Genomic DNA, 54,046 nt, shown 5'->3' on the forward strand with positions numbered 1-54,046 from the left:
CCTGGGCGATGGCATACATCGCCGCCTGCCGGGCCTTCAGGTTGTTGAACGGCGGCTGCAGGTGATTGAAGCGCATGATGATCTGGCTGCCCTGCGCATTCCAGCCGTAGAGTTCGATGTTCTTGTCGGCCTTCAGCAGCGGGAAGAGATCGGGCACCGGAAGTTCGATCAGGTCGATCTCGCCCTGGGTGAGGGCATTGACCGCGGTACTCGGGTCGGAGATCGCGAGCCACTCGACGCGGTCGACCTTCACCACCTTGCCGCCGGCCAGCATCGAGGGCGGCTCGGCGCGCGGCTTGTACTTGGTATTCTTGATGTAGACGACCTTCTCGCCCGGCTTCCACTCGTCCTTCTTGAAGATGAACGGGCCGGAGCCGGTGTAGTCGTCGATCTGCTTGAACGGGTCGGTCTCGGCGACCCTCTTGGGCATCATGAAAGGCACGGTGGAGGACGGCTTGCCCAGCGCGTCGAGGACGAGGCCAAAAGGCTCCTTGAGCACGATCTGGAAGGTCTTGGCATCGATGGCCTTCATCGTGCCGACCGCCTTCATCATCTCCTGGCCGAGAGCGTCGCGGGCGCCCCAGCGCTTGATCGAGGCGACGCAGTCCTCGGCGGTGACGGGCTGGCCATCGTGCCATGCCAGGCCGTCACGGAGCGTGAAGGTCCAGGTCAGCTTGTCGGCCGAGGCCTCATACTTGTCGACCATCTGCGGCTGGATGCGCGCTTCGGCATCCTGGGCGAACAGCGTGTCGTAGATCATGTAGCCGTGGTTTCGGGTGATGAAGGCGGTCGTCCAGATCGGGTCCAGGACCTTCAGATCGGAATGGGCGACCATCTTCAGGGTCTGCGCCGAGGCCGGGGCCACGACCGCCGCCGCGCCCGTCGACAAGGCAAGACAGGCCGCGACCTGTCGCAATCTCCGCATAACGTGCATGATTTACTCTTTACCCTTCTGCAACACCAAACTTCACACAAGCTGCCACGAGCCGACGGGGAACAAGCAATGTCGATGCCGACCATCTTCGTGTCCCACGGAGCGCCGACGCTCATCCTGAGCGACGTGCCCGCGCGCACATTCCTGGCCAGCCTCAGCCAGCAAATTCCGCGCCCGACCGGAATCGTGGCGGTGTCGGCGCATTGGGACACCGACGTGCCGGCGGTATCGCTGGCCCGCCGGCCGGACACGATCCACGACTTCTACGGCTTCCCCGACGCGCTCTACAAGCTGCGCTATGACGCGCCCGGCGCGCCGGTGCTCGCCGAGAAGGTGGCGAAGCTCACCGGCGCCGCGCACGATCATCACCGCGGCCTCGATCACGGTGCCTGGGTGCCGGCCATGCTCGCTTGGCCCGAGGCCGACATCCCGATCTTCCAGCTCTCGGTCCAGCCGGCGCTCGGCCCTGCGCACCACATCGCGCTCGGACGGAAGCTCGCCACGCTGCGCGAGGAGGGTGTGCTGGTCATGGGCAGCGGCAGCGCCATCCACAATCTGCGCGCTCTGATTCGCAGCGAGGATGCGTCGGAGCCGGAGCCTTGGGCGCGGGCCTTCGACGACTGGCTGGCCGAAACGGTGGAGAAGGGCGACGAGGCGGCCCTTGCGGACTACCGCGCCCGCGCCCCCTACGCCCGTGAGGCTCACCCGACAGACGAGCACTTCCTGCCGCTGCATGTCGCGTACGGAGCGGCCGGCGAAGCTGCGCAGGGGAGGGCGCTCCATCGGAGCTTCACATTGGGGAACCTGTCGATGGCGGCTTACGCGTTCGGGTAGGGGCGTCCAGCTTCAAATCATCAGATCGTAATCGTGCGCCGCGCGCGCGGCGTCCAGGGCCGCGGTCCATTCCGAGACGGCGCTGGCATCCTTGGCGGCGATATTGGCCAGGGAGAGTTCGGCGAGCGAGACATCGGTCAGCTGGTAAGTCTGGTTGTTGCCCTCGATGGTGATAACGGTCGAGCCGTTCGCCTCGGCGATGGAGAAATGGTCCTTGGCCATCCAGCCGAAGTCGAGCGTGTCGAGGGCGGTGTCGAAATCGATCGACTTGTTGGAGCCCCAGGCCCAGGTGATCGCGAACGTATCGGCCTTTCCATTCCCCACATGGCCCTGGTCCGGCGCGCGATCGTCGTTGACGATGGTGCCGGTGGCGGTCGCATCGGCAAGGGTGGCGCCGCTGGCATCGGAGAGGTTGACCGTGAAGGTCTCGTTCCCCTCGAATGTGGTATCACCGCTGATATCGACATGCACCGTCTTCGAGGTTTCGCCCGCCGCAAAGGTGAGGGTGCCGTTGGTCGCCACATAGTCCGAGCCGGCGGTCGCCGTGCCGTTCGCGGTGGAATAGGCCACCGTCACGGGCCCCGTGGCGGTCTTGTCGAGCGTCACGGTGAACATGAAGTGGGCATGCTCGCCATTGCCCTCGGCGATCGCGAGGTCGGCGATGGAGAGGGTGGGCAGGACCGGGGCGCTGTCGTCGTCGACGATGGTGCCGATGGCGGTGCCGTCGGCGATCGTGGCGCCGGCGGGGTTGGAGAGGTTGATCGTGAAGGTCTCGTCGCCTTCGGCAAGCACGTCGCCCGCGATGTCCACATGGACCATCTTGGAGGTCTCGCCGGCGGCGAAGGTGACGGTGCCGCTGGAGGCGGCATAGTCCTCGCCGGCCATGGCCGTGCCATTGGCCGTGGAATAGGCCACCGTCACCGGGCCGTCGGCGGCTTTGTCGAGCGTCACCACGAACATGAAATGCGCATGGTCGCCATTGCCTTCCGCCGCCGAGAGGTCGGCGATGGAGAGCGCGGGAAGCGCACCGCCACCGTCTCCGGTCACGCCGTCAGTGGCCCCGGACGCCCCCGCCACCGTGCCCCCGCCGGCAATGGGCAGGTTGAAGTCGACGATCTGGTCGTTCGATGCCTGCCCCATGCCGATCTTGCCGGACAGGTCGTCCTCGCGGACCTGGCTGAAGGTGAACTCGAAATTGGCCGGGGACAGGTCGGCCCGGGTGACACCGAGCAGAATGAGCTTCTGGCCCGTGCTGAGATCCGCGATGACCACGCCTTCGGTGCTGTCGGTCATCGAGAGGTTTTCGCGGCTCCCGTAGAACTTGAAGCTCACCACGTCAGTCGCGGGATCGAAGGCGACCCGGTCAACCTGTCCGACTTCATGGGAGCGCATATAGACGGTGTCGGTGGCGAGTACCGGTCCGTTCTCCCAGGCGAGCGCGCCGCTCAGCGCCTCGCGTAAATGATTGTTGTCGATGAACCCGAAATTCTCCACCGAGAGGTCGGCGAGCCGGACGCCCTGCACGATCACCGTCTCGCCGCTCCAGGGGCTCATGAAGCCGAAGCCCTGCGGCGTGTCGATGATGATGAAGGAGTGGATGTTGGCGTTGCCGAGGTCGATCTTGTCCATTGCCGGATTGAAGCCGACGATATCGGCGCCGCTCACGGAGTTGATGAGATAGACCTTGCCGGAGCCGTTGCCCGGGTCCTGGACCGTGTCGTCGTCGGTGATCTGCCCGACCGCAGTGGCGTCGACGATGGTTGCGCCGGTGGCGTTGGAGAGGGTGAGCGAGAAGGTTTCGTTCGCCTCGACCGCGGTGTCACCGTTCACGACGACATGCACCATCTTCGAGGTTTCGCCGGCCGCGAAGGTGAGCGTTCCGGCGAACGCGGCATAGTCGGATCCCGCGGTCGCCGTACCATTGGCGGTGGCGTAATTCACCGTCACGGGGCCGGTCGCGGCCTTGTCGAGCGTGACGACGAACATCAGCTCGGCGGTGCCCGAATTCCCCTCGCGCAGCGAGACGTCGCCCACCGAGAGCGCGGGCAACGTGGCCGCTGCATCGTCGTTGGTCAGGGTGCCGGTTGCCGATCCGTCGGCGATGGTCGCGCCGGCGGCATTGGCGAGGCTGACGGTGAAGGCCTCATTGCCCTCCACGGCCGTATCGCCATTGACCGTCACCTGGATGGTCTTCGACGTTTCCCCCGCCGCGAAGGTGAGGGTGCCGTTGGCGGCAACATAATCGCTGCCGGCCGTGGCGGTGCCGTCGGCCGTGGAATAGGCGACCGTGACCGGACCGGCTGCTGCCGCGGACAGGGTCACGATGAAGGTCATGAGCCTGGTGCCGGAGTTGCCTTCCTGCAGCGACACGTCAGCGATGGACAGGCTGGGCGTCGCCGGCTCCGCCGAGTCGAGGGCCGCGTCCCATTTCTGGATCGCGCTCGCGTCCTTCGCACGGATATTGTCCATGCTGAGCTCGGCGAGCGTCACGCCATCGAGCCTGTAGGTCTGGTTGTTGCCGGTGATGGTGATGACCACCGAGCCACCCACCTCGGCGATGGAGAAATTGTCCTTCTGGAACCAGCCGAAATCGAGCACGTCGACGTCCGGGTCGAAGGCGAGGACGGTATTGGTACCCCACATCCAGTTGATGGTGGTCACGGTGGCCACGCCGTCGCCGCCTGTCCCTCCGCCGGTGGAGCCGCCAGTGGACCCACCCGTGGATCCGCCATCCGCCTGGGTGCCGTCCCAGCCCGCATAGTCGGAGACGGCGCCGTCATTGTTGAAGTCGTCGTTCCAGAGCTCCTCGGCGAAGGCGAGTGTCTTGCCCGCCTGATGGGCGGCGATGAGGGTCGAATAGCTCGGCGTGTCGTAGGCACCGAACTGCTGGATGTATTTGAGGATGGAGGTTCCGTATTCGTCGGCCGAGGCGCTGCCATTGTTGAGCAGGTCCAGCGTGCCCCAGGCCCCGCGCAGATGGGCGGCGGCGAGAATGCCGGTGAGGGTGAGCGTGACGGTGACGCTCTGCCCGTTGGTGTCCACATAGGTGCGCTGGGTACCGATCAGCGCGTCGAGGCTGGTGCCCTTGGCCTCGAGCCCGCTCTCGATGACATTGAGGTTGTAGCCGAAGGCATCGAGGATGATGGCTTCCTGGATGTCGGTCTTGAGCGTGTCGAAGCTGTCGACGCCGTTCTTGCCGGTGAAATTGCCGGTCCACAGGTTGCCGGTATTGTCCAGGTAATAGCCGAGGTCGATGAGCAGCGGCTCGCCGAACTGATAGCCGACGAAGCCCAGCGAGTTCACGGAGGTGTACTGCATGTCACGCCAGGAGAGCTCCCCGGCCTGATAGGCGTTCCAGTTGTCGTCGCCCACCCAACTCCGGATCTGGGCCTCGGTGATCTGTCCCGAGAGATAGTGATCGTAGTCGACACCCGACTCGAACGCCCGCAGCGCGTCCAGAAACTCCGTGAAAGTTCCGTTCGACATGACTCGCTCCCTCCGACTCCAACTCAGGTACCGGACTTGTGATATCCGATGCCCACGGGGCGTATCCCAAGACCATAACCGTTCGATGTCGCACCTGTCGAAGGCCGCAATGCGAGTGGCCCGCTCATCCGCGCGACATGCCGCGCGGAGAGATACGAGTGACTCTCACGAGAAACTTTTCCCAAGTGGTGGCGTTGTCCGGTTCGCTGCCTGCCACAGCACGATCACGGAGGGATGCCGTGTCCTGCTGATACAGTGGCAGGTCCGGAGGTCGCCATCATGACGAAGCTATCGCTCCCGCTCGTGCTCCTCGTCGCCACCTGCCTTGCGCTCCCCGCACAGGCGCAAAAGGACAATCCTGGCCAGGGCCGGGGTGCTGACAAGGCCGACAAGGCCGACAGGGGTAATGGACGGGGGGCGGGCGGCGATACGCCGGGCCAGGGACGCGGACAGGGAAATCCCGGCAGCGGGAAAGGCCCCAGCCAGGCCGCAGCACCCGGCAACGTGAACATCGTCGTCACGGAGCGCGACCGGGGCGCCATCTATGGCTACTACCGCCCACTCTATGCCGCCGGAAACTGTCCGCCGGGTCTCGCCAAAAAGAACAATGGCTGCCTGCCGCCGGGGCAGGCCAAGAAGCTGTGGGCGATCGGGCAGCCGCTGCCGGCGGGCGTGGTGTTCTATCCGCTGCCGGCCCCGTTGCTGGGCCAGCTCACGCCGGCTCCCTCGGGCTACCAGTACGTGCGGGTCGCCAACGACATTCTGATGATGGCGATCGGCACGCAGCTCATCGTCAGAGCCATCGCCGACCTTGGCGTCATGTGACCGGATCTCCGCTCGGCAAAACGGGGGCACCTGGGCCCCCGTTTCAGTCTCGAACGATGTAGCGCCGACGCTCTAGGCGGCCTCGGCCAGCGCCACGCCCTTGTCCTTGAAGACCTGCTCGAGTTCACCGGTCTCGAACATCTCGCGGACGATGTCGCAGCCGCCGATGAACTCGCCCTTCACGTAGAGCTGGGGAATGGTCGGCCACTGGCTGAATTCCTTGATGCCCTGGCGCAGTTCCGGATCGACGAGGATGTTGACCCCGTGGAACTTCACGCCGAGCTGGCTCAGGACGTCGACCACCGCGGCGGAGAAGCCACACTGGGGAAACACGGGCGTTCCCTTCATGAAAAGCAGAACGTCGTTCTTGCCGATCTCGTCGCGGATACGCTCGAACACCTGGGGTTCGCTCATGATCGATCTCCGTGGAGCGCCGCCGGGGGCGCGGGGTTGCCCGAATATAGGGCGTTCAGGGTCGCTGCGCCATGGTGGTCAGCTTGAGGGCGTGCAGGACTCCCCCCATGCGGCCCCCCAGCGCGCCGTAGACCATCTGGTGCTGCTGGATCTTCGATTTGCCGGCAAAAGCGGCTGAAATGACTGTCGCGGCATAGTGATCGCCGTCCCCGGCGAGGTCCTGGATCTCGACCTCGGCATCCGGAATGCCTTCCTTGATCAGGCGAACGATGTCGTCAGCTTGCATAGGCATGAGAAATCCTCAGGCGGCGCTGTTCATGTAGCCGGGGAGCCAGCCTTCGTGGGCATCGAGCAGCTCTTGCAGAGGCATGCGGAGCAGCCCGTCGACCGCGATGTCCGGACCGCCGGAATAGCCCAGCAGGACCGCCGGGACGCCAGCTTTCCGGGCGGCCTCGACGAGGGCGCCGCCATCGTCGGTGGCGATCAGATAGCGGCCCTGGTCCTCGCCGTAGAGATAGGCATGCGGGGCAACGTCGCGCACCGGCAGCTTGATGCAGGCGCCGGTGCCGCCCGACAGGCACATCTCGGCGAGCGCCACGAGCAGGCCGCCGTCGGAAAGGTCGTGGCAGGCATGGACGCGGCGGCCGACGATCTGGCCACGCACGAAGTCGCCGTTGCGACGCTCGACGGCGAGATCGACCGGTGGCGGTGCCCCGTCCTCGCGGCCGTGCAGTTCGCGCAGATAGATCGACTGGCCGAGCCAGCCCTTCGTCTCGCCGATCAGCACCAGGGCGAGGCCCGACTGGTCGAGGCGCGAGCCCGCCGACGTCGCGATATCGTCGATCACGCCCACCGCGCCGATGGTCGGTGTCGGCAGGATCGGCCGGCCTTCGGTCTCGTTGTAGAGCGAGACGTTGCCCGACACGACGGGGAAGTCGAGGGCGGTGCAGGCTTCCGCCATGCCCATGATGGCACCGGCGAACTGGCCCATGATCTCAGGCTTCTGGGGATTGCCGAAATTCATGTTGTCGGTCACCGCGAGCGGCCGGGCGCCGACGGCAGTGATGTTGCGCCACGCCTCGGCGACGGCCTGGCGGCCGCCGGTCTCGGGATGGGCCTGCACATAGCGCGGCGTGCAATCCGACGTCATGGCGAGGCCCTTGTGGCCGGCGCTCTTGGCGGTGCCCTTGGAGGCGGCGGGCACGCGCACGAGCGCGGCGTCGCCGCCCTGCGGGCGGATCGCCGTATTGCCCATGATGAGATGGTCGTACTGGTGCCAGATCCACGACTTGCTCGCGAGATCGGGGCAGCTCATCAGGGTGAGTAGCGAGGCCTTCCAGTCGTTCGGGGCCGGCACCTTCGCCGCATCCAGCTCGGCCGGCAGCGGCGTCAGGGTCCATGGCCGCTCGTACATCGGCGCCTCGGTGACCAGCGGCGGGATCGGGATGTTGCCCACCACGTCGCCGTGCCAGGTCAGCACCATGCGCTCGGTGTCGGTGAGGTGGCCGATCACCGCGAAGTCGAGTTCCCACTTCTCGAAGATCTTGCGCGCCTCGTCCTCGCGGCCGGGTTTCAGCACCATGAGCATGCGCTCCTGGCTCTCCGACAGCATCAGCTCGTAGGGGTTCATGCCGGTCTCGCGCATCGGCACCTTGTCGAGCTCCATGACCAGGCCGAGCCCGCCCTTGGCCGCCATCTCGAAGGACGAGGAGGTGAGGCCGGCCGCACCCATGTCCTGGATGGCGATGATGGCGTCGGTCGCCATCAGCTCGAGGCAGGCCTCCAGCAGCAGCTTTTCGACGAACGGGTCGCCGACCTGCACTGTCGGGCGCTTGCTCTCGCTGTCCTCGTTGAACTCGGTGGAGGACATGGTGGCACCGTGGATGCCGTCGCGGCCGGTCTTGGATCCGACGTAGACCATCGGATTGCCGATGCCGGCGGCGGCGGCATAGAAGATCTTGTCGGTCTGGGCGACGCCCACGGTCATGGCATTGACCAGGATGTTGCCGTTGTAGGCGGCGTGGAAGTTGGTCTCGCCGCCGACGGTGGGGATGCCCATGCAGTTGCCGTAGCCCGCGATGCCGGCCACGACGCCGGACACGAGGTGGCGCGTCTTCGCGTTCTCCGGATCGCCGAAGCGCAGCGCGTTGAGGTTGGCCACCGGCCGCGCGCCCATCGTGAAGACGTCGCGCAGGATGCCGCCGACTCCGGTCGCCGCGCCCTGGTAGGGTTCGATGTAGGAGGGGTGGTTGTGGCTCTCCATCTTGAAGATGGCGGCCTGGCCGTCTCCGATGTCGATGACGCCGGCATTCTCGCCCGGCCCCTGGATGACCCAGGGCGCCTTGGTGGGCAGCTTCTTCAGCCAGACCTTCGACGACTTGTAGGAACAGTGCTCGCTCCACATGGCCGAGAAGATGCCGAGTTCGACCATCGTGGGCGTGCGCCCCATGATCTTGAGCAGGCGCTCGTACTCGTCCGGTGCCAGGCCGTGCTCGGCCACGATCTGCGGGGTGATCGCCGGCTCGTTCGGCAGCTTGATGGGCGGGTTCTTTTCCGGGGCAACGGTCACGAGGCGTCTCTCACGAAAGGGCTTCCACCAAGCCCTCGAACAGGGCCTTGCCGTCGGTGCCGCCGAACATCGGCTCCACCGCGTTCTCGGGATGGGGCATCAGCCCCAGCACCGTCTTGGTGTCGTTGAAGACGCCGGCGATGTTGCTGCTCGATCCGTTGGGATTGCCGCGTCCGTCGACGATCGAGCCGTCGGGTCCGCAGTAGCGGAAGGCGATCTGGCCGCGATCCTCGAGCCGCTTCATCGTGTCGGCGTCGGCGAAATAGTTCCCCTCGGCATGGGCCACCGGCACCTTGATCACCTGGCCCGCCTGGTAGCGGTTGGTGAACAGGCTCTGGCTGGTCTCGACCCGCAGGTGGACGTCGGCGCAGACGAACTTGAGGTGTGAGTTGCGCATCAGCGTGCCAGGCAGCAGGCCGGCCTCGGTCACGATCTGGAAGCCGTTGCAGATGCCCAGTACCGGCACGCCCTGCGCGGCGCGCTTCTTGACCTCGGCCATCACCGGCGACTGCGCGGCCATCGCGCCGCAGCGCAGATAGTCGCCGTAGGAGAAGCCGCCCGGGACCACAATCAGGTCGACCTTCTCGAAGTCACCGTCGCCGTGCCACACCATCTGCGGCCGGCGCCCGGTGACCAACTCTATCGCCTGCGCCACATCGCCTTCGCGATTGGAGCCGGGGAAGACCAGGACCGCGGCTTTCATCAGCCCACCAGCTCGATCGAGTAGTTCTCGATCACCGTGTTGGCGAGCAGCTTCCTGCACATCTCCTCGACGCGGGCCCTGGCCTTCGCCTGGTCGGTCTCGGACAGCTCGAGTTCGATGAACTTGCCCTGGCGCACGTCGCCGACCTCGGGGAAGCCCAGCCGGTTCAGCGAATGTCCGATGGCCTTGCCCTGGGGGTCGAGCACGCCGTTCTTGAGGGTCACGTGGACTCTGGCTTTCATGTCGCCTCTTTACTGCAGCGTGGTGGGGCCGCGCACGTCGCCCGGTCCCTGGTCGATGAGGATGCCGAGGCGCCGCGCCACTTCCTGGTAGGCTTCCTCGACCTTGCCGAGGTCGCGGCGGAACCGGTCCTTGTCCATCTTTTCGTTGGTCCTGAGGTCCCATAGCCGGCACGAATCGGGGCTGATCTCGTCGGCCAGCACGATCCGGACCATGTCGTCCTCGTAGAGGCGGCCAAACTCGATCTTGAAGTCGATCAGCTTGATGCCGCAGCCGAGGAACAGGCCGAACAGAAAGTCGTTTACGCGCAAGGTCAGCGCCACGATGTCGTCGAGGTCCTGCGGCGTCGCCCACCCGAAGGCGGTGATATGCTCCTCAGTGACCATCGGGTCGCCCAGCGTGTCGTTCTTGTAGAAGAACTCCATGATCGAGCGGGGGAGCTGCGTGCCTTCCTCGACGCCGAAGCGCTTGGCGAAGGAGCCGGCCGCCACGTTGCGGACCACGACCTCGAGCGGAATGATCTCGACCTGCCGGATGAGCTGCTCGCGCATGTTCAGGCGGCGGATGAAATGCGTGGGCACGCCGATTTCCCCGAGCTTGGTCATCAGGAACTCGGAAATGCGGTTGTTGATCACGCCCTTGCCGGTGATCGTGCCCTTCTTCTGGTTGTTGAACGCGGTGGCGTCGTCCTTGAAGTACTGGACGATGGTCCCGGGCTCAGGCCCCTCGAACAAGGTCTTGGCCTTGCCCTCGTAGATGCGGCGACGGCGGGACATGTCTTACTCCTGCGCGGGCGATGCGGATCGCCCGCCGTTCGGGCGGAATATGGCGGAAACGCCATGCTCCGGTATTGGGGAAAAATCCATTGAAAAAGGTGACGGGGCCGTCATATTGACCTCGGAACAGGAGGCCTCACATGGCCCAGCAAATCACTTACGACAAGGCCTATGACACGGTCGGACGCGAGGATTTTCCGGCGATGCTGGAAGTTCCCCGTTACGGGCGGCGCACTGACGCCTTCGACGGCATCATTTCGGCCACCCACGACCATTTCTGGGACCCGTTCGACAAGAGCTATATCGATTTCGACCAGCCCTTCGACATGTCGAAGACGCCCATCATGCCGCTGGATACGGTCGTCGAGCTGAAAAGCGCGGTGGCGGACCGGCTGGACGAGGGCCAGAGGATCGGGCTCGGCAACGACGTCATGCACTGGTCGATCTCCAACCTGCTGCACGGCGAGCAGGGTGCGCTCTCCCTGTCGGCGAGCCTGTGCCACATCCTGCTCGATCCCGGCGCCCAGGAGTACGCCGCCAACCAGGCCCGCGAGGAGGCCCGGCATGTTGCAGGGTTCACGCGCTATATCAGCCGCCGCTGGGGAGCCCCCCTGCCGGTGGGCAAGACCATCGCGACGGTCCTCACCGATCTGGTGACGACAGAGGAGGTCTACAAGAAGATCGTCGGCATGCAGATGCTGATCGAAGGAATCGCCATGGGCTCCTTCGCGACACTCAATGCCAAGACCAACGACCCGGTGCTGCGCCGCCTGGTCCAGCTGGTAATGAGCGACGAGGCCTTCCACCACCGCTTCGGCCGGATCTGGGCGTCACGCACGATCGGCCATCTGAGCGAGGACGAGCACAGGAAGGTCGAGGACTGGGCGGCTCAGATCTTCCAGACGCTGCTGTTCAACCTGATCAACGCTGAGCAGAAGCAGGTCATCTACGCCAAGTACGGACTCGACTGGCAGTGGGTGCGTGACGCGATGAAGGAAGTCTTCACCGACGAGGACCGCCGCGCCAACCTGAAGGAAAGCACCAACATCTTTCGTGTCCTGATCAAGACGCTCCTGCATGCCGGCATCATCACTTCCCGCACCGCGCCGCTCTACGGCGTCTGGGTCGACATGAAGGAACTCGAAGCCGAGGGCGACGGCATCCCCGGCGACATCGTCGCAGAGGAGATGATGGTGACGCTGCGCGAGATCAACGCCAGGCGCAAGCGCATCGCCTCGAAGGACGTGGCGGCGGCGGGCTAACCTCATATTCCTCTCCCCCGATGGGGGAGAGACTAGGTGAGGGGACTAAGGCTTCCGGGCCAGCACGAAGCAGGAGAGGCCGGCGAGGCGGTTGATCGGGAAGAGGGGGAGTTCGGCGGCGCAGATTGCGGTGAGCAATCCGTTCGTGACGGCACCCTGTTTCTTGAGGCTGCTGCGCGGCTCGGTGGTATTGCGGTCGGCCAGGCGGACGGCGGCGGCCAGCGGGAAGACGAAGCCGAAATAGTAGCTGCCGCGCACGATCTCGAGGCCGGCGTCACGCATCGCAGCCTCTATCTCGGGCAGGCGGTAACGGCGCTTGTGCTCGAGGAAGACGTCGTGGCCACTCCACAGGAAGGCGAAGGCCGGCACGGTTACCAGGAAATGGGCGCCCGCCGGCACCTTTTCGGCATAGTGGCGCAGGAGCCAGCGGTCGTCGTCGACGTGCTCCAGCACGTCCATCATCAGCACAAGATCGCAGTCGATCGGCCCGGTGTCGCGGCGATAGCGTACCGGCTTGCCGGCGACGCTGTCGTCGCGGTCCGCGGCATAGCCGATGTCGACGCAAAGCGCGCTTTCGGCTGGTGTCGCCTCGAGCAGATGGCGCGAGAAGAAGCCCGAGCCCGCGCCGACATCGAGCAGCCGCCTGGGCGTGAGGCCGGCGACGGCGCGGCGCAGCGCGGCGGCCTTGGAGCGATAATACCAGTGGCTGCCGATACCGGCGCCCAGGATGTCTTCTTCCTTGAGATCCATCGAAAGTCAGGTCACCGGCGGCTTCGGCGAGGCTTCTTCATAGATGCCTTCGACGACATAGATTGGGCGCCCCTTCACCTCGACGAACAGGCGGCCGAGATACTCGCCGATGATCCCCAGCGACAGGAGCTGGATGGCGCCCATCAGCAGGATGGCGATCAGCAGCGAGGCGTAGCCAGGGGTGTCCACGCCGAAAATCAGCACGCGGGTGACGATGAACAGCGCGTAGAGCACGGCCACCGTGGCGATTGCCAGGCCGACGTAGAACCAGGCCCGCAACGGCGCGGTCGAGAAGCTCACCACGCCGTCGATGGCGAAGTTCCAGAGCCGCCAGAAGTTGAACTTGCTCGTGCCGGCGACGCGTTCGGGCCGCTCGTAGGGCACGCCGACCGAGTTGAAGCCGACCCAGGCGAACAGGCCCTTCATGAAGCGGTTGCGCTCGGGCAACTGACGCAGCACCTCGACCGCGCGGCGGTCGACCAAGCGGAAGTCCCCGACATTGGGCGGAATGCGCACTGGCGACATGGAATTGAACACCCGGTAGAACCAGCCGGCCGAGACGCGCTTGGCCGGCGTGTCGGTGTGGCGCGCGGTACGGATGCCGTAGACGATGTCGTAACCTTCGCGCCAGCGCGCCACGAACGAGCCGATCAGTTCGGGCGGATCCTGCAGGTCGATGTCCATGGGAACCAGGATGTCGCCGCGTGCATAGTCGATGCCGGCGGTGAGGGCGGCCTCCTTGCCGAAGTTGCGCGACAGGTTGACGATGCGGAGGCGCCGGTCGCTGCGGCTGCGGTGGAACAGGCGTGCGAAGGTATCGTCGCGGGAGCCGTCGTTCACGAAGACGATTTCGAACCGGACGCCATGGCGCTCGAGAAGGGGCACCACGGTGGAGAGGAAGGGGGCGATCGTCTCTTCTTCGTTGAAGACCGGCACGACCAGGGACAGGAGGGGATCGGCCGGGCGCCGCGCCCGCTGGGCGGCAAGCTGGTGTTCCAGCGCCGCGTCCTTGTCGATCGCGAAGGGGAGGGATTGCTCGGGCACGAGGGGCGCGGGGACGTTGGCTACGCCACCGTCTCGACGGTGCCGTTCAGGTCCATGATCCCGAGCTCGACGATGAGCTGCGGCTGGCGTTTGCCGGCCTGGTCGCGGAAGGCGCGCAGCCCCTGGCTGAGCATGTCGGTCTCGAAGGCGCGGTCGGTCTTGATGCGGTTGCCGTAGGCGAGGGCGGCGGCGCCGCAGTCGCGATGGGCCATGCCGATCAGGCGCTTCACGTTGTGAAGCTGGACCGAGATATCGAGGTTCGCTTCCCAGGCGGCGCGCCATTCCTGGAAGATGGGCGCCACCGCGGCGATGGGCCCGCCGGCGATGTTAAACTGGCTGTACTGGTTCTCCCAGCCGCGCGAGGACATGTACTTCCAGGTGTAGGTCGTGAAGCGTGGGTCGATGCATTTCATCAGCATCGCTTCGTAGGCATCGTCGGCGGCCATTGCCGGGCCGGCAACCGCGGCGGCGGCAACGCCGAGACCGAAGCCGAGCAGGTGGCGGCGCGAGAGGGCGGCGAGGCAACCGCAGCCGGAATGATGCGTATGGGTCATCGGAAGGTCGCCTTGCCCTGTTGCGCCAGACCGCCGTTGGGATCGGCGATCCATGTCGTGATCGAGCCGTCCCGTTCGCGGCGGCCATGTACGCCGAGTGACGCCCCGCCGAATACGGGCGACAAGGCGCGAAACTCGAAACTCCTGACCACCTTACCTGGGTTGGAGCGGCGCGCCAGTTCGATCTGCAGCATGCCCATCAGGGGGCCATGCACGATCAGCCCGGGATAGCCTTCGACTCCCGTAACATAGGGCTGGTCGTAATGGATCCGGTGGCCGTTGAAGGTGAGGGCGGAGAAGCGGAACAGTAGCACCGGATCGGCCAGGACCGAGCGCGTCCAGGTAGCGTCCGTCGGCGCCGGCCGGGGCGGCCTGGGCGCTTCCCCCGCCTTCGCCGCCTCGCGATAGACGATGTCGTGCTCCTCGACGAAGGACACGCCGCGGGGGCCTGAAATCGTGTGCTGCACGGTGACGAAGACCATCGATCCGGTCGAGCCCGACTTCGGCTCGACCGACTTGATCTCGGAGAGCCGCCGGATCGTCTCGCCGACCTGGATCGGCTCGCCATCGAAGGAGAAACGGCTGCCGGCCCACATGCGCCGTGGCAACGGCACCGGGGGCAGGAAGTCGCCGCGCTCGGCATGGCCGTCGGGGCCGATCTTCGACTGTGGCGCGATCTCTAGGAAATAGAGCCAGTGCCAGAGCGGGGGCAGCGGGTCGCCGTTCTTCGGGTCGGGGTCGTGCTTCTCGTCGAAGGTCGCGGACAGGGCGCGGACCGGGAAGGGAGCGGCGAGGTCCTCCACGGATTGCGTCCGGCCGATCCAATCCTTGAGCATTTCCATCGACATGGCGCGTTTTCCTCCCTGCGGGGCGTGACATTGCCACTGCGAACGCGGGGTGGAAAGACGCTGTCGCCGCCGCTATATAGCGCCCGACATGCCCAACCGGAGCGGCCGATGACCACGTTCGACGATCGCGAGAAAGCCTTCGAAGCGCAGTACGAGCACGATGAGCAGCTGAAATTCAAGGTCAACGCCCGCCGTAACAAACTGCTGGGCCTGTGGGCCGCCGGCCTGCTGGGCAAGGCGGGCGCCGAGGCCGAGGCCTATGCCAAGGAAGTCGTGATGGCCGACTTCGAGAAGCCGGGCGATTCGGACGTCGTGCACAAGCTGATGAGCGACCTCGCTGCCGCCGGGAAGCCGATGGAGGATCACACGATCCGCAAGCAGTCGGAGCGCTTGGCCGAAGAAGCCAAGAAGCAGATCATGTCGGAAGTACGCTAAGGGTTTCGAACCTTCGTGTTCCTCTCCCCCTATCGGGGGAGAGGAGTCTGATTTAGGCTGCCTCCCATAAGAAAAGTCCTAGGGAGGCATCAATGCCGATCAATCGTCGCAAGATGTTTGCGTTTGCCGGCGCCGCCGTGGCGGCGCCCGCGCTGTTGCGCGAGGGCTACGCACAGGCCGCCGAGGTCAACCTCAAGCTGCACCATTTCCTGCCGGCTGCCTCGAACATCCATCAGAAGTTCCTGACGCCGCTAGTGCGCAAGATCGAGGCTGAGTCCAACGGCCGCATCAAGATCACCATCTTCCCGGCGATGCAGCTGGGCGGCGCGCCGCCGCAGCTCTACGACCAGGCGCGCGACGGCGTAGCCGACATCGTCTGGACCCTGCCGGGCAACACCCCGGGCCGCTTTCCGGCCAGCGAGGCGATGGAGCTGCCCTTCGTCGCCGACAAGCTCGGCATCGTGAATGCGCGGGCGTTCCAGGAATATGCCGACACCTACCTCAAGGACGAATTCAAGGAGGTCCACCTGATTTGCGCCTGGGCACACGATGCCGGGCTGATCCATGCCAACAGGCAGGTGAAGACGATGGAGGACCTCAAGGGTCTGAAGTTGCGCTTCCCGACGCGGCAGGCCGGGGAGGCGCTGAAGGCGCTGGGCGCCAGCCCGATCGGCATGCCGATCCCGCAGGTGCCCGAGAGCCTCGCTCAGAAGGTGATCGACGGCTGCGTCGTGCCTTGGGAGGTCGTCCCGGCGATCAAGGTTCAGGAGCTGCTGAAGTACCACACCGGCATCCCGGGATCGCCGACCCTCTACACCGCGACCTTCGTGCTCGCGATGAACAAGGGCAGTTACGACAAGGTGCCGGCCGACCTGAAGAAGGTGCTCGACGCCAACTCGGGCATGCCGGCAGCCACCATGGCCGGAAAGACGTGGGACGATGCCGGCGCCGCAGTGCTCGAGATGGTCTCCAAGCGCAGCGGCAACGTCATCGGCGAGATCTCGGTCGACGAGGCCGGTCGCTGGCGCAAGACCACGCAGCCGGTGATCGACGCCTGGATTGCGTCGGTGAAGGACCGCAACCTCGATGGCGCGAAGCTCGTGGAGGCGGTCCGGACGCTCGTGCAGAAGTACAAGGTTTCCTGAGCCCCGCATGGGCTGGATACGGCTCGCCGAACGGCTGGGCGCGGCGCTTGCCCTGGCGGGGGCCGCGCTTTCGCTGTTCGTCGCCGGCCTCGTGACGGTGAGCGTCGGCCTGCGCTGGGCCACCTCAAGCGGCCTGCCGGGCGATTTCGAGATGGTGCAGATGGCGGTCGCGCTCGCGATCTTCTCCTTCCTGCCCTACACGCAGCTGCGGCGCGGCAACATGCTGGTCGACACGTTCACGATCCGCTTGCCGCCGCGCGCAATCGCGGCGATCGATGCCTTCTGGGACTTGGTGTATGCCGCGGTTGCTTCGCTGCTTGGCTGGCGATTGGCCGTCGGCGCGGCCGACGCGATCAACTCGCAGACGTCGACGATGGTGCTGGGCCTGCCGGTGGGCTGGGCGATCATGGCATGCTCGGCGATGGCGGGCCTGCTGGCGCTGGGGTCGCTGGTCACGGCGGCCAGCCGTTTCGGAGCCGAGTCTTGACGGGCACCTCCGCCGCCATCCTGGGCTTCGCCGTCATGCTGTTGCTGATGGCGATGCGCATGCCGATCGGCCTGTCGCTTCTGTTCGTGGGCGGCGCAGGCTATGCCTGGCTGGGCGGCTGGCCGATCTTCCTGAACTACATCAAGTCGACGCCCTACCACGACTTCTCCAACTACACGCTCTCGGTCATTCCTCTCTTCATCTTGATGGGCGCGTTGGCCGAGAAGTCGGGCCTGTCGACATCCCTGTTCCGCGCTGCTTCTAGCCTTGTAGGGCATCGTCGCGGCGGTCTGGCGATGGGACTGATCTGCGCGTGCACGGCCTTCGGCGCGATCTGCGGATCTTCCGTGGCCACCACCGCCACCTTCGGGCGCGCGTCGCTGCCGGAGTTCGAGCGCTATCGCTACGATGCGGGTTTCGCAACCGGCGTCGTCGCGGTCGGCGGCACGCTCGGCATCCTGATCCCGCCGTCGGTGATCCTGGTCGTCTACGGCATCTCCACCGAGCAGAACATTGCCAAGCTCTTCATGGCGGCCTTCATCCCGGGCTTCATGGCCGCGATCTTCTACTGCCTCGTGATCGCGCTTGTCGTGCGCCGCCGGCCCGAACTGGGACCGGCGCTGCCGCGCGTGCCGTTGGACCGGCGGCTGCGCGACGTTGCTGCCGTCTGGCCCGCGATCCTCGTGGCGCTGGTGGTGCTCGGCGGCATCTACGGCGGCATCTTCTCGCCGACCGAAGGCGCGGCGGTCGGCGTCATCACCATGCTGGTCGTGTCGGTCCTGGTGGGCGGCATGCGTTGGGCCGGGCTGAAGGCCGCGCTGCTACAGACCGCCGAGACCGCCGGCATGATCTTCCTGATCCTGCTGGGCGCCGACGTGTTCAACGCCTTCCTCGCTCTTTCGCAGCTTCCCGTCGCCGCGGCCGAATGGATCGGCAATTCGGGCTTCACGCCCTACGGCGTCATGGCGCTGATCCTGCTGTTCTACATCCTGCTGGGCGCGGTGATGGACGAGCTGGCCATGATCCTGCTCACGCTTCCGATCTTCTTCCCGATCGTCCAGGCGCTCGACTTCGGCATGCCGGCCGACGACGTCGCGATCTGGTTCGGCATCCTGGTGCTGATCGTGGTCGGCATCGGCCTGACCGCGCCGCCAATCGGCCTCAACGTCTTCGTCGTCTCCGCCATTGCCCGTCATGTCGCGCTGACGCGCATCTACCGGGCCGTACTGCCCTTCATTGCCGCCGACCTCCTGAGGCTCGGCCTGGTGATGGCCTTTCCCGCACTTGCCCTGGCGACGGTGCGGCTGCTGACATGACGTCGAAGGCTTCGGACACCGTGCTAGAAGACGCCCCATGGAACCGCTCGAGAACTGCCCCCGTGAGACCCTCGCCGCCGTGCGCGGGGTCCTTACCGACATCGACGATACCGTTTCCACAGACGGAACGCTGACGGCCGAAGCCTATGGCGCCCTGCAGGCGCTGAAGCAGGCCGGTCTTCTGGTTGTGCCGGTCACCGGCCGACCGGCCGGCTGGTGCGATCACATCGCCCGCTTCTGGCCAGTCGATGCCGTGGTGGGGGAGAACGGCGCCTTCTGGATGTGGCACGATCACGATCAGAAGCGCCTGCGCACCCGCTTCATCCAGTCCGGGGCCGAGCGTGCCGAAGGTCGCCGCCGGCTGGAACGGGTGCGGGCGGAGATGCTGCAGGAAGTCCCGGGCGCCGGCATCGCCTCTGACCAGCCCTATCGCCTGGCCGACCTCGCCGTCGATTTCTGCGAGGATGTGCCGCCGCTGCCGGCCGCCGACATCAAGCGCATCGTGGCGATCTTCGAGCGACACGGCGCCAAGGCCAAGGTGAGCTCGATCCACGTCAACGGCTGGTTCGGCGACTACGACAAGCTCACGACCAGCCGCACGATGATGCAGGAGCTGTTTGGGGTCGACCTGGCGACCGACAAGGCGGCTTACGTCTTCTCGGGCGATTCGCCCAACGACGCGCCGATGTTCGGCTATTTCCCCAACGCCGTGGGCGTGGCCAACGTGGTGGACTTCGCTGATCTGCTGGAGCACCGGCCGCGCTGGGTCACGAGGGCCCGTTCGGGCGCAGGCTTCGTCGAACTGGCGAACGCGTTGCTGGCGGCGCGCGGCTAGCTCAGCGCGCGGGCGGGGGCCCGATCAGCAGGGAGCCGTAGTGGGTTACGCTGTCGCCCTGGCTCCACACGCCGACCGGTCCGGGCTGCATCAGCGTGCGGTCGGTGACATCGAACAGCTTCTTGCCGTCGAGCGCCACCTCGAAGCGGTCGCCGACGGCGATCACCCGCAACGAATGCCATTGACCCAGCGTGACCGGCGCCTCCTTCATGCCGAGCTGGCTGCGCTTGCCCTTGTCCATGCGATAGAGGCGGACCGAGTTGTCGCGGGCGTTGGTGCGCACGACGTAATAGTCGTTAGCGCTCTGGGCCCGGAACATGAAGCCCGCCACCTGGTCGCGCGAGCCCGAGATCGGCTTGAAGCGCAGGGTGGCGTCGAAGTCGCGGCCGGAGGCCTGCTCTGAGATGCAGAGCGGGAAGCGCTGGTCGGTCGAATCTGGCTCGCTCTCGACCAGTGCCCAGCCGTCCGGCCCGTCGGGGTCGGCGACGGCCCGCCAGTCGGCCGGCCGGCCGATGCCGGTCTTGCCCTGGGTGCAGCCGACCCTGCCGTCCGGCGTGGTGAGTGGCACGACGAGCTGCGCCGAGGCGGGCAGGGCCATGAAGAGGAGCGGAAGAGCGAGAAGGAGGAAACGCATTGCCGGAGATTAGCAAAAAAAGCGGCAAGCTTGACCGCAGATGCGGGACGGAGGAGTTTACGCGCGGCCGTATTTCGGACGAATTCTTCAAGGGGGAAATTCATGCGTCTTTGCACCATCGTGAGCGGCGGCAAGCCGGCCGTCGGCGTCAAACTGGGCGACGGCAAGATCGTCGATCTCAGCAAGCAGATGCCGCGCGGGCCGAAGTCGGTCATCGAGATCCTGTCCGGCGGCAAGAAGCTCCAGCAGGCGGTGCTCAAGGCCTGCGCCAAGCCGAAGGCCGGCGCCACGGTGTCGGAGAAGTCGGCCAAGTACCTGACGCCGATCCCGGCGCCCGGCAAGATCCTCTGCATCGGTCTCAACTATCGCAAGCATGCCGAGGAGACCGGCAGCCCGATCCCGACCTATCCGGTGGTGTTCACGCGCTTCAACAACACGCTGGTGCCGCACAACGGCAAGATGCTGTCGACGACGCATTCGAAGGAATTCGACTGGGAGGCCGAGCTCACCATCGTGATCGGCAAGAAGTGCCGCAACGTGCCGAAGGAGAAGGCGCTCTCGGTGATCGCCGGCTACGCCTGCTTCAATGACGGCTCGATCCGCGACTGGCAGCGCAAGTCGGGTGGCCAGTTCACCCTGGGTAAGAACTTCGACGCCACCGGCGGCTTCGGTCCCGACATTGTGACGCCGGATGAGCTGCCCAAGGGCGCCGCGCCGCTGCGTATCATGACCCGCGTCAACGGCGTCACTATGCAGGACAGCAACACCGACGACCTGATCTTCGACGTGCCAACCCTGGTGCATGAGCTCAGCAAGTGCATGACCCTCGATCCGGGCGACATCATCATCACCGGCACACCGTCGGGCGTGGCAATGGCCCGCAAGCCGCAGCCCTGGCTGAAGCCCGGCGACGTCTGCGAAGTCGAGATCGAGGGCATCGGCACCCTGCGCAACACGATCGCCCAGGGCGCGTAAGCGCTTCGACCCTTACCGGTTCAACGAGGACGGCGGCTCCGCAAGAGGCCGCCGTTTTTGTTGGCGCGAGTCAGCGCCGCGGCAGCCTGTCGAGGCCGCCAAGCATCAGGTGCGTGGCGAATTCGGCAGCGGCGGCCGGGTCGACCGGGTCGCGGGCGACCATGACCATCGAGATCTCGAAGGCGATGCCGGACATCGAGGCGCCGAGATAGGAGACGTCGACGTTGGGCAGGATGCCCTGCGCGATGGCGGTGCGGATGTCGTCGTTGAGCGCCTTGGCCAGCGCGCGCACGTCGGGCTTGTCGAGGAGTGTGCGCACGGCGGTGAAGCTCGATCGCGCCAGGGCCAACAGCTCGGGATCCTCGGCCAGGAAGTTGAAATAGGCGGCATAGTGCTCACGGACGAACGCTTCGGCCGTGGTAGCGCGGCCGCGGCCGTCGCGATGGCGCTGCAGCAGCACGCCGGTCAGCTCGCCGACCACCGCCTCGAAGATCTCATCCTTGTCCTTGAAGTAATTGTAGAAGGTGCCCGAGGCGAGATCGGTGCGGCGCACGATGTCGCGGACGCTCGCCGCGCCGTAGCCCATCTCGGCGAACACGGCGCGCGCGGCCTTGATCAGCGCGGTGCGGTTCTCCGCCTTGTTCTGCTCCCTGCGTCCGGCGCGTTCGCTGCGCTGCTCCACTGATGCCGCCCGGTCATTCATGGTTGATGTTCCCTCATCGTCCGAGCTGCGCGAGTTCGTGGCGCAGGCCGGCGACCATGTCGTCCATCGCGCGGGCCGCGGCATGCACCGCACCCCGCATGCCGATGAAGCCGTGGATCAGGGTCTCGAACTCGCGGTGGATGGTCTTGACGCCGGACGCCTCCAGGCGCTCGGCATAGGCGCGGCCCTCGTCGCGCATCGGATCGAAGCCGGCGGTGAAGACCAGCGCCGGCGCCACGCCGCCGAGATCGACGGCCCGTAGCGGCGAGGCGCGGGGATCGCCGATCTCGCCGTCGCCGTTGAGGTAGTGCATGCGGAACCACTTCATGTCCGCTTCGGTGAGCAGGAAGCCGTTGCCGCAGCTTCGATGGGAAGGCGTGTCGCCCGCCATGTCGGTGGCGGGATAGATCAGCCACTGCAGGCAGGGCGGATGCGGCTCGTGGCGCACTGTCTGAGCGACCACCGCGGCGAGTGTCCCGCCGGCCGAATCGCCCGCCACGACGATGCGATCGGGGTCGAGGCCGAGCGAGACGGCCTCGCCCGCCACCCAGCGATAGGCGGCGAGTGCATCGTCCACCGCGGCCGGGAATTTGTGCTCCGGCGCCAGCCGGTAATCGACCGCCACGACGGCGCACCCCGAGCGCGCGCAGAAATAGCGGCAGGCGAGATCGTAGCCTTCCAGGCTGCCGATGACCCAGCCGCCGCCATGGTAATACACGATTGTCGGCAGCAGGCGCGCCACGGCGCCCGCCGGCCGGTAGATGCGGATGCGGGTCGGGCCGGCGGGACCGGGCAGGGTGCGATCGAGGATGGAGCTCACCGGCGCGGCGTGGCCGCCCAGCAATTTCATGAAGGCGTCGTAGTCCTCGCGCGCCTCGACGACACTCATCGTGTGCGCCGCAGGCTGGCCGCTGAAGGCGAGCAGCTTCAGGAACCACTGGGTGCGACCATCAAGGGTGCGGCCGTCGACCCCGATCGGCGGGCCAGCCAGTATGTTCACCCAGGAAATCGGCATGCGCAGTGCCAGGTTGGCGACCTTGCCCTGGATCTCCCGCGCGATCTCCTTCATCGACATGGAGCGTACCTAGCACCGCCCCGGCCCGTTGTGGAGCCCGCCGGCACTGGCTAGTTTGGCGCGCGATGGCTGCCGCGGCGCCCGACTTCTTCTCAGACGCGCTCCGCCGCGAGATCATTCGCAGCGAGCAGCAGCGCATGCGCGCGCTCGCCATCATCCTGGCCGTCCTGCTCGCCCTTTCGCTGACGGTTGCCAACGTCTTCGTGGACTATGTCTCCCGCATGTTCGAGCGCGACGTACCGGGATGGCTCCCGTTGGTCGGCATCGGCCCGTTCCTGCTCTACGAATTGGTTTCGTTGACCATCCTGCGCTACCGGGCGGCGCGCGACCTTGATTTCCCGCGGGTGACGCGCTTCGCAAATGCGCTGATCGAGACCTCGCTGCCGGCTGCCGTCATCATCACGCTCAGCCACTACATGGACCCGATCCTGGTGTTCAGTTTCTGGCCGCCGCTGCTCTATTTCATCTTCATCCTGCTGTCGACCTTGCGGCTTGATTTCGGCCTTTCAGTCTGGACCGGCACCGTGGCGGCCGTGCAGCAGATGGTTCTGGTCCTGTGGCTGCTGCCGCTGGAACCGTGGGGAAACGTCCCTCAGGAAACGCTGCTGTTCCATTTCAGCCGCACCCTGGTTCTGTTCGCCTGCGGCTTGGTAGCGGGCTTCGTGGCGACCAGCCTGCGCACCCAGTTCGAGAAGTCGGTGCGGGCCGTGGCGGCGCGCGACCGGGTAACCAACCTGTTCGGCCAGCATGTCTCGCCCGCCGTGGTCGACCGCCTGCTGGCCACGCGCAGCGATCCCCCGAGCGAGATGCGCACCGTGTGCGTGCTGTTCCTCGACATTCGCGGCTTCACGGCGATGACGCGCCGGCGCAGCGCCGAGGAGACGGTGGCGCTGCTCAACGCCTTCTTTGCCGAGATGATCGAAGTGGTGGACCGCAACAACGGCATCATCAACAAGTTCCTGGGCGACGGCTTTATGGCGGTGTTCGGGGCGCCGCTCGACGACCCCGCGGCAGCGCGAAACGCCCTGGCGGCAGCCCGCGCCATGATCGACACGGTCGGGCGGTGGAACGATGCGCACCCCGGCTGGGCGCTGAAGGTGGGGATCGGCGTCCATCTCGGCGAGGCGGTGACGGGCACGGTCGGCTCGCCGCAGCGCAAGGAATACACGGTGATCGGCGATACGGTGAACCTCGCTGCCCGCCTCGAGCAGCTCACCAAAGAGGTGGGAGCGCAGTTGCTGATCTCGCAGTCGGTGCTCGACGCGACACCGTGCGACGGTGCCGTCGATCTCGGTGCCGTCGCGATCCGCGGTTACGACGAGGGGGTGCGCGTATGGCGGATGGCCTGACCTGGTACTTTGCCTATGGCTCCAACATGGATCCGGTACGCCTGTTCGATCAGCGGCTGGCGCCGAAGGGCATGCCGCGCGGCGAGCGTATCGCGGGCCGGCTCGCCGGCTGGCGGCTCGTCTTCGACAAGCCGGCGCGACTCCTGAAAGGCGCCGCGGCTGCCAACATCGTGCCGGCGGAGGGCGAGGTCGTGCACGGCACGCTGAACGCCCTGCCCGACGCGGGCTTCGACGTGCTCGACATCTACGAAGGCGTCGCCGACGGTCACTACGAGCGTCGCACCATCCGCGTGGTGCGCGGCGACACCGGCGAGGAGGTCGAGGCCATCGTCTACGTCGCCCTGATTCAGGGCGACGGCCTCAAGCCGCAGCGCGCCTATCTCGATTGCCTGCTCGCCGGCCGCGACCTCCTGCCGCCCGACTATTGGGAGCGGCTGGCGGCCACGCCGACGGTCGACTGAGCCTCGAGCTTCGTCGTCCGATCCGTCAGGCTGGGACCTTCTGCTTCTCGGCGGTGACCGTGTTGGCCATCGGGTCGTAACCCGCCAGCTCGGCCACGTCTTCCTCATGCCAGAAGTTCAGCTCGATCATGACGCCATCGGGATCGTGCACGAAGACCTGCTGCAGCGGGCGCGCCGGCACCTTCTTCACCTCGAAGGGCAGGCCATCCCGCTTGATCTGGTCGAGCGTGCCGCGGATGTCGGCGCAGTTTATGGCGACATGGTCGATGGCGCCGCTGCCCTGGTCGGCGCGGCCAGTTTCAGACACGAGATGCAGGATCGCCTTGTCGCCAGCGTACATCCAGGCGCCGGGGAAAGGAAAGGGCGGGCGGTCACCGTTGGTCAGGCCGACATAGCGCTCGTAGAAGCGCACGGTGGCCTCGAGGTCGGTGCAATAGATGTTGTAATGGTCGAGCGAGAGTGCAGGCATGCATGCCCCCTTTGGTTCTGGAAGCTCCGGTCGGACGGCGGGAGCTTAGGCCGAATGGGCGAGAGGGGAAACCGCTTCCGGACGGCCAAGGACGGCATTGAACACCGTGGACGGCACGGCAATGCGCGGGTCATCATACGCCGCCCGTAGCGCCGCCGGGTGCCGGTCGGGGGCGTGCGCGAGGCGGGCCAACCCGTCGATGAAGGCGACATCGATCTCGCTGTCGACCAGGGTCATGCCGCCCCACACGTCCCACGGCAGCATCTCGCGATTGTTGAGCGCCGCCACGTCGCGAATGACGTTTCCGGCGATGAACCAGAGGCCGGCCATGTCCAGAACTCCGAACGATTGTGGATCGGCGTGGCCGTCGCGGCAGAGCCGCCAGGCATCGCCGGCGACGAGGAACCTGTCGCGCGGCACGTCCAGCGTGTCGAAGTCGATGCCGAACAGGGCGCGCTGCCGGTCGTCGATCTGGGCGTCGACCAGGATCCAGCGCCGCTGCGCCTCGTCGAAATACTCCGTCACCCAGTGATCCACTAACTTGCCCTTCGCGAAGTAGGCGCCGAAGCCGCAGCGCGCCCGGGCCGCGATTCCCTTGCTCCTGAGCATCGCAACGTGCAGCAGCGTGTAGTGGCGGCAGCAGCCCGCGAAACGCTCGCTGGGCAGGCGGGCCTGCGACAACGGCCGCGAATCGTGGACGGCGATCCGTTCCAGAATCGCTTCGGCGCTGCGCAGATGGGGTTCGCCCCGCTGACGGTCCGAAAGTGTGACGCCGTAGACATCCGCCAGATGCTCGTGGATGAGCAGGCCCTGCAGGATCTTCGCAAGGCCGCCGGCATCGTCTGGCAGTGCCGCGAACTGCACCGCCCAGATACCGGGATCGCTCAGGGCGACGGGCGCGCGAAAGGCGGTGAGGTTCATGCGAACAGCTCCTCCAGCTTGTCGAGCGCACGGCCCCAACCGCCGCGATGGCCTTCGCGCGCCTTCTCGTCGAAGAACTGCTCGTGGGTCAGGGTGAGCAGCGTGCCGCCGTCATCCGGCTTCAGGTCGATCGTGACCTGCGACTCGCGCTCCGGGGTGCTCTGCCACGCCCAGGAGAAGATGAGCTTGTTGGGCGGAACGATCTCGCGATAGACGCCGCTCACGCTGTGGTGCTCGTCGTCCGGTGTCCAGAACTGGACGCGGAAGCGGCCGCCGACCCGCAGGTCGGTCTCGGCGATCGGGGAGCGATGGTGGCCCATCACGCCCCACCAACGGATCATTTTTTCGGGCTGCGTCCAGGCTTCGTAGACTTTCTCGGGCGGGGCCTTGAGGCGGCGTTTGAGGGCGAGGCTGGGCTTGCTGGCCATTTGTCTTCTTCCTCCAGGAAGGCGGCGAGGCGGTCGAGTTGCTGCGTCCAGTAGCGCTGGTAGTGGGCGAGCCAGTTCATCGCCTGCTCCATCGGCTCCGCCTTCAGCTGGCAGGTGACGGTGCGGCCGGACTTGGAGCGCACGATCAGCCCGGCGTCGGAGAGCACGTCCAGGTGCTTCATGATGGCTGGGAGCGAGACCGGGAAGGGCCGCGCGAGCTCGCTGACGGTGACGGCTTCCTCCGCGTCGAGACGGGCGAGCAACGCCCGCCGCGTCGGGTCGGCGAGGGCTGAGAAGGTGCGGTCGAGGACGGTGTTTTTATTGTTAACCATAAAGTTAACAATTAGGTGCCGCCCTAGCGCGAGTCAAGAGGTCGACGTGTTCTCAGCAGACCTTCTTGATCAGCGCCTGTGCGGCGGCGGGGTTGCGGACCTTGGCGCCGGAGATGAAGTAGACGAAGGCGTCGCCTTTCTTCGCCCAAGCCCGGGCGCGCTTGGCCCACTTGTCGATCTCGGTCGGCTTGTAGCCGGTCTTAATTTTCTCCTCGGACTGCATCAGCCGGGCGTAGGTGAAGTCGGCGGTCGGCTCGTCGATCTCGGGGAAGTCCTTGTCATGGGCGTAGACGATCGCGGCGTTGTACCTGCGGGCGAGATCGTAGAAGCGCTCGTCCTTGAAGCTGTCGTGCCTGACCTCCAGTGCATGGCGCAGCGGCAGCTTGCCGATCTCGCGCGGCAGCAGCTTCAGGAAGGCTTCGAAGTCTTCCGGATCGAACTTCTTGGTTCCCATGAACTGCCAGTTGATGGGCCCCAGCCGGTCCTTGAGCTCGACCAGGCCCTGCGTCACGAAGCGCTGGACGGATTCGCCGGCATCGGCCAGCACCTTGCGGTTGGTGCAGAAGCGAGAGGCCTTCACGGCAAATACGAAACCGTCGGGAGTCTCGTCCCGCCATTTCGCCCAACTCGCCGGCTTGAAGCTGGAATAATAGGTGCCGTTGATCTCGATCGAGGTGAGCTGGCGGCTGGCATACTCCAGCTCGCGCTTCTGCGTCAGGTCCTCGGGATAGAAGACGCCGCGCCAAGGCTCGAAGGTCCAGCCGCCGATGCCTACAAGGATCTTTCCGGTCATGTCGCGGAGTATAGCGCGAAATGGAACTCAACAAGTCACTGCAGGCGCAGATGACGCGAGGCCAGGCTAGGGATTTGCCCGAACGACCAGAACGGGACAGGGGGCATTGCGCATGACGCTTTCGGCGACGCTTCCCAGCAGGGCGCGCTTTATGCCGCCCCGTCCATGGCTGCCGATCACGATCAGGTCGGCCGGCCAATCCTTCGCGGCATTGACGATCTCGGAATGCGCCGCACCGATTGGAACGAAGTCCAGAGCGGCCATCTGCTGCGGGAGGCGTTTGCGAAAGTCGTCGATCAGCTTCCGCGCGTCCTCCTTGGCGGAGGCGGCAAATACATCGGGTTGAATGCCGGTGTCGGCCGCGTTCACGAGTTCGGCGTCGATGACATGGATGAATGCCATCTCCGCTCCCGTGAGTTGAGCCAACTCTGCGGCGATATCTGCCGCGTGCGCCGAGATTGGCGCGTCGTCGACAGCAACGAGAATCCTCTGGAAGATCACGAAAGCCTCCATGAGCACCGGCAACGGGCCGATGATGCGCCTGTTGTGCAGCGGTGTCGCCGGTGAATAGGACGGCCGGCAATATTCACAGTGGGGAAGAGTAACGCGAAAAAAGATAGGACATTCCGGAATGCGGTTGGACCCGAGTGAACCGACGCGCGTTTTTCCACGTATGGCCGGAGTGGTGGGAAGCCGTGCGTACGAGTTGGGGTTTGTCGTGGCGGATTCTGGAGATGCGGGCGTCTCGGGCCCGTCGATTCTCGTCGTCGAAAGCGATCCGGCGTGCCGGAGCGTCCTCATGGATCACTTGCGCCGGCAGCGATTCAGTATCGCCGAGTCGGAGCACGGCGGTGCCGCGATCAGGACGGCAATTGCCCAGCCATTCGACTATATGGTGGTCGATATCGACTGGGTGGGGGTGAGTGACGGCGCGGCCCTGGCGCGCTGGACGAGGACGAACCGGCCCGAAACGAAGATCATCCTGACCTCGACGAGCCTGTCGCACTGGTTCTCCGCTGGCAGCGCGATGGCCGGCCTGCCACTCATCAGGAAGCCCTTCAGGCAGGGCGATCTCGACCGCGTCCTCGCGCCCGTGGCGGCAACAGAGGTCACGGGGGCCTGACGCCGTTTACGCCTCGACACGATAGAGGCGCCAGCGCTTCGGCACGCCCTTGAGCTGGTGGATGCCACGGTCCCTGAACTGGATCTCGGACTCCGCCTCCGACATCAGATCCCTGACCGCACTCGAGACCAGGACTTCGCCCGCCCGCGCTTTGGCTGCGACACGCGAGCCGATGTGGAGCGCGAGGCCGACCACGTCTGGCCCGCTCACCTTGTATTCGCCGGCATGCAGCCCCGCCCTGATGTCCAGTCCGAGGGTACGCACGGCCTCGCGGATGGCGGTGGCGCATCGTACCGCCGGCGCCGGCGCGGCAAACGTAGCGAGCACGCCATCCCCGGTCGTCACGACTTCTCTGCCGCGCAAGGCTTTCAGCTCCTTGCGGACGGCGGCGTAGTAGTGGTTCATGACCTGTGTCCAGCGCACATCGCCCAGCCGTGCGGCCTTCTCCGTGGACTGTACGATATCGACGATCAGGATCGTGGCGAGTGCCTGTTCCGGTTCGGTGACGCGACCGGCCGGCCGCCGCCGGATCGGAATACCAGAGGCCAACGGCTCGTAGTCGTGGCTGCGCCGCCGTGAGATGGCATTCCTAACGTAGTCAGTTGCGGCCTGCACCGACCCGCAACGGATCTCCTTCTCGCGCGGCGGCACCGTCCAGTAGACTTTTCGCCCGTCGCCGACGCCCAGGACCTCGACCGCTCCCCACCTCAGGAAAACCGTCGAGCCGACCCGGCGGATCCACCACGCCTTCGACGTGTAGCCGGACACGTTCGATCGATGGACGCCGATGCGAAGGAACTTGGGCATGAGCCTGCAGCACCTCTGTTCAGGGGGCACGGCGGATGAATTTGGTCGCGCATGTGCGCCCTGGCAACACCGTTCGCGCCGGCAAGGTCAGAGCAGTCCCAGACTCCTGAAGCTCGCATGCCCTTTGCGACCGATCACGAGGTGATCGTGAATGGTTATGCCCAGCGCCTCGGCTGCCACCTTGATCTCGCGCGTCATCTCGATGTCGTCGCGTGACGGCTTGGGATCGCCGCTGGGATGGTTGTGGACCAGGATCAGCGCGGCTGCATTCAATGCCAGCGCGCGCTTCACCACCTCGCGGGGATAGACGGGCGTGTGGTCGATGGTGCCGCGCTGCTGGACCTCGTCGGCGATCAGCACGTTCTTGCGATCGAGGAAGAGGATGCGGAACTGCTCGGTCTTTTCGTGCGCGAGGGCGGCATGGCAGTAGTCGATGAGCTGCTGCCAGTTGGTCAGCACCGGCATGTCCTTGACCTTGCGCTCCGCCAGCCGCCGTCCAACCTCGCGCATGGCCTTGAAGTGGACGAGCGTGCGTTGATCGATCTCGAACTCCCGTAGCTGCGCCGGTTCGGCGGCGAATACGTCGCCCAGGGTGCCGAAGCGTTCCAGCAGCGCCTTGGCCAGCGGCTTGGTGTCGATCCGCTCGATCGAATAGAAGAGCAGCAGTTCCAGCAGCTCGTAGTCGGCCAGAGGCTCCACGCCGGCCTTTAGCACGCGCTCCCGCACCCGGCCGCGATGGCCGTGATAGTGCGGCTTCGGGGGCGTCGTATCGCCGCTATTGTGGCCGGTCGAGGCTGCGGGCACGGCTTCCAGCGCGGCGGCCAGCCTGGCCGTGGGATCTTCGCCTGCGAAATCCCAGCACTGGTCCAGCCGATTCCAGATGCCGCCGGCCTCGCGCAGGAGGATGCGGTGAGGGAGCGTGTTGCCGCTTACGCGCCACAGCCCGTCGGTGGACTGGAGGCGGAGACCCTGGGCCAGCAGTGTCAGCAGCGCCGCGTCGTCGGGACCCGGGGCGGGAGGGGGCACCTCGACGGGCTTGAGGTGAGGGCGACTCTTTGCCATGCCGCGCAACCTTGCCGGGTGAGCAAGGCAAAATCGCGGCACCTGCAGGCTTCCGTTGCGTTTGACGGCGCCAATCGTGGACCAGGCCGGTGCGGCTGCCTAGCTCGGAGCGCAGACCTCGCGGACACACGAGCGAAGCCAGCGGTGTGCGGGATCGGCGTCCATCCGTGGGTGCCACAACATGGAAACGGTGAATTCCGTGGTCGGCATGGGGAGTGAAAAGCTGGTCATCCCGTGGCGCAGATTGGCGGTGTGGCGCTCCGGCACGGTTGCTATCAAGTCGGTGTCGCGTGCCAAGGCGAGCGCCGCCGAGAAGTCGCTGACGATCGTGCGGACATGCCGCTTCAGGCCAGCAGGCAGGAAGGGCAGGTCGACGGCGCCGGTTTCCAGGCCGCTTCTCGATACCACGACATGGGGGCTTTTCCGATAGGCGGCGCGGCTCAGGCCGCCGGCGTCGAACGCATGACCCTTCCGCACGACACAGACCAGCCGGTCTCTGAACAGCGCCTGGGCACGCACCTCCGGCCCAAGGGCTTCCTCCACCACGCCGGTTTCCAGGTCGACCAGTCCCTCTCGCAAGGGGGTGCTGTCCTTGTTCGGCTTATGGATGAAGTTCAGTCGCACGCCAGGCGCCTCGGATTCCATCCGCGCCAGGAGACGGGCGCCGAGGTTTTCGATGAAGCCATCGCTCGTCCTGAGCGTGAAGGTTCGTTCGACTGCCGCCAGGTCGATCAGTTCGTCCGGGCGCAGCACGGACTCGACATCCTCGACCAGGCGGCGGACCCGCTCCTGGAGCGCAATGGCTTTGGGCGTCGCCACCAACCCCCGGCCAGCTCGGACCAGAAGCGGATCGCCGGTGGCTTGCCGCAGGCGCGACAGGGCTCGGCTGGTTGCCGACGGGCTGAGCCGTAGTCGTCTGGCGGCGCCCGCGACGCTCCCTTCGGACAGGAGGACGTTGAGTGCGACAAGAAGATTGAAATCCACGATCCGCATTTCCCGACTTGGACGCGTCCATCGATATATAGCGTCAAACGCAATGATTGTGTGCAGACCGTGCGCGTTCCGCCCTATCGGACACGCGCATACCCTATGGTCAGCATCAACCACGGGAAACGGCCATGAGCGTCAATTCACGAAAAGACTTCATCGAAGGCATGAGAGCTGCCTGGGGGCCTCTGACCAGTGAACTGGTGGCTGAGAGTCGTGCCCAGGCCGAGCGTTTGTTGCAGGCGTCTCCTTCCGAGCCTTGGTTGGCCGAACTCCTCCAGGACCGTCCTGCGAACCAGGAGCTTTACCGGGACCTCGATCATGGCTTCGTCCTGCTCGCCCACACCGAACACGCCGGTCTGTATCGGCCGCCGCACGATCACGGGCGCAGCTGGGTGATCTACGCCGTTTTGAGCGGGGAGATGGAAATGCGCACTTACGCCCGGGTGGACGACCCGGAGAGGGGCGTACGGCTGGTTCAGCGCGACAGCGCCATCGTTCGAGCCGGTCAGGTCCAGGTCTATCTCCCGGGTGATATCCACGACACGCGTTGTGTGACGGAACAGGCCATGCAGTTCCGCTTCACCGAACGCGACCTGCGTGTCGAAGACCTCCAGGAGCATCGCCTGACGCGCTACCAGCAACGGAACGGCGTGTGGATGGTGGGAGCGAAATGAAGCGGATGGGCACGATCGCATCGTCGGCGAGATGACGGCTCCCGTTTGCCAGGGGGCGGCAACCCTGACGTAGGCACGGCAAAATCGCGCCGGCTCGGCCTTGTGATACGATGTTCTCATGCCTGACCCAGCGTACCCGGCGAACATATACGCCGAGATCGATGCAGCCTGCGCCGCGTTTGCTGACCAGGAGCGAATCCCCGGCCTTGCCCTCGGCATCGTGCAGGAGGGCCGCCTCGTCCATGCCGTGACGGTGGGCCTTGCCGACCGCGAGGGCGGTCGACCGGTGGAGGCGGGCACTGCCTTCCGCATCGCCTCGATGACCAAGAACATGACGGCGCTGGCGATCCTGTCGCTGCGCGACCGGGGATGGCTGCAACTCGACGTGCCGCTGGCACATTACGTGCCGCAGTTCGGGGCGGTGAAGCCCGCTACCCGTGACAGCGCGCCGGTCACCGTGCGCCACCTGCTCACGCACACCGCGGGCTTCGTCACCGACGATCCCTGGGGCGACCGCGTGCTGGGTCTGTCGCCGGCGGAACTCGACACGGTGATCGCGACCGGCCATCTGTTCGCCCGCCCGCCGGGCCTCGCCTTCGAATACAGCAACCTGGGCTACGCGCTGCTGGGCCGCGTGCTGACGAACGTGAGCGGCGAACCCTATCAGGCCTATATGCGCCACACCTTTCTGGAGCCGCTCGGCATGGCGCACACGACGTTCGATGCGCCGGCCGCCGCGGCGCGCGGGGACTATGCCTTCGGCTACAGGCTGGACGGCGAGACCTGGTCGCGCGAGCGCATCGAGCCGGACGGTGAGGTCGGCGCCATGGGCGGCCTCGCCACCACCGTGCCGGACTATGCGCGCTATGTGTCCTTCCTGCTGAGTGCCTGGCCGGCCCGCGACGAGCCGGAGTCCGGTCCGGTCCGCCGGTCGAGCGTGCGCGAGATGGTGCTGTGGCACGCGCCGCCCTTCGTGCCGGAGACGCCATCCGGTACCCGCGCGGGACAGCCCAGCGCCTATGGCTACGGCCTCAACCATTCGACCGACGTGCTGCTGGGCATGCGGATCCATCACGCGGGCGGCCTGCCCGGCTATGGCTCGCACGTGCTGATGCTGCCGGAGCGCGGCTGGGGCGTCTTCGCCTTCGGCAACCGCACCTATGCCCCGATGTCGCGCCTCACGCTCGACGTCGCTGAGAGGCTGCATGCGGCCTCGCCGCCGCTTCCCGTTGCGGGCCCGACGCCGGCGCTCGCACGAGCCGTCGATGCGATCGTCGCGGCCTATGCCTCCGGGCGTATCGAGGGCGGCGACCGGCCGTTCGCGGTGAACTTCCTGCTCGATATGCCGGCAGCATTGCGGGACGCCGAACTCGCGGCGCTCAAGCGGCGGCTGGGCGAGGGGAGGCTCGAGCGCATCGAGCCGATCCATGCCCTCGCCGGCCGTTTCGTGCTGGCCTGCGCCAAGGGCCGGCTGAACGGCTCCGTCACCCTCTCGCCCGAGGCCGACTCAGGCATCCAGAAGTTGGTCCTGACGGCTGCGGAGGCCTGACGGGCGCGCGCGCTTGCCGCGCACCTCGGCCTCCTCGTACTCGGCCGCTGCGATGGCCCGGTCGAGCGCGGCCCGCAGGGCCTTGGCCGATTCGAGCGTGATCTCGACGCCGGCGCGGGCTCCGGCATCAAGGTCCCGGTTGAAGAAGTCGAGGGTGATGACGTCACCCAACGGCGCATGGCGGGCGTGGTCATAGGCGACCACGGCCTGGGTCAGCGGGAACCATTCGTCGCCGCGCTTGGCCATGCCTTCGGCCTCGGTGATCTCGACGATCGAGGTGCACATGGGCAGACTCCTACTTGGCGAGATGTTTGCCGAAGAAGGCCCAGACCTTGCTCCAGCCGTCCATCGCCTGTTCCGGCCGGTAGAGCGGCCGGTGCCAGTAAAAGAAACCGTGGCCGGCGCCGTCATAGCGATGAAATTCGTGCGCCTTGCCGTGCTTCTTCAGCTCGGCTTCGTGCTGGTCCACCTGCTCCGGGCTGGGCGCCCGGTCGTCGTTGCCGAACAGGCCGAGCAGGGGGCAGGAAAGGTCTTTCGTCATGTCGATCGGCGCGACCGGCGTCCTGGCGTTGAGCTCCTCCTTGCCCATCACCACGCGGCCGCCCCACAGCTCGACGCAGGCGTCGACGTCCTTCTTCTGGCAGACATAGATGAAGGCGTGCCGGCCGCCCGAGCAGGAGCCGAACAGGCCGACCTTGCCGTTGTGTTCGGGCTGCGCGCGCATCCATTTCACCGCGGCCCCGGTGTCGCCCACCATCTGGGCGTCGGCGATGCCGCCATCGGCGCGCACCTTGGCGGCGACGTCGTCGGGATTGCTGTCGCTGCCACCGCCCTCGCGCTCATAGAGATTGGCGCAGATCGCCATATAGCCATGATGCGCGAAGCGCCGCGTGGTCTCGATGTAGAGCTCGCTCCAGCCGGGCAGGTGATGGATCAGCACGACGCCGGGGAAGGGGCCGTTGCCCTCCGGCTTCGCCACATAGGCGGTGATCGGTGTACCCTTGTCGCCCTCGAGGGTGACGTTCGAGCAGGTCATGCCACGATAGAACGACATCGGCTTTCCTTCCCATCGGCGTTGCGTGCGGATGCCGATCTTGGCACGCGCGCAGCACACCGCGCCAGGCGGGGGAGGGACCGTGGCCTTACGCCGTCGTTGCCTGAAGTGTCTTTGCCTCGAGGTTGTAAGGCGGCTTGGCAAGTTCCTTCGGTGACAGCGTGAAGAACTCGACGCCGGTCTCGGTGATGCCGACCGAGTGCTCGAACTGGGCCGAGAGCTGCTTGTCGCGGGTCACCGCGGTCCAGCCGTCGCTCAGGACCTTCACCTGCCAGGTGCCGGCATTCACCATCGGCTCGACGGTGAAGAACATGCCGGGCTTCAGCACCGGGCCGGTGCCCTTCTTGCCGTAGTGCAGGATGTTCGGCGCGTCGTGGAAGATGCGGCCGAGACCGTGGCCAGAGAAGTCACGCACCACCGAGAAGCGCTGCGCCTCGACATAGGTCTGGATCGCATGGCCGATGTCGCCGACATGGCCGCCGGGCCTGGCGGCGGCGATGCCGCGCATCATCGCCTCGTAGGTGACGTCGCACAGCCTCCGGGCCTTCACGCCGACATCGCCCGCGTAGTACATGCGGCTGGTATCACCGTACCAGCCGTCGAGGATGACGGTGACGTCGATGTTGACGATGTCGCCGCTCTGCAGCCGCTTCTCGCCCGGAATACCATGACAGACGACATGGTTAATCGAGGTGCAGATCGACTTCGGGAAACCGCGATAGTTCAGCGGCGCGGGGATCGCCTTGTTATCGAGGATGAACTCGTGGCAGAGCCGGTCGAGTTCATCCGTCGTGATGCCCGGCTGAACGTACGGCGTGATGAAATCCAGCGTCTCGGCGGCCAGCCGGCCGGCCTTGCGCATACCGGCGAAGCCTTCGGGTCCGTGCAGTTTGATGGTGCGCTCGTCGCGGCGCCAATAGTCGGCGCTGTCGTCGACGATTTCGCGTGAATTGGTCATGTGTCCTATTTGGCATGCGATACGGGCGGTAACAAGGCCGGGACGATGGCTTGGCCGGCTGCTTTGCCTCCGCTACGGTCCTGAAACCAAACGATAATTAGGCAGGCCTTGCATGTCAGACCCGGCAAAAATCGTAACCGCCTGCATCCTCGTGATCGGCAACGAGATCCTGAGCGGCCGCACCCGCGATTCCAACATCCAGTACCTCGCCACCGAGCTCGGCAAGCTCGGGGTCCGGGTCATGGAGGCTCGGGTCGTTCCCGACATCGAGGCGACCGTGGTCGCGACCGTGAACGAAGTGCGCGCCAAGTTCGACTACGTCTTCACCACCGGCGGGATCGGCCCGACGCACGACGACATCACCGCGGACTGCATCGCCAAGGCGTTCGGCGTCGGCATCTCGGAGCATCCCGAGGCGGTGGCACGCATGACGCGGCACTATGGCGACCCGGCGCTGTTCACGCCGGCCCGCCGGCGCATGGCGCGGGTGCCGCACGGCGGCGTGCTGGTCGACAATCCGGTCTCGGTCGCACCCGGCTTCCAGATGGAGAACGTCTTCACCTTCGCCGGCATTCCCAAGGTCGCGGAGGCGATGTTCCAGTCGATGAAGCACCGGCTGGTGGGCGGCACGCCCGTCCTCTCGCGCACCGTGCGGACCAACCTCGCCGAAGGCATCATCGCCGAGCCGCTGGGCGCCCTGCAGAAGCGCTACGAGGACGTCGACATCGGCTCTTATCCGGCCTTCCGCAACGGCAAGCCCAGCGTCTCGCTTGTCCTGCGCGGCACGGATGATGCAAGGCTCGCTGCCGCGATGGCCGAGCTGATGGAGACGATCCGCGGTATGAACGGCGAGGCCGAGGAGTTCGTGACCTGAAGAGACCTCTATGATTCAAGGCGCCGGCCGACACGTCGCCTCGTGGTCGGTGCTGATCGCGCTCACCGTGCCGGTTACGGCGTTAATGCTGTGGTTGCACGCGCCGGCCGCGCTGATGCTGGGGCCGCTGCTCGCCGGTGTCGCCTTCGCTTCCTGGGGCGGCAAGGTGACATATCCCGTCCCGGTCTTCGCGGTGGCGCAGGGCATCGTCGGCAGCATGATCGCCCGGATGGTGCCGCTCACGATCGTGGGTGACATCCTGGGACACTGGGCGCTGTTCACCGTCGGCGTCGTCTCGGTCGTCGCCGCCAGCAGCTGGGTCGGCTGGCAGATGACGCGCTGGCAGATGCTGCCCGGCACCACGGCGCTGTGGGGCGTGAGCCCGGGCGCCGCGTCGGTGATGACCTACATGGCCGAAGCCTACGGCGCGGACATGCGCATGGTGGCCTTCATGCAGTATCTCCGGGTCGTCATGGTGGCCGCTGTTGCGGCCGGGGTGGCGCGATACTTCGGCGGTGCCTCCCAGCACGCGCCGGACGCGATCGTGTGGTTCCCGGAAGTGGCCTGGCTGCCACTGCTCGAGACGCTGGCGCTGGCGGCGGTGGGCTCGTGGATGGCGCGGCGGCTCAATATCCCGGCCGGCGCCTTCCTGGTCCCGCTGGTCGCCGGAATCGTGCTCACGCATATGGGCTGGCTTCGCATCGAACTGCCGACCTGGCTGCTCGCCGGCTGTTACGCGCTGGTCGGCTGGAACGTTGGTCTGCGCTTCACGCGGGCGCTGCTGGGCTACGTGCTGCGTCAACTGCCCGGCATCCTGCTGTGCATCTTCGTCATGCTGGCGATGTGCGGCGCCGTGGCGGCCTTCATGGTATTCGCCGCCGGCATCGATCCGCTCACCGCCTATCTCGCCACGAGCCCCGGCGGTGCGGATTCCATCGCAATCATCGCGGCCTCGACCGACGTCGACGTGTCGTTCGTGATGGCCATGCAGACCGTACGCCTGCTCGTCGTGCTGTTCGGGGCGCCCTACCTCACCAGGATAATCGCGGATCGGATCGGCGCCGTCGGCAAGGACTGAAGGCTTCGGTTCCGCCTGTTGCGTCCGACCTCGGCGCCATAGTCGAGCGGCAGCGTGGGCCGCTTCGCCTCGTACGGCGCATTCAAGCAGGTGCGGTCGAAAGGCTCTGCCAAAGTGCAGCCCTTGCCCACCTCCGACGATGACCGCATGCGACCTGGTCGGGCCGCCGACGGTTGTCTGCTCGACTCTACCGTCTTAGGTTGTCAAAGTGTCAAGGTCCGCCCAATTGGGGAGACCCGATGAATCGCAGGCAACGCAAAGGTGATGGGAAGCGCTCATCGCCGCAACCGGTGTCGGCCCTGATGTCGGGCCGGATATCGGCTTCGAACGTCTCAAGGGTTTTTGCCGAAGCGGTCCGGCATCATCAGGCCGGAGGGTTGGCTGAAGCCGAGCGGCACTATCGCCAAGTCCTTGCCGTCGTCCCCCACCACGCCGACAGCCTGCATCTTCTTGGCGTCGCTACCTTTCAGGCGGGACGGGCCGATCTTGCCATAGAGCTGATAGCGCAGGCTCTTGCCGTCCAGCCTGACTACCCCGAGGCGCTGTGCAATCTCGGCAACGCGCTCACCAACCTCTCCCGACTGAACGACGCCGCCGCGAGCTATCGAAAGGCGCTGGACCTCGCGCCGAACTATCTTGAGCCCCTGGTCAACCTCGGCAACGTTCTGGAGAGCCTTGGGAAACCCGACGAGGCAATCGACTGCTACCGCAGGACGATCGCCCTGCAACCCAGCCTTTCAGAGGCGCACAACAATCTCGGTGTCGTCCTGTATGGCCAGGGCCGCGTCGACGAAGCCATCGCGAGCTACGAGCGCACGCTCGAGATCAACCCGGGCTTCGTCATGGCCCTCAATAATCTTGCCGCGGCGCAGCTTGCCCGGGGCGAGCCAGCGGCGGCCCTGGACGCCGTACGGCGCTCGTTGCGGACCGGGGAGTCCGACGACGCCAAGGCGCTGCTGGTCGCCTGCCTCAGCCGTGTGCGCGACGTCGGGAGCGACAGCGGATTGCGGCCCCTCGTGGCGCGGGCCTTGTCGGAATCGTGGGGCCGCCCGGACCAGCTTGCGCGGGTCTGCATAAGCCTTATCAGGCTCGACCCCGAGATCGCCGGATGCGTGCGCCGCGCGGTGGAGACATGGCCGCAGCCGTTGCCGGCGAAGATCCTGTTCGGAGAGCGCGGCCTTGCAGCCGCAACGGCCGACCAGCTGCTGATCGCCCTGCTCGATGCGGCTCCGGTGGGTGACGTCGAGATGGAGCGTTTTCTGACGATGGCGCGGCGGGCGTTGCTCGACGCCGCCGGCGATGCTGCGGCAACAGCCGAAGGGCTCGGCTTCCATAGTGCGCTTGCCCGGCAGTGCTTCATCAACGAGTACGTGTTCGCCGTATCAGCGGATGAACGCCTTGCCGCCGAAGCGTTGCGTGAGTCGCTGTCGGCGGCTTTGGACACGGGTGCCCCGGTTCCAGTGTCGTTGCTGCTGGCGGTCGCGACCTACTTTCCGCTCCAGACCGTCCCGCAATGGGCCAAGTTGCTGGAGATGCCATGGCCCAAGCCTGTCGCCTCACTTCTTACGCAGCAGCTTCACGAACCGGAAGAGGAACGTCGGCTCGCCGCCGACCTTCGCCGACTCACCGAAATCGACGACAGCGTCTCGCTGGCCGTTCAGAGCCAGTACGAAGAGAATCCCTATCCACGCTGGGTCAAGCTTCCGCGCGCAAAGAAGGCCGATTGCATCGGCTCCTACCTGCGCCAGACCTTCCCGATGGCAGCCCTCGCTCCCGCTCCGGCTACCGACAGAATGGAGATCCTGGTGGCAGGCTGCGGCACCGGCCAGCATCCGATCAGGACGGCACAGCAGTTCGCCGAAGCACGCGTGCTGGCCGTCGATCTCAGTCGGAACAGCCTGGCTTATGCCGCGCGTAAGACACGCGAACTCGGCATTTCCTCGATCGAATATGCGCAGGCCGATTTGCTGAAGCTCGGCTCATTCGATCGCCGCTTTGATGTCATCGAGGCGAGCGGCGTGCTGCATCATCTCCGTGATCCTCGGTGTGGATGGCGCACGCTGCTGTCTCTCCTGAAACCGGGCGGGTTCATGCTGCTTGGCTTCTACAGCGAGATCGCGCGGCGGGACGTCGTCCGGCTGCGAGAGTTCGTCGCCGGTCGGGGTTACGGCTCGACGCCGGACGAGATACGGCGCTGTCGCCTGGAATTGATGGAGATGGATGGCGGCGATCGCTCGGCACAAGCGGCGCCATCGGACATGTTCAGCATCAGCGCCTGCCGCGACCTTCTCTTTCACGTCCAGGAGAGGTGCTTCACGCTCACGGAAATCGAGCTGTTTCTCCGCGAAAACGATCTCACCTTCATCGGATTCGAGATCGCATCTGACGTTGTGCACGCCTATCGATCACGATTCCCGGACGACCGGGCCGCAACCGATCTCGCGCGGTGGCAAATCTTCGAAACCGAGAATCCGGACACGTTCGCCGGAATGTATCAATTCTGGATTCAGAAGAAGCAATGACTCGCGTTCGAATGCCGTAGCGAGCGCCAGACCCGGAGAGCGGTCATGGAAAGCTTCCCGGTCCGATCACGTATTCGCCGCCCGGTGCACCGTCTTGGCTCTGGTCGCCAGAAGCTTGTCGATGCGGCGGCCGTCCATGTCGAGGACCTCGAAGCGCCAGCCGCCCACGACGACGGCATCGCCTTCCTTGGGCAGGCGGCGCATGGCGGCCAGCACCATGCCGGCCGCGGTGTGGAAATCGGCGGTCCGTTTGGTGGTGATGCCCAGCAGTTCGATGAGCTCATCGGCCGGCATGCTGCCCGCCACCAGCCACGACCCGTCGTCGCGCTCCTTGGCTGCGGGTTCGGCCGGGCCCGCGTCGGTCTGGAAGGCGCCGACGATGGCTTCGAGGATGTCCGCAGTCGTGACGATGCCCAGCAACTCGCCGTACTCGTCCTGCACCAGGACCATGTGAGCGGGCGAATTCTTCAACGTGTCGAGCACGTCGAATCCGTCCATCGTATCGGGCACGATGGGGGCGGGCCTGACCAAGGCGCGGGGATCGGCGCTGCCGTCGCGGATGAAGGCGTCCAGCAGGTCGTTCTTGCGCACGACCCCAGCGGCGTGATTGGCGGCGGGATCCCAGGCGACCAGGCGGGAATGGACGCTCGATTGCACGGTCCGCAACAGGGCCTGCGGCTCGAGCGACAGGTCGACGATGTCGAGCTCGTGCCGCGGGGTCATGATGGCGCGGGCGGGCCGGTCTCCCAGCCGCATGACCGCGCTGATCATGCCGCGTTCGCGCGGCTCGATGACCCCCGAGGATTCGCCTTCGGCGATCAGCGCCTTGATCTCTTCCGCCGTCACGGCGGAATCGCCGCCCTGCCGCCCGCCGAGCAGGCGGAGGACCGCCTTGCCCGAGACGTCGAGCAGCCAGACGAGCGGCGCGGAAATGCGGGCCAGCATCGTCATGCCGGGCGCCACGGTCGCGGCGACAGCCTCGGCGTTGCGCAGCGCGATCTGCTTCGGCACCAGCTCGCCCACGATCAGCGACAGATAGGTGATGAGGGCGACCACGCCGCCATAGGCCAGCGGTTCGGCGAAGCGAAGCGATAGTCCGATGTCGACCAGCACCGTCGTGAGGCGCGCGCCCAGGGTCGCGCCGGAAAAGGCGCCGGCGAGGATGCCGACCAGGGTGATGCCGATCTGGACCGTCGAAAGGAAGCGGCCCGGATCCTCTGCAAGGCGCAAGGCGGCGCCGGCGCCGCGCGATCCGCCCTGGGCCATGGCCTTCAGCCGGCCCCGGCGCGCCGAGACCACCGCCAGTTCCGACATTGCGAGGACACCGTTGATGAGGATGAGGACGATCGCGATCAGCAGCTCGATATAGACCATCGCTTCAGTCTATCTGCGATTCTGGCCCGGACGAAGGCCGGGCGGGGCGCGGGTTTTGCAAGGGCGCGTGCGGGAAATCGTCCCAAACCCCCTCAATCGAAATCGTGTAGCTTCATTCCATGACCGCTTTGCATGACATGACCGCCGGCGAGCTGCTCGCCGCCTACCAATCCAAGTCGCTGTCGCCCGTCGAGGCTATCGACGCCGTGATCGCCCGCATCGAGGCCTGGGAGCCGAAGCTGAAGGCGCTGTATGCGCCGGACTTCGAGGGTGCGCGCAAGGCCGCGAAGGCGTCCGAGGCGCGCTGGCAGAAGGGCACGCCGCCGGGTGCGCTGGACGGGGTTCCCATCACCATCAAGGAGAACATCGCCACCAAGGGCGTCCCGGTGCCGCTCGGCACGGCTGCGACCGAGCTGGTACCCGCCGCCGCAGACGCGCCCGCCGCGGCGCGGGTGCGCGAAGCGGGGGCGATCATCCTCTCCAAGACCACCATGCCCGATTACGGCATGCTCTCCTCGGGCCGCAGCTCCTTCCATCCGCTGACGCGAAACCCGTGGAATCTCGCCTGGAATCCCGGCGGTTCCAGCGCCGGCGCGGGGGCTGGTGCGGCGGCGGGCTATGGCCCGCTGCATCTCGGCACCGACATCGGCGGCTCGGTCCGCCTGCCTGCGAGCTGGAACGGCATCTTCACCCTGAAGCCCAGCCTCGGCCGCGTCCCGGTCGATCCGCCGTTCTTCGGCCGCGCCATCGGGCCGATGACTCGCAGCGTCGCGGACTCGTGCCTGCTGATGGCCGAACTTTCCAAGCCCGACTGGCGCGACCACATGAACCTGCCGCCGGCCGGCATCGACTGGAACGCCGGGTCGCTCGAACCGAAGGGCCTCAGGATCGGCCTGCACATGGACGCGGGCTGCGGCATGCCGGTCGAGCCAGAAACCAGGGCGGCGGTCGAGGCGGCGGCGAAGCTGTTCGCGGCGGCCGGTGCGCATGTCGAACCCGTCGCGCCGTTCATGACCCCTGCCATGCTCGACCTCCAGGACATCTTCTGGCGGGTGCGGAGCTGGGTCGATTTCTCGGCGCTGAGCCATGCACGCCAGGCGAAGGTGCTGCCCTTCATTGCCGACTGGTGCCGCGCCGGCGCCGATGTTTCGGGGCCCATGGTGATCCGCGGCGTGAACAACTACATGGCGATCCGCGCCGCCACCGTGAAGGCGACGCAGCCGTTCGACTACGTGCTGTCGCCGACCTCGCCGGTGCCCACCTTCCCGGCCGAATGGGAGATGCCCTCCAACGACGTGAACCGGGCGATGGACCACATCGGCTTCACCATGCCCTACAACATGAGCGAACAGCCGGCCTCCTCGATCAACTGCGGCTACACCAGGGATGGCAAACCGATCGGCCTCCAGATCTCGGGCCGCCGCTTCGACGATTCCGGCGTGCTGCGCCTGTCCCGCTGGTTCGAGACGGCGCGCGGCGAGCAGAAGAAGTGGCCGGAGCCGCCGAAATAGGGCGCTCGCACCGATGGAGTACGACGTCATCGTGGTGGGCTCGGGCGCTGCCGGCCTGTCGGCGGCGCTGGCGGCCGCGCACGATGGCGCAAGCGTGATCGTGCTCGAAAAGTCCTGCTGGCTCGGCGGCACGACGGCCATGTCGGGCGCGGGCACCTGGGTGCCGGGCAACCATCACATGAAGGCGGCGGGCATCGAGGACTCGCCCGGGGAGACGCTGCGCTACATCAAGGGCGCGGCGCCACCTGGCTGGGAGGCGAGCGAGCAGGAGTTGTGGCAGGTGCTGGCCGAGCAATCGGCGCCGATGCTGCGCTTCCTCGAGGACGAAACGCCACTCCGCTTCGAGCTGGTCAACCATCCCGATCCCTATGCCGATTTGCCGGGAGGAAGGCCGTTCGGCCGCATGGTCTCGACCACGCCCCTCAGCAAGTTCCTGCTGGGCCGTTGGTGGAACCGGGTGCGGGCTTCGGTGAAAACGCAGCTCTTTACCTATCGCGAACTGGTCGACGGAGTCCTCAAGAACCCGGTGCGCGGCGCGCTCGGCATGGCGCCGACCTTGCTCTGGCGGCTGCTGACGGCGCGGGTCGGTGCGGGCAATGCGCTGGTGATCGGACTGGTGCGGGGCTGTCTCGACAAGGGTTGCCGCATCGAACTCGAAGCACCGGTTCACCGGCTGGTGATGGACGGCGATGCGGTGGCAGGTGTCGAGGCCACGGTCGGCGGCGAACGGCGCACGATCCGGGCCGCGCGCGGTGTCGTACTGGCAACCGGCGGCTTCGACTGGAACCGCGATCTCATGGCCAGGTACTTCCCCGGCATCGACCTCACCGGCGCGCCGGACACCAACACGGGCGACGGCCAGGTGATGGCGGCCGAGGTCGGCGCCGAACTCGCGCACATGGACCAGGCGCTGATCTCGCCCGCGACCTTCACGATCTACGAAGGCCGACGCCACGCGCAGCCGCTGCTCGAGACGTACGCGCCGCACGTGATCCTTGTGAACCGCGACGCACAGCGCTTCGTCAGCGAAGGCAGTCCGGCGCTTGGTGTGGCGATCGACGAGCGCGGGCCCGACGGACGTCACCTGCACCTGCCGGCCTGGCGGATCTTCGACGCGCGGTATGCCAGGGCGATGACGCTCTCCATGCATTTCGGCTCGAAGGAGAAGGGGTTCATTCGCAAGGCCGACACGATCGAGGCGCTGGCCGCCCAGATAGGGCTCGATCCGGCGGCGCTGCGCGCCACGGTCGACCGCTTCAATGGTTGGTCGAAGGAAGGCGTCGATCGCGATTTCCATCGCGGCGAGACGGTGTGGGAGCGCTTCTATACCAAGGACCGCGCGCTCGGCACGGTCGAGCAGGCGCCATTCTATGCCGCGCCCTTCCTCTATGTGAGTCTCGGCACCAAGGGCGGCCCGCGCACGGACCGGTACTGCCGCGTGCTGCGACCCGACGGCAGCGTGATCGGCGGGCTCTATTGCGCGGGCATCGCGATGGCGAGCCCGATCGGTACCAAGTCAGTCGGCGCCGGCACGACGATCGGCCCGTGCCTCACCTTTGGCTACGTCGCCGGCCGCGCTATCGCCAAGCGCAATGCCTGATCGTTCGCTCCCTGGTCCGTTGGGCATCCTGATGCTCGACACGCGGTTCCCGCGGATCGTGGGGGACGTCGGCAATGCGGCCTCGTACGATTTCCCTGTGATCTTCCGGCGCATGGAAGGCATCGGCTCGGCCGATGCGGTGGCGGCGCATCCCGACCGGCCGCGTGTGCTGGCGGCGCTGAAGGCGAATGCCGAGGCGCTGGCGGCCGAAGGCGCGGTGGGGCTGGGGACGAGCTGCGGGTTCCTGGCGCTCTATCAGGAAGAGCTGGCGGCGCTGTCACCGGTGCCGGTGGCGACCTCGGCGTTGCTGCACATTCGCAGGCTCGCGAGTCGCAAGGTCGGCATCATCACGGCGTCGGCGAAGAATCTGACGCCGGCGCATCTCGCGGCGGTCGGCGCGCCGGTCGATACGCCGATGCTCGGATTGCCCGAGGACAGTTCCTTTGCCGGCACCTTCCTGCGCAACGGGCTGACGCTCGATCGCGAGACGGTCGAGCGCGAGGTCGTCGTGGCGGGGCGTGACCTGGTGGCGCGGCATCCCGAAGTGGATACGGTCGTGCTCGAATGCACCAACCTGCCGCCGTATAAGCTGGCCCTCGAGAAGGCGCTGGGCCTTCCCGTGCTCGATGTGCTCGACCTGTTGAACGATTTCTATCGCGAGGTCAGCGCGCGGCGTTGACCATCATGTCGGGCAGGAAGTTCACCAGGCCCGGGAAGAAGTAGAGCAGCACCAGGCACAGCACCATCGTCAGGAAGAACGGCAATGACACTTTGCCGATCCAGAAGATCGACTTGCCGGTCATCCCCTGCAGCACGAACAGGTTGAACCCGACCGGCGGCGTGATCTGCGCCATTTCGACCACGATGGTGATGAAGATGCCGAACCAGATCTTGTCGATGCCGGCCTGTTCGATCATCGGCAGCACGATGGCGGCGGTCAGCACGATCATCGAGATGCCGTCGAGGAAGCAGCCGAGGATGATGTAGAGGACGGCCAGCACCAGGATCAGCATGCCGGGCGTCAGGCCCATTGCCGCAATGGTCTCGGCGAGGTGGCGCGGCAGGCCGGTGAAGCCCATGGCGAGCTTCAGGAACGAGGCGCCCGCCAGGATCAGCAGGATCATCGAGGTGAGGCGCGTGGCGCCCATCACGCTGTCCCAGAAATTCCGGAGCGTCAGGCGCCGCTGCCAGAAGGCGATGGCGAAGGAGCCGATCACGCCGAAGGCGGCGGATTCGGTGGCGGTTGCGACACCGGAATAGATCGATCCCAGCACGAGCAGGATCAGCAGCACGACGGGGATCAGCGAGCTCGACTCGCGCAGCTTCTCCTTGAGCGGCATCGCCGGATCGGGCGGCGGGATCTTCGACGGGTTGAGCAGCGACCAGCCGGCGACATAGGCCATCATCAGGCCGGCCAGCAGGACGCCCGGGATGATGCCGGCCGCGAACAGCTTGGCGATCGAGACTTCGGCCTGCACGCCGTACACGATCATGATCAGCGACGGCGGGATCAGCAGGCCGAGCGTGCCGGCGCCGGAGAGGCTGCCGATGGCGATGGCATCGGGATAGCCGCGGCGGCGCAGCTCCGGCACGGTCATCTTGCCGATCGTGGCGCAGGTCGCGGCCGAGGAACCCGAGACGGCGGCGAAGATGGTGCAGCCGATGATGTTGGTGTGGACGAGCCGCCCGGGCAGGCGACGCATCCAGGGCGCGAGGCCACGGAACATCTCCTCCGAAATGGCGGTGCGGAACAGCACCTCGCCCATCCAGATGAAGAGCGGCAGCGCCGTCAGCGTCCAGGACGACAGGTCGGAGAAGACGACGGTCGCCATCGCATCGCCGGCCGGTTTGGCCGGCGCGAACATCCACATGACGGCGATCGACACGCCGATCATGCTCATGCCGATCCAGATGCCGGTGCCGAACAGGAAGAAGAGGGCGCAGATCGCGAGCAGCGCGATCTGTGCGTCGATACTGCCCATCAGCGCTCCAGGTGGGCGGCTTCCTCGCCCGAAGGATCTTCCATGAGGGGGCCGCCCGTCGCGACCACGACGAGCTGTTCGATGACGGCGATGCACAGGACCACGGCACCCACCGCCATGCCGACCTGCGGGATCCACAGCGGAATGGCGATCAGCCCGGTCGAGAGGTCGTTGATCTCGTAGGATTGCCAGCAGAGCTTGACCGAGAACCAGGCAAGATAGCCGGTCAGCAGGCTGCCGAGCGCCAGGCACCAGATCTCGGCCAGGCGCCGCGGCGTTCCCTGCAGTCGCTGCAGGAACAGGGTGACGCGGATGTGTTCGCCGCGGCCGAAGGTCGACGCGAGTGCCAGAAAGGCCGAGGCCAGCATCGCGTAGCCCGCGAATTCGTCGGCCGAGCGCGCAACGTAGGTAATCGGATTGGGCAGGCCGAAGGTCTGCTCGATCCAGAGGCCCACACCCGGGCCGACTGAATAAAGGACGAAGACCAGGAGCAGCACCATGAAGATGCCGCCCAGGATCCCCGTCACCTCGTAGAGTGTCTTCAGCGCGGACCGCACGGGAGCAGACGGCCTAGTTCTTGTTGTAGGCGTCGACCACGGCCTTGCCGTCGGGCCCGGCCTTCTCGAGCCATTCGGCCGTCAGCTTCTTGCCCAGCTCCTTGTACTCGCCGGCGAGCTTGGGCGAGGGCGGCTGCACCTTCATGCCGTTCTTGGCGAGCGTCTCGAGGAAACCAGCGGAGAGCCTCTCGGCCTCGGCCCAACCCAGAGCCTCGGCCTTGGCGGCCTCGGCCAGCACGACCTTCTGGGTCGCGGGATCGAGCTTGTCGAAGGCAGCCTTGTTCATCAGCACGGCGTTCTTCGGGAGCCAGGCCTGGGTGTCGTAGAAGTGCGTGAGCTGCTCCCATACCTTCGAATCGACGCCGGTGGCACCAGACGAAATGAACGAATCGACCTTGCCGGTGGCCAGCGCCTGGCTGAGTTCGGCGGCCTGGATGGTGATGGGCTGCGCGCCGGTCAGTTCGGCGATGCGCGACGTGCCGCGATTGTAGGCACGGAACTTCATGCCCTTCATGTCGGAGAGCTGGTTCACTTCCTTCTTGGCGTAGAGGCCCTGGGGCGGCCAGGGAACGGCGAACAGGACCATCATGCCCTGCGCGGCGGCCTTCTTCTCGAGCACCGGCTTCTGCGCCGCCCACAGCTTCTTCGCTTCGGGGAACGAGCTCGCCAGGAAGGGCACGACGTCGACGCCATAGACCGGGTCTTCATTCTCGAAGTTGGAGACCAGGATCTCGCCGATCGGTGCCTGGCCCGTCTGCACCGCGCGCTTGATCTCGGGGGCCTTGAACAGCGAGGCGCCCGGGTGGACGACGATCTCGAGCTTGCCGCCGGAGCTCGCCTTCACGGAGTCGGCGAACTTCTGGAGGTTGACCGTGTGATAGTTGGTCGCGGGGTAGGCGGCCGGCAGGTCCCACTTGGTCTGGGCGAACGCGGGCGTGGCGAACAGGGTCGCGACGGTCGCGAGTAGAAGTCTGCGCTTCATGGTGAAATCTCCCGAAAAGGTCCCCAGACGCTGATCGTTACAACGGCCTCATCGGGGCAGCAAGCGGCGGTAGAGCGGCTGCAGCAGGGTGGGGATGATGTAGATCGGGAATTGCACCGCGGCGATGAACAGGAAGATGTCCGGATCGGCCGTCGCCGGCAGGACCGCCATGAGCAGCGCGTTGTGCCGGCCTCCCGAGCAGTAGCCGACCGTTAGCGCGCTCCGACGGTCGAGGAACGGCCGGGTCGCGACCGCCATCACCAGATTGCACAGGAGCATGCCGGCGAAGGAGCCGGCGACGAAGCCCGCGAGCTTGACAGGCTCGGTCAGCGCGCGGGCGACGACGCCATCCATCAGCGGGATGGCGAATACTATGAGCACGACCACCGAGATCCCATCGAGGGTCGGGCCGGCCGCGATGAGGCGAGGCCCCAGCGAGCGGCGGATCAGGAGCGCCCCGACCAGCGCCACGGCTACGATCATCGCCAGCCTCAGACTAAGGTCGAACAGGCCGATATTGAGGTCGAAGCCCAGCAGCCACAGTGCGAGCGGTGGCAGGGTGAAGGGCACCAGGAAGTTCGTGAACAGCGAGAGCAGCAGGGCCAGCGAGGAATCGAGACGCAGGAAGGTGGCCGTCGTCGCGGCCGAGATGATGCCGGGCGCCATGGCACTGAGGCAGAGCGCCGTGACGAGGCTCGGCCACAGGCCCAGCCCCTGCCAGATCGGCCAGACCACGAGCGGCACCGCGACCAGGTTGAGGACCGCCAGTAGCAGCGCCGGACCCGGGCGGCGCAGGAGTGCCGAGAGGCGGCCCCAGTCCATGCGCGCCAGCGCCAGCATCAACAGCAGCACCACGAGCGGGAGCAGCAGCGGCCGCGCCGCCGCGGCGACGTCCTGAAACAGCAATCCCAGCAGCAGCGAGAAGGGCAGCAGCGTCGTGGCGCGGCGCCCCATGCGCTGCAGGACCGATACGAGCGGATTCATTGAAGCCACCGTAGCACGTGCTAGCCTGCGGCCGATGAACACTCTGCCCGGCGTCTGGCTCGACGATCTCACCCGACAGGAAGCCCTTTCGCGTTTCGGCGGCGATGCTGTCGCGGTTGTCCCCGTCGCGTCGGGGCGCGTGGCCCAACCTCACCTACCGCTCAAGACGGCGACGCTGGTCGCCCGCGCGCTCGGCCAGAAACTGCTGGAGCGGGTGCCGGTCGTCATGGCGGCCGTGGTGGATGCCGGTTCGATCCGGCAGCGTGACATGCTGGGCCAGATCCTGGGGGCACGACTGGACGAGGTGCGGTCGCTCGGCGCGCGCCGCCTCGCGATTCTCGACGTGGCTCCTTCCGGTGGTGCGCCGCTCGACGTTGCCGGGGATGTGCTGATGCTGCGCATCTGCGATCGATCCGATGCGGCCGAGTTCGCCACGTCCTGCATGATGGCACTCGACCCGCGTAGCGTTCGCATGGCGCTCCTGCCGGCCGGCTCGTACAGCGACGCTTTTAGCGGCGAACGCCGCATGTCGAGTGAGGTCGATGCCATCGCCACGGCCCTCGTTACGAAGTGGCCCGATCTTATTTAACGGTACGGTCCCTTACGCTGTGGCGCTTCGGTCCGCGGACTGGCACAAGTGCCACTTATGCCGCTGCACTGGACCGTCGACTCCAAGGAAAGACTCGTGATCGCGACCGCCGAAGGCGTCGTTACCCGTGCGGAGGTCGAGAATTACCTAGAGGTGATGGCCGGAGCCGGCTCGCTGTCTTACCGCAAGCTGTTCGACTGCAGTCGCGGCGATACCGCGATGACCGCGGAGGACATGCTGGCGATCGGCGTGAATATCCGTACGCGACATGCCGCCGCCGGCACGCTGGGACCACTGGCCATCGTCGTGCCGCCCGAGCAGTCCGAGCTGGTTTCGCGAGTGCTGGGGATTCTCGCCACGGCCGACCGCCCCATGCGGATCTTTTCAGATGCCGAACCGGCGCGGCGCTGGATCGAGAGCCTGCCGAAGTAGGCGACGGCGCCCGGCGTTATCGGCTATGGTCTGGCGCACCGCGCAAGCAGGAGTTTTCATGAATCTTTTCGGACTGTCGGCCTTCGCAGCCGCGTCGCTGATCGTCGCCACCGCCAGTGCACAGACGGCCATCCAGGCGGGTGAATGGGAGACGACGGAGAAGACCACGATGGAAGGTGTGCAGCCGATGCCGCCCTCGTCGAAGAAGGTCTGCCTCAAGGCCGACGAGGCCCAGCTCGAGCGCCTGCTGTTCCCGACGCCGGACGAGATCAAGCGGCATGGTTGCAAGTACGAGCCGGGTGCGAAGAAGGCGGGCGTGCTCGCGGCCACCCTGACTTGCCCGCCGAACGACCAGGTGCCGGGTGTTACCGCCAAGGCCGAGATCAGCTACACGCAGACCAGCTACCAGGGCGTTGGGCAACTCGAGGCAGCCGACAAATCCGGCACGACGGTCAAGGGCAAGAGTGAACTGAGCGGCAAGCGGCTGGGCGACTGTCCGAAGTAGGCCCGGGATCAGGAGAAGGCGGGCATCACCTGCTCGCCGAATCGGCGCATGGACGCCAGATTCTGGGGCTGGCTCATGGCGCCAAAGCCGGTCTGGCAGAGCAGGTGCCGCACGCCGACGTCGCGCAGCTCCGCCACCTGCTCACGGACGCGCTTCGCCGAACCATACAGACAGCCGGTGCGCAGCAGGAAGGGCACGGCTTCGGAATCCGGCACCTTGGGATCGGTCCAGGCATTGAGCGTCGCGGGCTCGGGCGCGAAATCGGCCGGATTGTGCGCTTCGCGCACGTGCATCATGTGCTCGCGCGTCTCGACCAGCAGGGCGGCCAGCGCGTCCTCGGCCTCGGCATCGGATTCTCCCACATAGACGTTGCGCCATAGTGCGCTCTGGGCGAGCAGCCGCGCCTTGGTCGCAGCGTCGTGGCCGCCTTCGTCGATGCCGGCAGCGTAGGTCGCCCAGCGTTCCCTGATGCGCTCGACCGGCAGGCGGGCGGTCAGGATCGGCATGCCGAGCCTGCCGCATTCCCTGAAGGAGCCGGGCGAGATCACGCTGCGCCAGAGCGGCGGGCCGGGCTGCTGCACCGGCTTGGGCCGGATCGCCGGCACGTGCAACTTGTGGAAGCGGCCTTCGTAGTCGAGCGGTGATTCGGTCCAGGCACGCTGCAGGATGTCGACCGTCTCTTCCATGCGCTCGCGGCTGTCGGTGCTGCGCATTCCGTGGCCGACAAACTCGTACTCATTGTAGGCCGTGCCCTTGCCGATGCCGACGTCGATGCGGCCCTTGCTGAGATTGTCGAGCAGGGCGAGCTGGACGGCGAGGCGAACCGGATGATGGAAGGGCGTCTGCACCACGGCGAAGCCCAGTCGAACCTTGCTGGTCTTCATCGCCAGCGCTGCTGCGAACATCAATGAGTCGCAATAGACGCTCTCGCCGGTGAAATAGTGCTCGGTCAGCCAGACGTCCGAAAAGCCCAGCCGTTCGGCCTCGCAGGCCTGCGCCACGATGTCGTCGATGCGGGCAGCGTCCTCGTCGGGTGAGGGCGACATTGCCAGGGTAAGCCATCCGAACTGCATTCTACTCTCCGCGTGGCGCCTGCAGTCCTATAGCATGCAGGGCCGTTTCCGCCCGTCTGGCTTCACCTCGTCGGACGTACTAACAACTGCCGTCGTGGTCGCTGTGCTGAAGAACGCTCTTTTGATCCTGGTTTCCGTCGTGCTTTGCACGGCGGCGGCCGAGGGCATGGTCCGTTGGCTGGACGCGCAGGAGCCGAGCGCCGCGCTGAAGTATCTCGATGGTCTCCCTTTGGCAGAAGGTGTGCAGCGCGCCTGGTTCGGCGAGGATCCGCCGCCGCTGCCGAATCGCCATGCTGTCTCTTCCGAAGCCGTCGAACTGGTCAGGCGGGTCGAAGCGAGCGGCGTGACCGAGGGGACGCGCCGGTCCGACATGTTCAAGGTGTGGAACAGCGCCTTCGTCGGCCCCGATCCCTGCGCGCATCCTTATCTCAAGGACGCGCCGGGCCAGATCTACGTCTACGATCCGCCCGACGGCAGTCCATGGCCCCGCTTTCGCTTCCTGCCCGACACGACGACGCCGATCGGGCTGGTGACCAATGCCTACGGGTTTCGCGGCGGTCCAGTGCCTCTCGCGCGCCAGCCGAAGACGATTCGCATTGCGTTCATCGGCGCGTCGACGACGGTGGCTTCGCACCACTTCCCTTATTCCTATCCCGAGCATGTCGGCTATTGGCTCAATCGGTGGGCCGCCGCGAAGAAGCTCGACCTTCGCTTCGAGGTCCTGAATGCCGGGCGCGAGAGCATCGGCTCGCCCGACATCGCGGCCATCATGCGCAACGAGGTGGCGCCGCTCGCGCCCGATCTCGTCGTCTACTACGAGGGCGCCAACCAGTTCTATCTGGAGCCGCTCGTGCCCCAGCTTCCACCCCGTCCCGCGAGGTTGCCGGTCGCGCCGCCGCCGGCCCCCGGACTTCTCGAACGCATCCTCGAGGATCTGAGCTACAGCTCCGCGCTCGCCAAGAGACTGAAGAACCTGGTCGCCGAGCACACGTCGCCACGGGACCCCAAGCCGGCGCCCGGCGGCAGCGCACCGGGTGCCGACGGTCGCGAATGGCCCAAGCCCGACTACACGCTGGTCTGGCCGAAAGGCGTCGATGAGAAGGATCCCGACCTCGCGCGCAAGGACCTTCCGGTCACTCTGTCGGCCATCCTGGCCGATCTCGGTCGCATCGAGGCGACGACGGAAGCGGTGGGCGGGGAACTGGCGCTGGCCTCCTTCAAGTGGCTGGTCGAGGACGGGATGGTGCTCGATCCCGTGCGGCATCGCTTCATCCTGGAGTATCTCAATTTCGGCTATGCCCCATTCCGCTACCGGGACCTGGCGCGACTGGCCCGGTTCCAGAACCGCGTGCTGGAGAAGTACGCGAAGGAACACCGGATCGACTTCCTCGATGTCGCCCGCCTGATGCCGTCCGATCCGGACCTCTTCATCGATGCGATCCACGGCACGACCGAAGGCGTGCGGTTGCGCGCGTGGATCATGCTGCAGCTCCTCGTGCCTGTGATCGACCGGCACCTGGCCGACGGCACCTGGCCGAAAAAGAGCTTTCCGATCGTACCACCGCCGGCGCCGTACAAGCCGCGCGTGGTCACCTTCCAGTGCGAACGCAAGGCGCGGTGATCCACCTCGGCAAACACCTTGCAGTCACAAAGAGATAATCCTAGGTTCTCCCGTCACTCGGGGGGAGGAAGATGAAACTGGGATTTTTGGCGATCATGTCGATCGCCTTGGCGTCTGCGGGCGCAGGCTCCGCGGCAGCGCAGCAGACCACGCACGGGTGCGCCTGTCTCCACAACCAGACGCAAGCGCAGATCAGCTATCGCTACAAGTGGGGCGAGGGCGAGTGGAAGACGATGCAGCTAAAGCCTGGATACAACAATTGGATCTGCTGGCAGTACCAGAACGGGCAAAAGAGCTCGCCGAACCTGCTCTTCCAGCTCGACGTCGACATGTCCAAGGGCAGCGCCTGGACGACCTACTCCATCGCGCGCGTGCAGACCGTGGGCGCGAGCTGTGACGCGGTGGGAGCGGGCGGCCACTACAACGTCAGCTACCGGCCCAACACCAACAACTCATTCATCCAGGTGACGAAGCGCAACTGAGTTCTGCGGCGCGACGCGCTCGCGTTGACAGGCCGACAGGACATTCGCACGCTTCCGGCAAATCAC

General features: G+C 66.2%; 58 protein-coding genes. 25 read left to right on the top strand and 33 right to left on the bottom strand.

Annotated elements, in window-relative coordinates; genetic code table 11:
* Window positions 1-925, bottom strand: a 925-nt coding sequence (locus Q0Q48_RS18980; RefSeq protein WP_295140946.1) for an ABC transporter substrate-binding protein, incomplete at its 3' end; no start/stop codon positions are given.
* Between the two features lie 78 nt (window positions 926-1,003).
* On the opposite strand from Q0Q48_RS18980, the gene Q0Q48_RS18985 reads away from it, so the two are divergent.
* Window positions 1,004-1,768, top strand: coding sequence for a class III extradiol ring-cleavage dioxygenase (locus tag Q0Q48_RS18985; RefSeq protein ID WP_295140948.1), 765 nt, complete (start codon window positions 1,004-1,006; stop codon window positions 1,766-1,768).
* A 12-nt stretch (window positions 1,769-1,780) separates the two neighbouring features.
* Here Q0Q48_RS18985 and Q0Q48_RS18990 read toward each other — a convergent pair whose 3' ends face one another.
* Window positions 1,781-5,254 (bottom strand): Calx-beta domain-containing protein, encoded by a 3,474-nt coding sequence (locus Q0Q48_RS18990; RefSeq protein ID WP_295140951.1) that lies wholly within the window; start codon window positions 5,252-5,254, stop codon window positions 1,781-1,783.
* 279 nt (window positions 5,255-5,533) lie between these two features.
* On the opposite strand from Q0Q48_RS18990, the gene Q0Q48_RS18995 reads away from it, so the two are divergent.
* On the top strand, window positions 5,534-6,079 hold the full coding sequence (locus tag Q0Q48_RS18995) for a hypothetical protein (protein ID WP_295140954.1): 546 nt from the start codon (window positions 5,534-5,536) through the stop codon (window positions 6,077-6,079).
* 72 nt (window positions 6,080-6,151) lie between these two features.
* On the opposite strand, the gene grxD is transcribed toward Q0Q48_RS18995, so the two are convergent.
* From grxD to purC, 6 genes are read right to left on the bottom strand one after another with little or no spacing between them, the layout of a single operon-like run.
* Window positions 6,152-6,493, bottom strand: a complete 342-nt coding sequence (gene grxD / locus Q0Q48_RS19000; protein WP_295140957.1) for a Grx4 family monothiol glutaredoxin — start codon at window positions 6,491-6,493, stop codon at window positions 6,152-6,154.
* 55 nt (window positions 6,494-6,548) lie between these two features.
* Complete coding sequence (locus tag Q0Q48_RS19005) at window positions 6,549-6,785, bottom strand: BolA family protein (RefSeq protein WP_295140960.1); 237 nt, start codon at window positions 6,783-6,785, stop codon at window positions 6,549-6,551.
* 9 nt (window positions 6,786-6,794) lie between these two features.
* Entirely contained in the window at window positions 6,795-9,026 is a 2,232-nt protein-coding gene (purL, locus tag Q0Q48_RS19010; RefSeq protein WP_295141456.1) for a phosphoribosylformylglycinamidine synthase subunit PurL, read from the bottom strand.
* A 46-nt stretch (window positions 9,027-9,072) separates the two neighbouring features.
* Window positions 9,073-9,765 carry a phosphoribosylformylglycinamidine synthase subunit PurQ gene (purQ, locus tag Q0Q48_RS19015; RefSeq protein ID WP_295140963.1) on the bottom strand — a complete coding sequence of 231 codons (693 nt, stop codon included), beginning with the start codon at window positions 9,763-9,765 and terminating at the stop codon, window positions 9,073-9,075.
* Window positions 9,765-10,007, bottom strand: a complete 243-nt coding sequence (gene purS / locus Q0Q48_RS19020) for a phosphoribosylformylglycinamidine synthase subunit PurS (protein WP_295140966.1) — start codon at window positions 10,005-10,007, stop codon at window positions 9,765-9,767. Before purS ends, purQ begins: the two co-directional genes overlap by 1 nt.
* A 9-nt stretch (window positions 10,008-10,016) precedes the next feature.
* Window positions 10,017-10,781 carry a phosphoribosylaminoimidazolesuccinocarboxamide synthase gene (gene purC, locus Q0Q48_RS19025; RefSeq protein ID WP_295140968.1) on the bottom strand — a complete coding sequence of 255 codons (765 nt, stop codon included), beginning with the start codon at window positions 10,779-10,781 and terminating at the stop codon, window positions 10,017-10,019.
* 140 nt (window positions 10,782-10,921) lie between these two features.
* Here purC and Q0Q48_RS19030 point away from each other — a divergent pair, with 140 nt between their 5' ends.
* Window positions 10,922-12,043, top strand: a complete 1,122-nt coding sequence (locus Q0Q48_RS19030) for a ferritin-like domain-containing protein (RefSeq protein WP_295140972.1) — start codon at window positions 10,922-10,924, stop codon at window positions 12,041-12,043.
* A gap of 45 nt (window positions 12,044-12,088) precedes the next feature.
* Here Q0Q48_RS19030 and Q0Q48_RS19035 read toward each other — a convergent pair whose 3' ends face one another.
* From Q0Q48_RS19035 to Q0Q48_RS19050, 4 genes are read right to left on the bottom strand one after another with little or no spacing between them, the layout of a single operon-like run.
* Window positions 12,089-12,793, bottom strand: coding sequence for a class I SAM-dependent methyltransferase (locus tag Q0Q48_RS19035; protein WP_295140974.1), 705 nt, complete (start codon window positions 12,791-12,793; stop codon window positions 12,089-12,091).
* Window positions 12,794-12,799: 6 nt separating this feature from the next.
* The gene (locus Q0Q48_RS19040; RefSeq protein WP_295140976.1) at window positions 12,800-13,837 is read right to left on the bottom strand and encodes a glycosyltransferase family 2 protein; all 1,038 of its coding nucleotides are present in this window, start codon (window positions 13,835-13,837) and stop codon (window positions 12,800-12,802) included.
* Between the two features lie 20 nt (window positions 13,838-13,857).
* Window positions 13,858-14,391 (bottom strand): hypothetical protein, encoded by a 534-nt coding sequence (locus Q0Q48_RS19045; protein ID WP_295140978.1) that lies wholly within the window; start codon window positions 14,389-14,391, stop codon window positions 13,858-13,860.
* Complete coding sequence (locus Q0Q48_RS19050; RefSeq protein ID WP_295140981.1) at window positions 14,388-15,239, bottom strand: MaoC family dehydratase N-terminal domain-containing protein; 852 nt, start codon at window positions 15,237-15,239, stop codon at window positions 14,388-14,390. Before Q0Q48_RS19050 ends, Q0Q48_RS19045 begins: the two co-directional genes overlap by 4 nt.
* Before the next feature lie 108 nt (window positions 15,240-15,347).
* On the opposite strand from Q0Q48_RS19050, the gene Q0Q48_RS19055 reads away from it, so the two are divergent.
* The 5 genes from Q0Q48_RS19055 (at window position 15,348) to Q0Q48_RS19075 (ending at window position 19,457) form a co-directional block, all read left to right on the top strand.
* Window positions 15,348-15,674 carry a DUF1476 domain-containing protein gene (locus Q0Q48_RS19055; RefSeq protein WP_295140986.1) on the top strand — a complete coding sequence of 109 codons (327 nt, stop codon included), beginning with the start codon at window positions 15,348-15,350 and terminating at the stop codon, window positions 15,672-15,674.
* 92 nt (window positions 15,675-15,766) lie between these two features.
* Window positions 15,767-16,819, top strand: coding sequence for a TRAP transporter substrate-binding protein (locus Q0Q48_RS19060; protein ID WP_295140987.1), 1,053 nt, complete (start codon window positions 15,767-15,769; stop codon window positions 16,817-16,819).
* 7 nt (window positions 16,820-16,826) lie between these two features.
* Window positions 16,827-17,306, top strand: a complete 480-nt coding sequence (locus Q0Q48_RS19065) for a TRAP transporter small permease (RefSeq protein ID WP_295140988.1) — start codon at window positions 16,827-16,829, stop codon at window positions 17,304-17,306.
* On the top strand, window positions 17,303-18,622 hold the full coding sequence (locus tag Q0Q48_RS19070; RefSeq protein WP_295140990.1) for a TRAP transporter large permease: 1,320 nt from the start codon (window positions 17,303-17,305) through the stop codon (window positions 18,620-18,622). The genes Q0Q48_RS19065 and Q0Q48_RS19070 overlap by 4 nt, the downstream gene beginning before the upstream one ends.
* Window positions 18,623-18,659: 37 nt before the next feature.
* Window positions 18,660-19,457 (top strand): HAD-IIB family hydrolase, encoded by a 798-nt coding sequence (locus Q0Q48_RS19075; RefSeq protein WP_295140992.1) that lies wholly within the window; start codon window positions 18,660-18,662, stop codon window positions 19,455-19,457.
* A gap of 1 nt (window position 19,458) precedes the next feature.
* On the opposite strand, the gene Q0Q48_RS19080 is transcribed toward Q0Q48_RS19075, so the two are convergent.
* Window positions 19,459-20,091 carry a family 16 glycoside hydrolase gene (locus tag Q0Q48_RS19080; protein ID WP_295140994.1) on the bottom strand — a complete coding sequence of 211 codons (633 nt, stop codon included), beginning with the start codon at window positions 20,089-20,091 and terminating at the stop codon, window positions 19,459-19,461.
* A 102-nt stretch (window positions 20,092-20,193) separates the two neighbouring features.
* On the opposite strand from Q0Q48_RS19080, the gene Q0Q48_RS19085 reads away from it, so the two are divergent.
* The gene (locus tag Q0Q48_RS19085; RefSeq protein WP_295140997.1) at window positions 20,194-21,066 is read left to right on the top strand and encodes a fumarylacetoacetate hydrolase family protein; all 873 of its coding nucleotides are present in this window, start codon (window positions 20,194-20,196) and stop codon (window positions 21,064-21,066) included.
* A 70-nt stretch (window positions 21,067-21,136) separates the two neighbouring features.
* On the opposite strand, the gene Q0Q48_RS19090 is transcribed toward Q0Q48_RS19085, so the two are convergent.
* Together Q0Q48_RS19090 and Q0Q48_RS19095 are read right to left on the bottom strand one after the other, a co-directional pair.
* Complete coding sequence (locus Q0Q48_RS19090; protein WP_295141000.1) at window positions 21,137-21,769, bottom strand: TetR/AcrR family transcriptional regulator; 633 nt, start codon at window positions 21,767-21,769, stop codon at window positions 21,137-21,139.
* 13 nt (window positions 21,770-21,782) lie between these two features.
* Window positions 21,783-22,844 (bottom strand): alpha/beta hydrolase, encoded by a 1,062-nt coding sequence (locus tag Q0Q48_RS19095; protein WP_295141003.1) that lies wholly within the window; start codon window positions 22,842-22,844, stop codon window positions 21,783-21,785.
* A gap of 65 nt (window positions 22,845-22,909) precedes the next feature.
* Between Q0Q48_RS19095 and Q0Q48_RS19100 the strand changes: the two genes are divergently transcribed.
* Window positions 22,910-24,193 (top strand): adenylate/guanylate cyclase domain-containing protein, encoded by a 1,284-nt coding sequence (locus Q0Q48_RS19100; RefSeq protein WP_295141007.1) that lies wholly within the window; start codon window positions 22,910-22,912, stop codon window positions 24,191-24,193.
* Window positions 24,178-24,654, top strand: coding sequence for a gamma-glutamylcyclotransferase family protein (locus Q0Q48_RS19105; RefSeq protein ID WP_295141009.1), 477 nt, complete (start codon window positions 24,178-24,180; stop codon window positions 24,652-24,654). The genes Q0Q48_RS19100 and Q0Q48_RS19105 overlap by 16 nt, the downstream gene beginning before the upstream one ends.
* A 25-nt stretch (window positions 24,655-24,679) precedes the next feature.
* Here Q0Q48_RS19105 and Q0Q48_RS19110 read toward each other — a convergent pair whose 3' ends face one another.
* The 6 genes from Q0Q48_RS19110 to Q0Q48_RS19135 all read right to left on the bottom strand — a co-directional run bounded on the left by Q0Q48_RS19110 (window position 24,680) and on the right by Q0Q48_RS19135 (window position 28,116).
* On the bottom strand, window positions 24,680-25,123 hold the full coding sequence (locus Q0Q48_RS19110) for a VOC family protein (RefSeq protein WP_295141011.1): 444 nt from the start codon (window positions 25,121-25,123) through the stop codon (window positions 24,680-24,682).
* Window positions 25,124-25,168: 45 nt separating this feature from the next.
* The gene (locus tag Q0Q48_RS19115; RefSeq protein ID WP_295141014.1) at window positions 25,169-26,044 is read right to left on the bottom strand and encodes a transglutaminase domain-containing protein; all 876 of its coding nucleotides are present in this window, start codon (window positions 26,042-26,044) and stop codon (window positions 25,169-25,171) included.
* Window positions 26,041-26,472 (bottom strand): SRPBCC domain-containing protein, encoded by a 432-nt coding sequence (locus Q0Q48_RS19120; RefSeq protein WP_295141017.1) that lies wholly within the window; start codon window positions 26,470-26,472, stop codon window positions 26,041-26,043. Before Q0Q48_RS19120 ends, Q0Q48_RS19115 begins: the two co-directional genes overlap by 4 nt.
* Window positions 26,382-26,804: a metalloregulator ArsR/SmtB family transcription factor gene (locus Q0Q48_RS19125; protein ID WP_295141020.1), complete on the bottom strand. Its 423-nt coding sequence runs from the start codon at window positions 26,802-26,804 to the stop codon at window positions 26,382-26,384. The genes Q0Q48_RS19120 and Q0Q48_RS19125 overlap by 91 nt, the downstream gene beginning before the upstream one ends.
* 52 nt (window positions 26,805-26,856) lie before the next feature.
* Window positions 26,857-27,597, bottom strand: coding sequence for a DUF72 domain-containing protein (locus Q0Q48_RS19130; RefSeq protein ID WP_295141023.1), 741 nt, complete (start codon window positions 27,595-27,597; stop codon window positions 26,857-26,859).
* 66 nt (window positions 27,598-27,663) lie between these two features.
* Complete coding sequence (locus Q0Q48_RS19135) at window positions 27,664-28,116, bottom strand: universal stress protein (protein WP_295141459.1); 453 nt, start codon at window positions 28,114-28,116, stop codon at window positions 27,664-27,666.
* Window positions 28,117-28,270: 154 nt separating this feature from the next.
* Here Q0Q48_RS19135 and Q0Q48_RS19140 point away from each other — a divergent pair, with 154 nt between their 5' ends.
* Complete coding sequence (locus tag Q0Q48_RS19140; RefSeq protein WP_295141026.1) at window positions 28,271-28,720, top strand: response regulator; 450 nt, start codon at window positions 28,271-28,273, stop codon at window positions 28,718-28,720.
* A gap of 6 nt (window positions 28,721-28,726) precedes the next feature.
* Here Q0Q48_RS19140 and Q0Q48_RS19145 read toward each other — a convergent pair whose 3' ends face one another.
* The 3 genes from Q0Q48_RS19145 to Q0Q48_RS19155 form a co-directional block, all read right to left on the bottom strand.
* On the bottom strand, window positions 28,727-29,527 hold the full coding sequence (locus Q0Q48_RS19145; protein ID WP_295141029.1) for an adenylate/guanylate cyclase domain-containing protein: 801 nt from the start codon (window positions 29,525-29,527) through the stop codon (window positions 28,727-28,729).
* A gap of 87 nt (window positions 29,528-29,614) precedes the next feature.
* Complete coding sequence (radC, locus tag Q0Q48_RS19150) at window positions 29,615-30,589, bottom strand: DNA repair protein RadC (protein WP_366915295.1); 975 nt, start codon at window positions 30,587-30,589, stop codon at window positions 29,615-29,617.
* Between the two features lie 99 nt (window positions 30,590-30,688).
* Window positions 30,689-31,582, bottom strand: a complete 894-nt coding sequence (locus tag Q0Q48_RS19155) for a LysR family transcriptional regulator (RefSeq protein WP_295141032.1) — start codon at window positions 31,580-31,582, stop codon at window positions 30,689-30,691.
* 125 nt (window positions 31,583-31,707) lie between these two features.
* On the opposite strand from Q0Q48_RS19155, the gene Q0Q48_RS19160 reads away from it, so the two are divergent.
* Window positions 31,708-32,253 carry a hypothetical protein gene (locus tag Q0Q48_RS19160; protein ID WP_295141035.1) on the top strand — a complete coding sequence of 182 codons (546 nt, stop codon included), beginning with the start codon at window positions 31,708-31,710 and terminating at the stop codon, window positions 32,251-32,253.
* 118 nt (window positions 32,254-32,371) lie between these two features.
* Window positions 32,372-33,802, top strand: a complete 1,431-nt coding sequence (locus Q0Q48_RS19165) for a serine hydrolase domain-containing protein (protein WP_295141037.1) — start codon at window positions 32,372-32,374, stop codon at window positions 33,800-33,802.
* Here the strand turns inward: Q0Q48_RS19165 and Q0Q48_RS19170 are convergent.
* The 3 genes from Q0Q48_RS19170 to map all read right to left on the bottom strand — a co-directional run bounded on the left by Q0Q48_RS19170 (window position 33,761) and on the right by map (window position 35,814).
* On the bottom strand, window positions 33,761-34,087 hold the full coding sequence (locus Q0Q48_RS19170) for a DUF6295 family protein (RefSeq protein ID WP_295141040.1): 327 nt from the start codon (window positions 34,085-34,087) through the stop codon (window positions 33,761-33,763). The two genes, Q0Q48_RS19165 and Q0Q48_RS19170, sit on opposite strands and share 42 nt — an antisense overlap.
* 10 nt (window positions 34,088-34,097) lie before the next feature.
* Complete coding sequence (locus Q0Q48_RS19175; protein ID WP_295141042.1) at window positions 34,098-34,856, bottom strand: dienelactone hydrolase family protein; 759 nt, start codon at window positions 34,854-34,856, stop codon at window positions 34,098-34,100.
* 88 nt (window positions 34,857-34,944) lie between these two features.
* Window positions 34,945-35,814 (bottom strand): type I methionyl aminopeptidase, encoded by an 870-nt coding sequence (map, locus tag Q0Q48_RS19180; RefSeq protein ID WP_295141044.1) that lies wholly within the window; start codon window positions 35,812-35,814, stop codon window positions 34,945-34,947.
* A gap of 112 nt (window positions 35,815-35,926) precedes the next feature.
* Between map and Q0Q48_RS19185 the strand changes: the two genes are divergently transcribed.
* The 3 genes from Q0Q48_RS19185 to Q0Q48_RS19195 all read left to right on the top strand — a co-directional run bounded on the left by Q0Q48_RS19185 (window position 35,927) and on the right by Q0Q48_RS19195 (window position 40,288).
* Window positions 35,927-36,688, top strand: a complete 762-nt coding sequence (locus Q0Q48_RS19185) for a molybdopterin-binding protein (protein WP_295141046.1) — start codon at window positions 35,927-35,929, stop codon at window positions 36,686-36,688.
* Window positions 36,689-36,698: 10 nt separating this feature from the next.
* Complete coding sequence (locus Q0Q48_RS19190) at window positions 36,699-37,766, top strand: AbrB family transcriptional regulator (RefSeq protein ID WP_295141048.1); 1,068 nt, start codon at window positions 36,699-36,701, stop codon at window positions 37,764-37,766.
* 239 nt (window positions 37,767-38,005) lie between these two features.
* Window positions 38,006-40,288, top strand: coding sequence for a tetratricopeptide repeat protein (locus Q0Q48_RS19195; protein WP_295141050.1), 2,283 nt, complete (start codon window positions 38,006-38,008; stop codon window positions 40,286-40,288).
* Window positions 40,289-40,354: 66 nt separating this feature from the next.
* On the opposite strand, the gene Q0Q48_RS19200 is transcribed toward Q0Q48_RS19195, so the two are convergent.
* Window positions 40,355-41,662 (bottom strand): hemolysin family protein, encoded by a 1,308-nt coding sequence (locus tag Q0Q48_RS19200; protein ID WP_295141053.1) that lies wholly within the window; start codon window positions 41,660-41,662, stop codon window positions 40,355-40,357.
* 119 nt (window positions 41,663-41,781) lie between these two features.
* Between Q0Q48_RS19200 and Q0Q48_RS19205 the strand changes: the two genes are divergently transcribed.
* The 3 genes from Q0Q48_RS19205 to Q0Q48_RS19215 are packed head-to-tail and all read left to right on the top strand — an operon-like array spanning window position 41,782 to window position 45,452.
* Complete coding sequence (locus Q0Q48_RS19205) at window positions 41,782-43,173, top strand: amidase (protein ID WP_295141056.1); 1,392 nt, start codon at window positions 41,782-41,784, stop codon at window positions 43,171-43,173.
* Window positions 43,174-43,186: 13 nt separating this feature from the next.
* Window positions 43,187-44,773, top strand: a complete 1,587-nt coding sequence (locus Q0Q48_RS19210; RefSeq protein WP_295141058.1) for an FAD-dependent oxidoreductase — start codon at window positions 43,187-43,189, stop codon at window positions 44,771-44,773.
* Window positions 44,766-45,452: an aspartate/glutamate racemase family protein gene (locus Q0Q48_RS19215; protein ID WP_295141061.1), complete on the top strand. Its 687-nt coding sequence runs from the start codon at window positions 44,766-44,768 to the stop codon at window positions 45,450-45,452. The genes Q0Q48_RS19210 and Q0Q48_RS19215 overlap by 8 nt, the downstream gene beginning before the upstream one ends.
* Here the strand turns inward: Q0Q48_RS19215 and Q0Q48_RS19220 are convergent.
* The 4 genes from Q0Q48_RS19220 to Q0Q48_RS19235 are packed head-to-tail and all read right to left on the bottom strand — an operon-like array spanning window position 45,436 to window position 49,278.
* The gene (locus Q0Q48_RS19220) at window positions 45,436-46,755 is read right to left on the bottom strand and encodes a TRAP transporter large permease subunit (RefSeq protein WP_295141064.1); all 1,320 of its coding nucleotides are present in this window, start codon (window positions 46,753-46,755) and stop codon (window positions 45,436-45,438) included. The two genes, Q0Q48_RS19215 and Q0Q48_RS19220, sit on opposite strands and share 17 nt — an antisense overlap.
* Window positions 46,755-47,312, bottom strand: coding sequence for a TRAP transporter small permease (locus Q0Q48_RS19225; RefSeq protein ID WP_295141066.1), 558 nt, complete (start codon window positions 47,310-47,312; stop codon window positions 46,755-46,757). The genes Q0Q48_RS19220 and Q0Q48_RS19225 overlap by 1 nt, the downstream gene beginning before the upstream one ends.
* Window positions 47,313-47,325: 13 nt before the next feature.
* A complete protein-coding gene (locus Q0Q48_RS19230) occupies window positions 47,326-48,294 on the bottom strand; it encodes a TRAP transporter substrate-binding protein (RefSeq protein WP_295141068.1) in 969 nt (322 codons plus the stop codon).
* 48 nt (window positions 48,295-48,342) lie between these two features.
* Window positions 48,343-49,278, bottom strand: a complete 936-nt coding sequence (locus Q0Q48_RS19235) for a hypothetical protein (protein WP_295141071.1) — start codon at window positions 49,276-49,278, stop codon at window positions 48,343-48,345.
* 34 nt (window positions 49,279-49,312) lie between these two features.
* Here Q0Q48_RS19235 and Q0Q48_RS19240 point away from each other — a divergent pair, with 34 nt between their 5' ends.
* The 3 genes from Q0Q48_RS19240 (at window position 49,313) to Q0Q48_RS19250 (ending at window position 50,804) form a co-directional block, all read left to right on the top strand.
* Window positions 49,313-49,867, top strand: coding sequence for a hypothetical protein (locus tag Q0Q48_RS19240; RefSeq protein WP_295141073.1), 555 nt, complete (start codon window positions 49,313-49,315; stop codon window positions 49,865-49,867).
* Window positions 49,868-49,963: 96 nt separating this feature from the next.
* Window positions 49,964-50,299 (top strand): hypothetical protein, encoded by a 336-nt coding sequence (locus Q0Q48_RS19245; RefSeq protein WP_295141075.1) that lies wholly within the window; start codon window positions 49,964-49,966, stop codon window positions 50,297-50,299.
* A 58-nt stretch (window positions 50,300-50,357) separates the two neighbouring features.
* A complete protein-coding gene (locus Q0Q48_RS19250; RefSeq protein WP_295141078.1) occupies window positions 50,358-50,804 on the top strand; it encodes a DUF3617 family protein in 447 nt (148 codons plus the stop codon).
* A gap of 8 nt (window positions 50,805-50,812) precedes the next feature.
* On the opposite strand, the gene Q0Q48_RS19255 is transcribed toward Q0Q48_RS19250, so the two are convergent.
* Window positions 50,813-51,877, bottom strand: a complete 1,065-nt coding sequence (locus Q0Q48_RS19255; protein WP_295141081.1) for an LLM class flavin-dependent oxidoreductase — start codon at window positions 51,875-51,877, stop codon at window positions 50,813-50,815.
* A 34-nt stretch (window positions 51,878-51,911) separates the two neighbouring features.
* On the opposite strand from Q0Q48_RS19255, the gene Q0Q48_RS19260 reads away from it, so the two are divergent.
* The gene (locus Q0Q48_RS19260) at window positions 51,912-53,498 is read left to right on the top strand and encodes a hypothetical protein (protein ID WP_295141084.1); all 1,587 of its coding nucleotides are present in this window, start codon (window positions 51,912-51,914) and stop codon (window positions 53,496-53,498) included.
* Window positions 53,499-53,569: 71 nt separating this feature from the next.
* On the top strand, window positions 53,570-53,980 hold the full coding sequence (locus Q0Q48_RS19265) for a hypothetical protein (protein ID WP_295141087.1): 411 nt from the start codon (window positions 53,570-53,572) through the stop codon (window positions 53,978-53,980).
* Window positions 53,981-54,046: the final 66 nt, after the last annotated feature.

This window comes from uncultured Reyranella sp. (assembly GCF_945957355.1).
Lineage (GTDB): Bacteria > Pseudomonadota > Alphaproteobacteria > Reyranellales > Reyranellaceae > Reyranella.

Bases quoted from the DNA above. Each gene is read 5' to 3' on its own strand.
- Q0Q48_RS18995 (WP_295140954.1), top strand. From the start codon at position 5,534: ATGACGAAGCTATCGCTCCCGCTCGTGCTCCTCGTCGCCACCTGCCTT.
- Q0Q48_RS18990 (WP_295140951.1), bottom strand. From the start codon at position 5,254: ATGTCGAACGGAACTTTCACGGAGTTTCTGGACGCGCTGCGGGCGTTC.
- Q0Q48_RS19120 (WP_295141017.1), bottom strand. From the start codon at position 26,472: ATGGCCAGCAAGCCCAGCCTCGCCCTCAAACGCCGCCTCAAGGCCCCG.
- Q0Q48_RS19205 (WP_295141056.1), top strand. From the start codon at position 41,782: ATGACCGCTTTGCATGACATGACCGCCGGCGAGCTGCTCGCCGCCTAC.
- purC (WP_295140968.1), bottom strand. From the start codon at position 10,781: ATGTCCCGCCGTCGCCGCATCTACGAGGGCAAGGCCAAGACCTTGTTC.
- Q0Q48_RS19125 (WP_295141020.1), bottom strand. From the start codon at position 26,804: ATGGTTAACAATAAAAACACCGTCCTCGACCGCACCTTCTCAGCCCTC.
- Q0Q48_RS19235 (WP_295141071.1), bottom strand. From the start codon at position 49,278: ATGAATCCGCTCGTATCGGTCCTGCAGCGCATGGGGCGCCGCGCCACG.
- purS (WP_295140966.1), bottom strand. From the start codon at position 10,007: ATGAAAGCCAGAGTCCACGTGACCCTCAAGAACGGCGTGCTCGACCCC.
- Q0Q48_RS19190 (WP_295141048.1), top strand. From the start codon at position 36,699: ATGATTCAAGGCGCCGGCCGACACGTCGCCTCGTGGTCGGTGCTGATC.
- Q0Q48_RS19105 (WP_295141009.1), top strand. From the start codon at position 24,178: ATGGCGGATGGCCTGACCTGGTACTTTGCCTATGGCTCCAACATGGAT.
- Q0Q48_RS19230 (WP_295141068.1), bottom strand. From the start codon at position 48,294: ATGAAGCGCAGACTTCTACTCGCGACCGTCGCGACCCTGTTCGCCACG.
- Q0Q48_RS19210 (WP_295141058.1), top strand. From the start codon at position 43,187: ATGGAGTACGACGTCATCGTGGTGGGCTCGGGCGCTGCCGGCCTGTCG.
- Q0Q48_RS19250 (WP_295141078.1), top strand. From the start codon at position 50,358: ATGAATCTTTTCGGACTGTCGGCCTTCGCAGCCGCGTCGCTGATCGTC.
- Q0Q48_RS19145 (WP_295141029.1), bottom strand. From the start codon at position 29,527: ATGCCCAAGTTCCTTCGCATCGGCGTCCATCGATCGAACGTGTCCGGC.
- Q0Q48_RS19090 (WP_295141000.1), bottom strand. From the start codon at position 21,769: ATGAATGACCGGGCGGCATCAGTGGAGCAGCGCAGCGAACGCGCCGGA.
- grxD (WP_295140957.1), bottom strand. From the start codon at position 6,493: ATGAGCGAACCCCAGGTGTTCGAGCGTATCCGCGACGAGATCGGCAAG.
- Q0Q48_RS19005 (WP_295140960.1), bottom strand. From the start codon at position 6,785: ATGCCTATGCAAGCTGACGACATCGTTCGCCTGATCAAGGAAGGCATT.
- Q0Q48_RS19130 (WP_295141023.1), bottom strand. From the start codon at position 27,597: ATGACCGGAAAGATCCTTGTAGGCATCGGCGGCTGGACCTTCGAGCCT.
- Q0Q48_RS19065 (WP_295140988.1), top strand. From the start codon at position 16,827: ATGGGCTGGATACGGCTCGCCGAACGGCTGGGCGCGGCGCTTGCCCTG.
- Q0Q48_RS19115 (WP_295141014.1), bottom strand. From the start codon at position 26,044: ATGAACCTCACCGCCTTTCGCGCGCCCGTCGCCCTGAGCGATCCCGGT.
- Q0Q48_RS19240 (WP_295141073.1), top strand. From the start codon at position 49,313: ATGAACACTCTGCCCGGCGTCTGGCTCGACGATCTCACCCGACAGGAA.
- Q0Q48_RS19045 (WP_295140978.1), bottom strand. From the start codon at position 14,391: ATGACCCATACGCATCATTCCGGCTGCGGTTGCCTCGCCGCCCTCTCG.
- Q0Q48_RS19260 (WP_295141084.1), top strand. From the start codon at position 51,912: ATGCAGGGCCGTTTCCGCCCGTCTGGCTTCACCTCGTCGGACGTACTA.
- Q0Q48_RS19095 (WP_295141003.1), bottom strand. From the start codon at position 22,844: ATGTCGATGAAGGAGATCGCGCGGGAGATCCAGGGCAAGGTCGCCAAC.
- Q0Q48_RS19160 (WP_295141035.1), top strand. From the start codon at position 31,708: ATGAGCGTCAATTCACGAAAAGACTTCATCGAAGGCATGAGAGCTGCC.
- Q0Q48_RS19265 (WP_295141087.1), top strand. From the start codon at position 53,570: ATGAAACTGGGATTTTTGGCGATCATGTCGATCGCCTTGGCGTCTGCG.
- Q0Q48_RS18985 (WP_295140948.1), top strand. From the start codon at position 1,004: ATGTCGATGCCGACCATCTTCGTGTCCCACGGAGCGCCGACGCTCATC.
- Q0Q48_RS19215 (WP_295141061.1), top strand. From the start codon at position 44,766: ATGCCTGATCGTTCGCTCCCTGGTCCGTTGGGCATCCTGATGCTCGAC.
- Q0Q48_RS19075 (WP_295140992.1), top strand. From the start codon at position 18,660: ATGGAACCGCTCGAGAACTGCCCCCGTGAGACCCTCGCCGCCGTGCGC.
- map (WP_295141044.1), bottom strand. From the start codon at position 35,814: ATGACCAATTCACGCGAAATCGTCGACGACAGCGCCGACTATTGGCGC.
- Q0Q48_RS19110 (WP_295141011.1), bottom strand. From the start codon at position 25,123: ATGCCTGCACTCTCGCTCGACCATTACAACATCTATTGCACCGACCTC.
- Q0Q48_RS19255 (WP_295141081.1), bottom strand. From the start codon at position 51,877: ATGCAGTTCGGATGGCTTACCCTGGCAATGTCGCCCTCACCCGACGAG.
- Q0Q48_RS19080 (WP_295140994.1), bottom strand. From the start codon at position 20,091: ATGCGTTTCCTCCTTCTCGCTCTTCCGCTCCTCTTCATGGCCCTGCCC.
- radC (WP_366915295.1), bottom strand. From the start codon at position 30,589: ATGGCAAAGAGTCGCCCTCACCTCAAGCCCGTCGAGGTGCCCCCTCCC.
- Q0Q48_RS19200 (WP_295141053.1), bottom strand. From the start codon at position 41,662: ATGGTCTATATCGAGCTGCTGATCGCGATCGTCCTCATCCTCATCAAC.
- Q0Q48_RS19175 (WP_295141042.1), bottom strand. From the start codon at position 34,856: ATGTCGTTCTATCGTGGCATGACCTGCTCGAACGTCACCCTCGAGGGC.
- Q0Q48_RS19165 (WP_295141037.1), top strand. From the start codon at position 32,372: ATGCCTGACCCAGCGTACCCGGCGAACATATACGCCGAGATCGATGCA.
- Q0Q48_RS19050 (WP_295140981.1), bottom strand. From the start codon at position 15,239: ATGTCGATGGAAATGCTCAAGGATTGGATCGGCCGGACGCAATCCGTG.
- Q0Q48_RS19055 (WP_295140986.1), top strand. From the start codon at position 15,348: ATGACCACGTTCGACGATCGCGAGAAAGCCTTCGAAGCGCAGTACGAG.
- Q0Q48_RS19035 (WP_295140974.1), bottom strand. From the start codon at position 12,793: ATGGATCTCAAGGAAGAAGACATCCTGGGCGCCGGTATCGGCAGCCAC.
- purQ (WP_295140963.1), bottom strand. From the start codon at position 9,765: ATGAAAGCCGCGGTCCTGGTCTTCCCCGGCTCCAATCGCGAAGGCGAT.
- Q0Q48_RS19170 (WP_295141040.1), bottom strand. From the start codon at position 34,087: ATGTGCACCTCGATCGTCGAGATCACCGAGGCCGAAGGCATGGCCAAG.
- Q0Q48_RS19030 (WP_295140972.1), top strand. From the start codon at position 10,922: ATGGCCCAGCAAATCACTTACGACAAGGCCTATGACACGGTCGGACGC.
- Q0Q48_RS19195 (WP_295141050.1), top strand. From the start codon at position 38,006: ATGAATCGCAGGCAACGCAAAGGTGATGGGAAGCGCTCATCGCCGCAA.
- Q0Q48_RS19085 (WP_295140997.1), top strand. From the start codon at position 20,194: ATGCGTCTTTGCACCATCGTGAGCGGCGGCAAGCCGGCCGTCGGCGTC.
- Q0Q48_RS19220 (WP_295141064.1), bottom strand. From the start codon at position 46,755: ATGGGCAGTATCGACGCACAGATCGCGCTGCTCGCGATCTGCGCCCTC.
- Q0Q48_RS19185 (WP_295141046.1), top strand. From the start codon at position 35,927: ATGTCAGACCCGGCAAAAATCGTAACCGCCTGCATCCTCGTGATCGGC.
- Q0Q48_RS19100 (WP_295141007.1), top strand. From the start codon at position 22,910: ATGGCTGCCGCGGCGCCCGACTTCTTCTCAGACGCGCTCCGCCGCGAG.
- Q0Q48_RS19140 (WP_295141026.1), top strand. From the start codon at position 28,271: ATGGCCGGAGTGGTGGGAAGCCGTGCGTACGAGTTGGGGTTTGTCGTG.
- Q0Q48_RS19060 (WP_295140987.1), top strand. From the start codon at position 15,767: ATGCCGATCAATCGTCGCAAGATGTTTGCGTTTGCCGGCGCCGCCGTG.
- Q0Q48_RS19155 (WP_295141032.1), bottom strand. From the start codon at position 31,582: ATGCGGATCGTGGATTTCAATCTTCTTGTCGCACTCAACGTCCTCCTG.